The following is a 56,248-nucleotide window of genomic DNA, read 5'->3' as shown; positions in this document are numbered from 1 at the left end:
GGCTGTCGGGCAGCAACCAGTGGCGCGGCGTGAACTGGTTATCCACAGTCCGCAGGCCTTGCACCAGTTGCTCCGGTGCATAACCTTCAAAGGCCTCGCCTTCGATAACCAGCAGGCGGTCGACACCGGCTGTGGAAAAGTTGCTTTCCTTGTGCTCGTTGAACACCACTGCCAGCACCGCCCCGTCGCTGCCGGCCAGGCTGTGGGCCAGGCCGAGCAGGTCGCGGTCGTGGCTGCTCAGGCGGCCACCAACCATGTCCGGCACGACGGCAATGTAGAACGCCGGCTCCGGCACCTGGTGCAGTGGCAACTTGACCTCGACCGCCGCCGTGCGTCGCCCGCCCGCACCGGTGCCCTGCTGGGCGCCGCTGCGGTCGATACGCTTGATGCCGGCCGGGCCGACAAAGCCCGCGGCAATCGCATGCGGATTCTTGCGGATGATGCCGTTAGGCCCCATCCAGCTGGTCTGCTGCGTCTGCATCGCGGCATGCAGCGGGTGCAGACGGTTACGGGCGATCCACTCGGCGCGTGGATCGCGGCGGATAATGTCGCTCATCAGTGCACCTCCGCAGGTTCACGTTTAGCCGTTTGCGGCTTTGGGACAGTGGAGCCGTCCTCCTCGATCAGCACGTCGGCTACCAGTTCAGCCAAGTCCTTGATCTGCGGGCGCGGTTCGACCACGCCTTCAAGCATGGCAGTGCACTGCGGGCAACCCACAGCTACCAGCTCGGCCTCGGTTTCACGGATGTCGTCCATGCGCATATCGGGAATACGCTGCTTGCCAGGGATATCAGTGATCGGCGCACCGCCGCCACCACCGCAGCAACGGGAACGGAAGCCCGAGCGCTGCATCTCGCGCACTTCGATACCCAGCGCCTTGAGCACTTCGCGCGGGGCTTCGTACTCGCCGTTGTAGCGGCCCAGGTAGCACGGATCGTGGTAGGTGACGCTACCACCCTTGTGCTGGCCGAGGTTGAGCTTCTTGGCCGCGATCAGTTCGGCGATGTAGGTGCTGTGGTGCTGCACCTGGTAATCACCGCCCAGGGCGCCGTATTCGTTCTTCAGCACATGGAAGCTGTGCGGATCGCAGGTGACGATGCGCTGGAACTTGTACTTGGCCAGGGTCTGGATGTTGCGTTTGGCCAGTTGCTGGAAGGTAGCCTCATCGCCCAGACGGCGCGCCACGTCGCCGCTGTCGCGCTCTTCCAGGCCGAGTACGGCGAAGTCCACGCCCGAGGCTTTCAACACTTTGACAAACGAACGCAAAGTGCGCTGGTTACGCATGTCGAAGGCACCATCGCCAACCCAGAACAACACTTCGGTCGCTTTGACTTCAGACAGCAGTTGCAGGTTAAGGTCGGCAGCCCAGTTCATGCGCCCGCCGGGGGCGAAGCCGCCAGGGTTGTCGGTAGCGATCAGGTTGTCCAGCACCTCGGCGCCCTTGTTCGGGGTAGCGCCCTTTTCCAGGGTGAGGTGGCGGCGCATGTCGACGATGGCATCGACGTGCTCGATCATCATCGGGCACTCCTCGACGCAGGCACGGCAGGTGGTGCAGGACCACAGCGTTTCGGCGTCGACCAGGCCATTGACGATCGGCTGATGCGGATTGCCGCCGTGTTCGCCGATCGGTTTGCCAGGGTACGGGCTACCGGCAAATTGCGCGTCCGTGCCACCGGCAAGGCCGATGACCATGTCCTGAATGAGTTTTTTCGGGTTCAGCGGCTGGCCAGCGGCAAAGGCCGGGCACATGGCTTCACATTTACCGCACTGCACGCAGGCATCGAAGCCCAGCAGCTGGTTCCAGGTGAAGTCCACCGGTTTTTCCACCCCCAGGGGGGCGTTCGGGTCTTCCAGATCCAGCGGCTTTAGGCCGGTGGAGCGGCCGCCGCCGAAGCGATCGGCACGGCGGTGCCAGGCCAGGTGCAAGGCACCGGCGAAGGCGTGCTTCATCGGGCCGCCCCAGGTCATGCCAAAGAACAGCTCCGATACACCCCACAGCACGCCCAGGCCCAGAATGGCGACCATCACCCAGCCACCGGTGTTGGCCGGCAGGATACCGGCGACCGGCAGGGTGGCAATGAAGAAGCTCACGGCGAACGCCAGCAAACTCTTCGGCAGGCGCATCCACGGGCCCTTGGACAGGCGAGAGGGCGGGTTGAGGCGGCGTTTGAAGACAAAGATGGCGCCGGTGAACATGATCACCGTGGCTACCAGCAGTGCATAGCCGAGGATCTTGCTCTGCAGGCCAAAACCATGCACCAGAATCGCCAGGGCAGCGGACAGCACAAAGCCGCCCGCAGTGGCCACGTGGGTCTTGGACATGTATTTGTCGCGCTCAACCACGTGGTGCAGGTCCACCAGGTAGCGGCGCGGCATGGCCAGCAGGCCGCCGATCAGGTTGACCTTGGACGGCCGGCCACGGCGCCACATGCGTACCCGGCGCAAGGCACCGAGCACTGCCAGGCCAAGGGCAGCGAACAGCAGAATGGGTAGAAGGGTGTTCAACATGGGAGACTCCCCACAAACAGCTGGATTCTTGCGCCGACCAGAGGGCGAGACTGGCCCCATGTAGGAGCGGGTCCACCCGCGAATGCATCCGGTCAGGCAACAGTGTTGTCAGTGCTGACGCATTCGCGGGTGAACCCGCTCCTACAGGGATCGCGCCCGATGGCGGCGACTGTTAACGATCAGAAGTCCTTGCAGAGGCGCAAGGCGTCGTAGATCGCCGCATGCACGTTGCGCTGGGCCACGCAGTCGCCGATGCGGTACAGCAGGTAGCCTTCGCCCGGCTGGCTCAGGATCGGCTGTGGCTTGATGGCGAACAGCGCCTCCACGTCGATCTGGCCCTTGTTGCGCGAACCTTCCTTGAGCGCGTAGTACAGCTCTTCGTCAGGGCGCACGCCGTTCTCGACCACTACCTGATCGACCACGCGCTCTTCCTTGGCGCCGGTGTATTCGTTCTCCAGTACCGCCACCAGCTTGTCGCCTTCGCGGTAGACCTTTTCCAGCATCATGTCGCCGGTCATGATCACTTCTTTGGGGTACATGCTGCGGTAGTAGGTGGGGAAGGTGGTACCACCCATGGCCACGCCTGGCTTGATGTCGTCGGTGACGATCTCGACCTGGCTGCCTTTGTCGGCGATGAAGTCGGCTACCGACATACCGGTGAATTCGCAGATGGTGTCGTACACCAGCACGTTCTTGCCCGGCGCTACCTTGCCATCGAGCACATCCCAGCTGCTGACCACCAGCCCTTCAGCAGCGCCCCAGTGCTCGTTCTGCTCCAGGAACGAGTGCCCACCTACCGCCAGCACGATGACGTCCGGGCGCAGGTCCTGAATGGCGGCCACATCAGCGGCAGTGCCCAGGCGCAAGTCGACTTTCAGACGAGCCAGTTCAAGCTGGTACCAGCGGGTGATACCGGCAATCTGGTCACGCTGCGGGGCCTTGGCGGCGATGGTGATCTGCCCGCCGATCTGGTCCCTCTTCTCGAACAGGGTCACGTCGTGGCCGCGTTCAGCCGCCACGCGGGCAGCTTCCATCCCGGCAGGGCCTGCGCCAACCACCACCACCTTGCGCTTGACGCCAGTGGTCTTCTCGATGATGTGCGGCACACCCATGTATTCACGGGAAGTCGCGGCGTTCTGGATGCACAGCACATCCAGGCCCTGGTACTGGCGGTCGATGCAGTAGTTGGCACCGACACACTGCTTGATCTGGTCGATCTGGCCCATCTTGATCTTGGCGATCAGGTGCGGGTCTGCCATGTGCGCACGGGTCATGCCGACCATGTCCACGTAGCCGCCTTCAAGGATGCGCGTGGCCTGGTTCGGGTCTTTGATGTTCTGCGCGTGCAGCACCGGGACCTTGACCACTTCCTTGATACCGGCCGCCAGGTGCAGGAACGGCTCCGGCGGGTAGCTCATGTTGGGGATGACGTTGGCCAGGGTGTTGTGAGTATCGCAACCCGAACCGACCACACCGATGAAGTCGAGCATGCCGGTGGCGTCGTAGTAGGCGGCGATCTGCTTCATGTCTTCGTGGCTGAGGCCATCGGGATGGAACTCGTCACCACAGATACGCATGCCCACGCAGAAGTCGTCACCCACTTCGGCACGCACGGCTTTCAGCACTTCCAGGCCGAATTTCATGCGGCCTTCAAAGGTGCCGCCCCATTCGTCGGTACGCTTGTTGACCCGCGGGCTCCAGAACTGGTCGATCATGTGCTGGTGCACCGCCGACAATTCCACGCCGTCCAGGCCACCCTCTTTGGCGCGACGCGCAGCCTGCGCGTAGTTGCCGATTACCCGCCAGATCTCCTCCACCTCGATGGTTTTGCAGGTGGCGCGGTGCACAGGTTCGCGAATGCCCGATGGCGACATCAGCGTCGGCCAGTTGAAGCCGTCCCAACGCGAGCGACGGCCCATGTGGGTAATCTGGATCATGATCTTGGCGCCATGCTTGTGCATGGCGTCGGCAAGATTCTGGAAGTGCGGGATGATGCGGTCGGTCGACAAGTTGACCGATGCCCACCACTCCTGCGGGCTGTCGATGGCCACCACCGACGAGCCGCCACAGATGGCCAGGCCGATGCCGCCCTTGGCCTTCTCTTCGTAGTACTTCACATAGCGGTCGGTCGTCATGCCGCCGTCAGTGGCGTAGACCTCGGCGTGCGCAGTGCTGAGCACACGGTTGCGGATGGTCAGTTTGCCGATCTGGATCGGCTGGAACATTGCTTCGAATGCCATGACGCTATCTCCGGCTTACAACGGCTTTGTAATGAACAGGCCATCTTCGTGGCCTTCTTCCGACCCGCCATAGACCTGCTCGGCCACGGTGCGGATCTTGCTGCCGCGGGCAGCGAGAATCTGGTCCATCGCGCCAGCGAACCAGCCGGTGAACATGTAGTCGACCTTGCGGCCGCACTTGCCATAGACGTACACGAATGCAGAGTGCTTGAGCTTGACGCTGCAGGTACCTTTATCCAGGTCGATATCCTGGATCTCGAACAGGCCCCAGCCACGCTGGCTCAGACGCTTCATGTAGTGCTCGAACACCGCTACGCCTTCCAGGCCATGGCACTCGGCCTCTTTTTCACACCAGTGCCAAGCGGACTTGTAGCCAGCCTTGTAGAGGATTTCGGCATAGGCGTCGGCACCCAGCACTTCCTCGATGCCCATATGGTTATTGACGAAGAAATGCCGAGGCACATACAGCATCGGCAAGGCGTCGCTGGTCCAGACACCGGTCTCGCTGTCGACTTCGATTGGCAATTGCGGGGCGATTTTGGCCATGGAAACTCAACTCCATAAAAATTTTTTGTGGGTGCCCCGGCGTTGCTGGCAGGGGCTATCAGGCTTGGAGAGCGGCTTACTCGCCCCAGACATCCTTGAGGACGTTTACCCAGTTCTCGCCCATGATCTTGCGTACCACACGCTCGGAGTGGCCGCGCTTGAGCAAGGTCTCGGTGAGGTTGGGGAATTCGCCGACAGTGCGAATGCCCAGTGGGTTGATGATCTTGCCGAAGTTGGTCAGACGGCGGGCGTAGCCCTTGTCATGGGTCAGGTATTCGAAGAAGTCCTGGCCGTGACCCTGGGTGAAGTCGGTACCGATACCGATGGCGTCTTCACCGACGATATTCATGGTGTATTCGATGGCTTCGGCGTAGTCATCGATGGTCGAGTCAATGCCTTTGGCCAGGAACGGCGCGAACATGGTGACGCCAACGAAACCGCCGTGATCGGCGATGAATTTCAGCTCTTCGTCCGACTTGTTGCGCGGGTGCTCTTTCAGGCCCGAGGGCAGGCAGTGCGAGTAGCACACCGGCTTTTTCGATTCGAGGATGACTTCTTCGGAAGTCTTGGAACCGACGTGGGACAGGTCGCACATGATGCCGACACGGTTCATCTCGGCAACGATCTCGCGGCCGAAGCCGGACAGCCCGCCATCACGCTCGTAGCAGCCGGTGCCAACCAGGTTCTGGGTGTTGTAGCACATCTGCACGATGCCCACGCCCAGCTGCTTGAACACGTCCACATAAGCGATCTGGTCCTCGAACGCATGGGCGTTCTGGAAGCCGAAGAGGATGCCGGTCTTGCCCAGCTCCTTGGCCTTGCGGATGTCGGCGGTGGTGCGCACCGGCATCACCAGGTCGCTGTTGTCGCGGATCAGTTTCTGGCTGGACGCGATGTTGTCGACGGTTGCCTTGAACCCTTCCCAGACCGACACCGTGCAGTTGGCCGCAGTGAGACCGCCTTTGCGCATGTCTTCGAACAGCTCGCGGTTCCATTTGGCGATGATCAGGCCATCGATGACGATGCTGTCGGCGTGTAATTCGGCTGGGCTCATCAGGCTGTCCCCTTTTATAGAGTTGGGTCGCGCCAAACCTTCTGCCGGCGCTTTGAGGCCAGCATATGCCTGTGCCCCGAGGCGCCCCGGTGCAAAAACGACAGGGGGTTTGCCGAAAGCGTCAATGCGCGACATGAGCACGTCTGGCGCGTCTTTCGGCGATGAGAGGCAGTCTCGATAACGCCATTTGCGACCGCTGCATGAACATTTGGTCAGGGAGCTACCACCTGGCCTCAGGCTGAGCGAGAATCCCTGCGATTCGACAGCCTGTTGAGGAGAAAGCGGATGAAATCAATGGCATGGCTGGTGCTGCTGGCCATCGTGAGCGGGGCCCAGGCCGGCGAGGAAGAAAGCACACCTTGCGACAATGTGGAGACCGACCAGCAGACCTTCGCCTGCGCAGCATTCAACAAGCAGATCGCCGAGCGTGAGCTGCAGTCGGCCTACGACGACCTGGTCGCGCGCATGCGTGATCAGTTTGGCGACGAGGCCGGCCTGATGTCGCGATTAGAGGCAGCCGAGCAAGTCTGGAGCCAACTGCGCGATGCAGACTGCAAGGTCGAAACCCATGCTGAACAACCAGGCAGCAAGGCCTACCAGATCGCCTGGAACAGCTGCATTGCACAGCACAGCGATGAGCGAGCGGAGTACTTGCGCAGCCTGGGCCTGCAAAACGGTGACGAGCTGGCACCCGAAGATTGATCAGTACGCGCGAGTGAACGATCAACTCCAGAGGAACAACATGCCGCTGATGTCCCCTGCGTAATTACTCGATAGTGCCCTCAGACCACGTGCTCACCATGTGTGTCTTGGAACTCACAACTATCAAGGAATTACAAAGTGGCTGACATCAAAGTTGAAATGGAAAAAATCCGCAAAGAGGGTCAAGAGCGCGTAGCCGCTACCGGCCAGACCATCTGCGTCTTCGCTGACAATGTCCCTGCCAACATTGCAGAAGACATCCTGGCCGGCATGCGCTTGATGACCGAACTGGCCAACAAGAAGTTCGACAAGGAAACCCAGCAGCGCGAGTGGTACAACTTCTACAACGATGGCCTGATCAAGTTCGGCTGGACCATGACGGGTGCAGCACATGCCGAAGATGCCATTGATGAGGACAACCTGACCTTGGCAGAGCTGATCACCAAGTCCGTCACCATCAGTGTCTCTGCGGACCCTCGTCGCGCCGCCTGCGCCAGGCGTGTTCTGCAAATTGTCGTGCAGAAACCGGAAGTCAAGGCGCATCTGGAAAAGCACAGCCACAGCGAATCCGGCAAATCGAGCAACTTCGTGGTCGCCCAGTGCGAAATGACGCCACAAGGCCTGCCGGCGATGCACATGACCAGCTTCCAGGCCAGCTACGACTCGAAAGTCGAGCGTGAAGGCGCCCTGACCCGCAAGGTCGACAAAACCTCTACCCGCGTCTATCGCGCGTCGCAGCAGGGCACGTTCAGCGTTCGTCACTTCGACGCTGCACGTGATCTTGTGAACGAGAAGATCAAAGGCGACATCGCCGCGTTTCTCGCTATCTGATTAGCGAGGCCGGGTACCAGAGCGCGCTGGTACCCGGTTCTGGTCATATGCATCCATCGAGGAGCAATGCCACATGGGCGATACAAGCCTGGACACCCGAATATTCGAGGAGCGGCTAAGAATCAAGCCTGCGCCCTGGCTGACACTCGAGACATGGGAAGATTTGCAGCTGTGCCTGCGTTATTCACAAGCGATGGCCAATGAAAAATACTCGATGGAGACCCAGCCTCAGCAATGGTTCGCTGTCGCTCTCGCCACCTTGCAATCATTGAAATTCACCCTGTTCGAACATACACATAAAACCATTGTGTATGAGCCGCACCTGCTTGCATTGAGCGATGTGTACAGTGGCTATCTACCCCCGCCCCGCGAGAAAGGGCCTTGGTTCAAGAGCCTTGAAGAAAATGTTCAAGCCGCTCTGCAGTCGGCAGGTACGCATACTTTCACCGTAATGAACGCCTCTTCACATCTAAGCATCGAAATGGACCATGAAGGGGACCAGGTTCCGGTTGCGATCCTGTTTTACACCTACTGCATTACCGACCCGGTCGAGCCCACCAGAAAGTTGAACCTGATATTCGACCATCTGGGTGCACGCTTCAATGCAGCGGGTTTTGCCTCGCTTCGCAAGGATCTGCAAGCAAGGAATCGTGAAAAACTGAGGGCGATTCTCGAGCGCGAGCTGGATTGAAGCTCACTTTGTACCCCCAGGCCGACGCTCCTCCCGCGGGCACCTTCCAAACCTGAGCTTGTAGCGCCGCGTGAAATACGATGGCAGTTCAAAGCCACAGGCAAGGCTGACTTCAGTCACCGACATGTCGGTCTGGGCCAGCAGCTGGCGCGCCTTGTCCAGCCGTAACGCGAGATAGAAACTGCTCGGTGTGGCATCAAGGTGCATGCGAAACAAACGCTCCAATTGACGCCTTGTTACCCTGATCGCGGCAGCCAGATCCAGCGTGCTCAGTGGTGGCTCTATGTGTTTTTCCATTTCGCCAATGGCATGGATCAGCTTCTTGTTGCTGATGCCATAACGCGCACCGATCTGCATGCGCTGGTGGTCCTGGCGCTGACGGATGCGACCCAGCACGAACTGCTCGGACACCTTGACCGCCAGTTCGCTGCCGTGAGACTGGGCAATCAGGTGCAGCATCAAATCGATCGAGGCCGTTCCGCCGGCACAGGTGATGCGGCTGCGGTCAATCTCGAACAGTTCCTGGGTGGCTTGAAGGCCTGGATAGCGTTCCTTGAATGCCTCAAGCGCCTCCCAATGCAATGTCGCCCGGTAGCCCTCGAGCAGCCCTGCCTCGGCCAGCACCATCGCGCCCGTGTCGATACCACCGAGCATGACAGCTTCGTGGTTGAGCCGGCGCAGCGCATGCAGCAGTTTGGGTGCGACATTGGCCAGTGGCTCGAAGCCCGCAACCACCAGCAGGATGTTGGCCGGCTCCCCCTCCCCCAAGGCGGCATCGGCATTGATCGACATGCCATTGCTCGCCAGCACCGCCTCACCATCCAGGCTTAGCACCTGCCACCGGTACAACTGCCCACCAAAACGATTGGCCACCCGCAGTGGCTCCACCGCCGAAATGAACCCCATGGCGGAAAACCCGGGCACCAACAGAAAGGCTATCGTCTCCATCATCCCCTCCTCCACAGAAAACTGGTCGCCCAGGTGCTAATTCCTGTCGCTAGCGTGCGCTTGGGCAAGGTAGCGCCAGCGTAGCGTATTCACACGGTCCGCAGAGGCCGCCCTCAATAACAATACGCACTGCCGATGGAGAGCCACCATGCACAGCTTGATCCGCCGCAGCCTGTTGTCACTTGCCCTGAGCAGCATCGTTGCCACCCCGCTTTTCGCCGCCGAGCCCGCCGTCTGCAAAAACGTGCGCCTTGGTGTGGTCAACTGGACCGACGTCATTGCCACCAGCGCCATGGCCCAGGTGCTGCTCGACGGCCTGGGGTACCAGACCAAACAGACCAGTGCCTCGCAACAGATCATCTTCGCCGGCATCCGCGACAAGCGCCTGGACATGTTCCTGGGGTACTGGAACCCGATCATGACTCAGACCATTACCCCGTTCATCGATGCCAACCAGGTCAAAGTGCTGGACAAGCCAAGCCTGGAAGACGCGCGCGCCACCTTGGCCGTGCCGAAATACCTCTACGACAAGGGCCTGAAGACCTTCGCCGACATCCACAAGTTCGAGAAAGAGCTGGGCGGCAAGATCTATGGCATTGAACCGGGTTCCGGCGCCAACACCCAGATCAAGGCAATGATCACCAAGAACCAGTTCGACCTGGGCAAGTTCCAGCTGGTCGAGTCCAGCGAGGCCGGCATGCTCGCCGCCGTCGACCGTGCGGTGCGGCGCAAGGAGGCCGTGGTGTTCTTCGGCTGGGCGCCGCACCCGATGAACGTGAACATCGACATGGCCTACCTGGGTGACAGCCGGGATGCGCTCGGCCCTGACGAAGGCCGTGCGACGGTGTGGACAGTGACGGCGCCGGACTACGCCGAACGCTGCCCCAATGCCCACCGCCTGCTGGCCAACCTTAAGTTCAGCGCCGAGGACGAGAGCCGCATGATGCAGCCACTGCTCGACCACAAGGACGCGCTGGAATCAGCCCGCCAGTGGCTCAAGGACCACCCCGAGGACAAGGCGCGCTGGCTTGAGGGTGTGACCACCTTCGATGGCAAGCCGGCTGCTGACAACCTCAAGCTTACCGCCAACTGACAGGGCCCTTTCGCGGGCAAGCCCGCTCCCACAGGTACGCCGCCACACTCGGGATCACATTGATCCTGTGGGAGCGGGCATGCCCACGAAAAAGCCAACACAGACATCACAAGGAACTGCACCATGAACCACGACGTCATCATCACCTGTGCCCTCACCGGCGCCGGCGACACCGCCTCGAAAAGCCACCTGGTCCCGGTCACGCCCAAACAGATCGCCGAATCCGCCGTGGAAGCCGCCAAAGCAGGTGCCACCGTGGTCCACTGCCACGTCCGCGACCCGCAGACTGGCCGTTTCAGCCGTGATGTAAACCTCTACCGCGAAGTCATGGAACGCATCCGCGAAGCTGACGTGGACATCATCGTCAACCTCACCGCCGGCATGGGCGGCGACCTGGAAATCGGCCCGGGTGAAACGCCGCTGGAGTTCGGCCCGGGCACCGACCTGATCGGCCCGCTGGAGCGCCTGGCCCATGTCGAAGCACTGTTGCCGGAAATCTGCACCCTCGATTGCGGCACCCTCAACTTTGGTGACGGCAACTCGATCTATGTGTCCACCCCGGCCCAACTGCGCGCCGGCGCCAAGCGCATCACCGAGCTGGGGGTGAAGGCCGAGCTGGAAATCTTCGACACCGGCCACCTGTGGTTCGCCAAGCAAATGATGAAGGAAGGCCTGCTCGAAGACCCGTTGTTCCAGCTGTGCCTGGGCATCCCGTGGGGCGCACCGGCCGACACCACCACCATGAAGGCCATGGTCGACAACCTGCCAGCCAACGTCACCTGGGCCGGCTTCGGCATCGGCCGCATGCAGATGCCTATGGCTGCTCAGGCTGTGTTGCTCGGCGGCAATGTGCGGGTAGGTCTGGAGGACAACCTGTATCTGGACCGTGGCGTGCTGGCCAGCAATGGCCAACTGGTGGAACGCGCAAGCGAGATCATCACCCGCATGGGTGGCCGCGTGCTCAGCCCGGCAGAAGGCCGAGAAAAAATGAACCTCAAGCGCTGCTGATCCTTTCAACGATCGCAAATGCACCGAAGACCCTGTGGGAGCGGGCGTGCCCGTGAAGCAGGCAACGCGATGGATGGCACCGGCCGCGCCGGTGTTCGCGGGCATGCCCGCTCCCACAGGGTTAGGCAGTAACCCTGATGACTGTGTTTTACCCTGAGGACTAGCTATGCCCTTTATCACTGAAATCAAAACCTTCGCCGCCCTGGGTAGCGGCGTGATCGGCAGCGGCTGGGTTGCCCGCGCCCTGGCCCACGGCCTGGACGTGGTGGCCTGGGACCCGGCGCCCGGCGCCGAACAGGCACTGCGCAAACGGATCGCCAACGCCTGGCCGGCGCTAGAAAAACAGGGCCTGGCACCCGGCGCATCGCAAGACCGCCTGAAGTTCGTGGCGACCATCGAGGAATGCGTGCGTAACGCCGATTTCATCCAGGAAAGCGCACCAGAGCGCCTGGACCTCAAGCTCGACCTGCACGCCAAAATCAGCGCCGCAGCCAAGCCTGACGCAATCATCGGTTCAAGCACTTCGGGCCTGCTGCCCAGCGAGTTCTACGAGTCGTCCACTCACCCTGAACGCTGCGTCGTCGGCCACCCGTTCAACCCGGTGTACCTGCTGCCGCTGGTCGAGATCGTCGGCGGCAGCCGCACCTCACCCGAGGCCATTGAAGCTGCCAAAACCATCTACACCGCACTCGGCATGCGCCCGCTGCATGTGCGCAAGGAAGTGCCAGGCTTCATCGCCGACCGCCTGCTCGAGGCGCTATGGCGCGAGGCTCTGCACCTGGTCAACGACGGGGTTGCCACCACGGGCGAAATCGACGACGCGATCCGTTTCGGCGCAGGCTTGCGCTGGTCGTTCATGGGCACGTTTCTGACCTATACCCTGGCCGGTGGCGATGCCGGCATGCGCCACTTCATGTCACAGTTCGGCCCTGCCCTGAAGCTGCCCTGGACGTACCTGCCAGCACCGGAACTGACCGACAAGCTGATCGACGATGTGGTGAGCGGCACCGCTGAGCAACAGGGCGAGCGCAGCATCGCTGCACTGGAGCGCTACCGTGACGACACCTTGCTGGCGGTACTGGAAGCGGTGAAGTCCAGCAAGGCCAGCCACGGCATGTCGTTCGGCGATTAAGGAGACCAAGATGCCTGCTTTGATCACTTACCGCACCACGGTCCAGGAGGACTGGGTCGATTACAACGGGCACCTGCGCGATGCCTTCTACCTGCTGATCTTCAGCTACGCGACCGACGCCCTGATGGAGCGCATTGGCCTGGACGCCGACAGCCGTGGGCAAAGCGGAAATTCGCTGTTCACGCTGGAGGCGCACATCAATTATCTGCACGAGGTGAAGCTGGGCACCGAGGTGTGGGTGCAGACGCAGATCATCGGGTTCGACCACAAGCGTCTTCACGTGTATCACAGCCTGCACCGGGCAGGGTTCGACGACGTCCTGGCGGCTAGCGAGCAGATGTTACTGCACGTGGACCTGGCGGGGCCGCAGTCAGCGCCTTTTGGGCACACCACTGTTTACCAATTGAACCACTTGGCAGAGCAACAGGAGGGGGCGCCGGCGCCGCAATACATCGGGCGCACCTTAAAACTTCCTTCTTGAATGACCAGGGAGCCGGCGCCAAGGTCTCCATAGATACGAAGCACCCTGGCGCCTTCACTCGCAACAATCAGACAGTACAGAAGCGGACAACCATAGCGAACGCTCTATATACTGGCCCGGTCAGTCTTCTTGTAAATCTGAACACTTCTGGTTTACCACCGCCAAAATGTACATCCGTGGTTATGCCCCAGAAAAGTTATTTTTCCGCCTAACAGCTCTTTACCATGTAAAAATGTTGACGGACATAACTTGCTCGGGGTAATCCACTGTCGAAGTCTTTACCTCAGCCCGCACGGGATCGACATAATTATCCTTGCTAACACTTTCAAGTGCTTCACGGCGCTGATCAGATTTAATCTGAAATAGCGTGCCGGCTAAACCTTCGAGATAATTCGAATGCTCCGAGGCTGTACACCCTGCAAAAATAAACACAGCACCTAACAAGCCAAACTTTAATTTTTCCCGGTCCATGTTCATGCTCCAGATATCGGAGCCTTACTCGTCCACGGACATCGATTCCCAAAAACCAATATAAATAACAGTTGCAAAAAAAATAACCCCGGAAAGCCGTGAGCTACCGGGGCCAAGAGCGAGCAACATCCACTGTGCGTGAGCGAGGGTGACCAAACCCTCTGTACCGTGAATGGCTTCAGTGTGCGTGCTTGCCTGGTAGGGGATTTAGTCGTAAACGACCTGTTCTTAGCCAAAGCAGCCATGGCGACATTCTGTCCTTGCGAGGCTGTCGCGCACGTCACAGAATCGGTCGTAAATCACAGCAGCACTCTCTTAGCGATAAAAGGGACAACAGCCATGATGCATGCGGATTTGATTGATCAGGACGACCTCGCCGGCCACTTGCGCGCGCGCGGTTTCGATATTCCTGCCGGAGCCAGTGCCGAACAGGCTTGTGAAGCGGTGGTTCGCGGGCTGAACGAGCCCAATGCGCGAGCGCTGAAGGGGATGGTGGAGCAGATGTACACCGGTAGTGCGACGATCCTACCTGCGGTGCGCCAGGCCATCGACAAGCAACTGTTGCCGGCATTGGCGCAGTTCAACAAACGCGCGTAATTCATTTACCCAGGACCGGCCTCTTCGCGGAACATGCCCGCCCCCACAGGTCACCGCTGGCTCAAGCTCAGCGGGTGTGACCTGTGGGAGCGGGCGTGCCCGCGAAGAGGCCGGCGCGGTCTCAGAGCCTTACACTGGCAAATGTCGACTCGTTGCGCGCCTGGCTAAGGGCCGCCATCGGCCCGCTGTGCGGCGACAGGGTCATGGCCTGCGGAATCGGCATCATGGCCACCTGCTGCGCGGTGTTGGAGCCCACACGCTCGTCACGCGGCGGAATGCCAAAGTACTCGCGATAGCACTTGGAGAAGTGCGGGGTCGACACGAATCCGCACACCGATGCCACTTCGATGATCGACATTGGCGTCTGCTTCAGCAGCTGCCGCGCACGGATCAGGCGCAACTTCAGGTAGTAGCGCGACGGCGAGCAGTGCAGGTACTTCTGGAACAGGCGCTCAAGCTGGCGTCGCGAAACCGATACATACACCGCCAGTTCGTCCAGGTCGATCGGCTCCTCCAGATTGGCCTCCATCAACGCGACGATTTCCTGCAACTTCGGCTGGTTGGTGCCAAGCATGTGTTTGAGCGGCACACGCTGGTGGTCCTGCTCGTTGCGAATACGCTCGTAGACGAACATCTCGGAAATCGCCGCCGACAGCTCACGGCCGTGATCACGGCTGATCAGGTGCAGCATCATGTCCAGCGGCGCGGTACCACCGGAGCTGGTGAAGCGGTTGCGGTCAAGGGTGAACAGGCGGGTGCTCATGTTCACCCGCGGGAAGGCTTCCTGCATTGCGGCCAGGCATTCCCAGTGCACGCTGCAATCGAAGCCGTCGAGCAGGCCAGCGCAGGCCAGTGCCCAACTGCCGGTGCACACGGCACCCAACCTGCGCGACTGACGGGCCTGGGCTTGCAACCAGGTGACGTGTTCACGGGTGACGGAACGCTGGATGCCAACACCACCACAGACAATCACGGTGTCGATGGGCGGAGCATTGCTGATTGCCGCATCCGGTGTGATTTGCAGACCATCGCTGGCCCACACCTGACCGCCATCGATCGTCAGCGTGTGCCACCGATACAGCTCACGGCCAGACAGCTGGTTGGCCATGCGCAGCGGCTCGACCGCCGATGCCAGGGAAATCAGGGTGAAATTGTCCAATAGAAGAAACCCGATGGACTGGGGTGTTGTGCGGTTCTGGGTTGGATTCCCGGAGTTGTACGACGTCATCGCGATTTCTCCTCACACAAATGCAGGGTGTGCCTCAGGCGGGCACTTACTTCTTGTTATGACCCCTCGGTCATTTTCCGGGGGTAGGCTTGCCAATCTCAACGCAAACGCCGTGCCTAAACTTGAACGGCCATCCAAAAAAACCTGAAAACGACGCCTTTATTGGGCATTTCAAGTACTTGCATCGTGTTGGCCAGTCGTCCAAAACAGGCGAGCTAGCGCGTTGCCTGTAACGGTTGAGCAGTTTAGTGACACGTGCCGCGTGGGTTTCCCAGAAGCGACACCCTTAAGTGTCACCGACAACGCCCACACTGATCGCGACATCCGACAATCGGTAGGTGGGGCGCCCCTCATCGCACCATAAAGAGGCATTGGCGGTTGTGCTGCACCTCATCAGCCTCCAGGGCATCTTCGCGGGCAAGCCCGCTCCTACAGGGATGGCACAGTTCCTGTAGGAGCGGGCTTGCCCGCGAAAGACGCCCTGGAGGTCAGATCAGCAAATCAGCACTCGATAGCGCTGACCGCCAGGCCACCGCGCGAGGTCTCTTTGTACTTGTCGTGCATATCGGCCCCGGTATCGCGCATGGTGCGGATTACCTGATCGAGGGAAATGAAGTGCTCACCATCGCCGCGCAACGCCATCTGCACCGCGTTGATGGCCTTCACCGCAGCAATCGCGTTGCGCTCGATGCAGGGCACTTGCACCAACCCGCCAACCGGGTCGCAGGTCAGGCCAAGGTTATGTTCCAGGGCAATTTCAGCGGCGTTCTCAACCTGTGCGGGAGTGGCGCCGAGTACTTCGGCAAGGCCTGCTGCGGCCATCGCGCAGGCCGAGCCGACTTCCCCCTGGCAACCTACTTCGGCACCAGAGATCGAGGCGTTCTTCTTGCACAGGATGCCCACGGCGGCGGCGGCCAGGAAGTAATCGACAACGCTGGACTCATCAACCTCATCACTGAAACGCATGTAGTAATGCAGCACCGCCGGGATGATGCCCGCCGCGCCGTTGGTCGGTGCGGTCACCATGCGCCCGCCGGCGGCGTTTTCTTCATTGACCGCCAAGGCGAACAGGTTGACCCATTCCATGGCGCTCATGGTCGAGCCGATCACGTTGGGCTTGCCGATTTCCTGCAAGCTGCGGTGCAGCTTGGCGGCGCGGCGGCGCACGTTCAGCCCGCCCGGTAGCGTGCCCTCGTACTTGAGGCCGTTGTTGACGCATTCCTGCATGGCTTCCCAGAGCTTGTGCAGGCCAGCGCGGATGTCTTCCTCGCTGCGCCAGACCTTCTCGTTGGCCATCATCAATTGCGACACGCTGAGGTCGTTTTGCTTGCACAGGCGCAGCAGTTCGGCGGCGCTGTTGAAGTCGTACGGCAACACCGTCTGGTCAGCATCCAGCACACCGCTGGCGGCTTGGGCTGCATCGACTACAAAGCCGCCACCCACCGAGTAATAGGTGTCGCGGTGCAACTCGCCCTGCTCGCCTTCGGCAATCAGGGTCATGGCGTTGGGGTGATACGGCAGGTTCTCGTCCAGCAGCAGCATGTCGCGGGCCCAGACGAACTCGATGGGCAAGCGGCTATCCAGCTGCAGGGTGTTGGTTTCGCGCAGGTCGGCGATACGCGGCACGATCTGGGTCGGGTCAATGGCGTCAGGCCACTCGCCCATCAGGCCCATGATGGTGGCGTTGTCGGTGCCATGACCAATACCGGTGGCCGACAGCGAGCCATACAGGCGCACCTCGATCCGTTTTACACGTTCCAGCTCGCCGCGTTCGCGCAGGCCCTGAACGAACAAAGCGCCAGCACGCATGGGGCCGACGGTGTGGGAGCTGGAGGGCCCGACACCGATCTTGAACAGGTCGAACACGCTGATGGCCATTGTCGAATCACCTCTTGCTGGGCTTGTCTCTGCGCGCCATGCGCAGGGCGGGGTAGCTGCTAGGCTCAAACAGCGGGCCGCCTTGAATGCCAGCATCATCGGGCTTTTACCGCCCACCTCGCCGTCTGCAACCGACGTACTTTTGTCCAGCAGCGCCGCGCTGTTTTTAACGAGGAACTGCGCCCACCGCGCCGTTTTCCAGCGGCCTGGTGACGCAAAAATGCGTGTGAGGGGGTGGAAAAATCCATAAGCGACATCGCCCATACTGGATACGACCCGTTCCGTACTGGATACGACCCCACCAGTAGGCGATTGCCCGGCGCTGGAGGATTATCGAAAGCGACTCGTAAAGCACGGCCACGCATCCTGCCCTCTGCAGGCCTGGTCGACCGGACCCTCAGAAAGCCCGGCGACCCACGCGAACCCGAAGACAATATCTCAGGAGTCCATCCATGAAAGGTTCACCCTCGCTGTTGCTGGTTGCGTTGCTGTCCGCGCCATTGCTGGCCCAGGCAGCCGAACCCGAGCAGTGTCAGACTGTACGCTTCTCCGATGTCGGCTGGACCGACATCACAGTCACGACCGCGACCACCAGCGTTGTGCTCGAAGCACTGGGTTACAAGACCCACACCACCATGATCTCGGTACCGGTGACCTACAAGTCGCTGGCCACCGGCAAGGACCTGGACGTGTTTCTCGGCAACTGGATGCCGACCATGGAGAACGACATCAAGCAATACCGCGACGCCGGCACGGTAGAAACCGTGCGCGCCAATCTGGAAAACGCCAAGTACACCCTGGCAGTCCCCCAGGCGCTGTATGACAAGGGCCTGAAAGATTTCAGCGACATTCCCAAGTTCAAGAAAGAACTGAACGGCAAGATCTACGGCATCGAACCGGGTAACGACGGCAACCGCACCATCCAGAGCATGATCGACAAGAACGCCTTTGGCTTGAAGGACGCCGGTTTCAAGATCGTGCAGTCCAGCGAGGCGGGCATGCTGTCGCAGGTTGATCGCGCGCAGAAACGCGGCGAGGCAATGGTGTTCCTGGGCTGGGAGCCACACCCGATGAACACTCGCTTCAAGATGCAGTACCTGACCGGCGGGGACGAATTCTTCGGCCCCGACTTCGGCAAGGCCACCGTGCTGACCAACACCCGCAAGGGGTATACGCAGGAATGCAGCAACGTTGGCCAACTGCTTAAAAACCTGTCGTTCGAGCTCAAGGATGAAAGCACCATGATGGGCTATGTCCTGGACGACAAGATGAAACCCGAAGCCGCCGCCAGAAAATGGATCAAGGACAACCCAGGCAAGCTGGATGCCTGGCTGGCCGGCGTAACTACCGTTGATGGCAAACCCGGCCTGGAGGCGGCCAAGGCCAAGCTTACGCAATAACGAACTACGCAGTAGCGCTACCTCGGGGCAGGACCGTGCCTGCTCCGGGTTGATTTCAATCTATGCAGGTGGAAGCTCGCTATCATGCTTATCGATCAGAAAATACCTTTGGGCCAGTACATCGCGTCGTTCGTCGAATGGCTGACCCAGCATGGCGCGAATTACTTCGACGCCATCGCGCAAGGCCTGGAGTTCATGATCTACGGGGTTACCAGTATCCTTACCTGGTTCAACCCGCTCGTTCTCATCGCCCTGTTCGCCGCCCTGGCGCACCTGATCCAGCGCAAGTGGGCGCTGACCGCGTTCGTTGCCCTGTCGTTCCTGCTGATCCTCAACCTGGGTTACTGGCAGGAAACCATGGAAACCCTGGCGCAGGTCACCTTCGCCACGGTGGTATGTGTGTTGATCGGCGTACCACTGGGCATCCTCGCCGCGCACAAACCGATGTTCTATACCGCCATGCGCCCGGTGCTCGACCTGATGCAGACGGTGCCCACCTTCGTCTACCTGATCCCTACCCTGACCCTGTTCGGCCTGGGCGTGGTACCGGGGCTGATCTCCACCGTGGTGTTCGCCATCGCAGCGCCCATTCGCCTGACCTACCTGGGCATCTGCGACGTGCCCCAAGAGTTGATGGACGCCGGCAAGGCCTTTGGCTGCTCGCGTCGGCAACTGCTTACCCGTATCGAACTTCCGCACGCGATGCCAAGCATCGCCGCCGGTGTCACTCAATGCATCATGCTGTCGCTGTCGATGGTGGTAATTGCCGCCCTGGTCGGCGCTGACGGCCTGGGCAAACCTGTGGTCAACGCACTGAACACCGCCGATATCTCCCTGGGCTTCGAAGCGGGCCTGGCGATCGTGCTGCTGGCAATCATGCTCGACCGTATCTGCAAGCAACCGGAACTGCCGGTAAGGGGTGAGGCATGAGCATCATTCGTTTCGAAGACGTCGACGTCATCTTCTCCAACAAGCCGCGCGAGGCACTGTCGCTGCTGGACCAAGGCCAGACCCGCGAGCAGATCCTCAAGCAGACCGGCCTGGTGGTGGGTGTCGAAAAGGCCAACCTCGATATCAACAAAGGCGAGATCTGCGTGCTGATGGGCTTGTCCGGCTCGGGCAAGTCGAGCCTGCTGCGCTGCATCAACGGCCTCAACACCGTCAGCCGCGGCAAGTTGTTCGTCGAACATGAAGGCAGGCACATCGACATTGCCAACTGCTCCGCGGCCGAACTGAAGATGATGCGCACCAAGCGCATTGCCATGGTGTTCCAGAAGTTTGCCCTGATGCCCTGGCTGACGGTGCGCGAGAACATCAGCTTTGGCCTGGAGATGCAGGGTCGTCCGGAAAAGGAACGGCGCAAGCTGGTCGACGAGAAGCTTGAGCTGGTGGGCCTGACCCAGTGGCGCAACAAGAAGCCGGATGAGCTTTCTGGCGGCATGCAACAGCGCGTGGGCCTGGCCCGGGCGCTGGCGATGGATGCCGACATCTTGCTGATGGACGAACCGTTCTCGGCGCTGGATCCCCTGATCCGCCAGGGCCTGCAAGATGAGCTGCTTGGCCTGCAGGCCAAGCTGAGCAAAACCATCGTGTTCGTCAGCCACGACCTGGACGAAGCGCTGAAACTGGGTACCCGCATTGCGATCATGAAAGACGGGCGGATCATCCAGTACAGCAAACCGGAGGAGATCGTGCTGAACCCGGCCGACGAATACGTGCGCACCTTCGTCGCCCATACCAACCCGCTGAACGTGCTGTGCGGCCGCAGCCTGATGCGCAGCCTGGACAACTGCAAACGGGTCAATGGCTCGGTGTGCCTGGACCCAGGTATCGACTCGTGGCTGGACCTTGGCGAAGGCGGCGCGCTAAAGCGTGCACGCCAGGGCCAGAACGGTCTGGACATGCAGAAATGGGCACCGGGGCAAGATGTGGAGTTGCTGGAGCGCAGGCCGACTGTGGTGCACGCCGATATTGGCATGCGTGACGCACTGCAGATTCGTTATCAGACCGGCAACAAGCTGGTGCTGCAGGATAACGACAAGGTGGTGGGGATTCTCGGGGATACCGAGCTTTACCACGCGCTGCTCGGCAAGAACCTCGGTTGAGGCAATTGGGGCCGCTTCGCGGCCCTTCGCGGGCACGCCCGCTCCCACAGGTTTGCTGAGATCTCTGTGGGAGCGGGCGTGCCCGCGAAGGGCTGCAAAGCAGCCCCGATCAATGGATCAGCGAACGACAATCCCGCGCGAAGCCATGTAGGCCTTGGCCTCCGGCACTGTGTACTCGCCAAAGTGGAAGATGCTGGCCGCCAGCACCGCGCTGGCGTGCCCTTCCAGAATGCCGTCTGCCAGGTGCTGCAGGTTACCCACGCCCCCCGAGGCAATCACCGGAATGCCCAGCGCATCACTGATAGCGCGGGTGACTCCCAGGTCGAAGCCGTTCTTCATGCCGTCCTGGTCCATGCTGGTCAGCAGGATCTCGCCAGCGCCCAGGCCTTCCATCTTCTTCGCCCACTCGACTGCATCCAGCCCGGTCGGCTTGCGCCCGCCGTGAGTGAAAATCTCCCAGCGCGGCTCTTCACCTGGCCCGGACACTTTCTTGGCATCGATGGCGACAACGATGCACTGCGAACCGAAACGGTCCGCCGCCTCGCCGACAAACTCTGGGTTGAACACCGCCGCGGTGTTGATCGAGACCTTGTCGGCACCGGCGTTGAGCAGGTTGCGGATGTCCTGCACGGTACGCACGCCACCACCGACCGTCAGCGGGATGAACACCTGGCTGGCCATGCGCTCGACGGTATGCAGCGTGGTGTCGCGGCCATCGACGCTGGCGGTGATGTCGAGAAAGGTGATTTCGTCGGCACCTTGCTCGTCGTAGCGACGGGCGATTTCCACCGGGTCGCCGGCGTCACGGATGTTCTCGAACTTGACGCCCTTGACCACCCGGCCGTTGTCCACGTCCAGGCAAGGGATAATGCGCTTGGCCAGTGCCATGGTTCAGTCCTCAGCCTTGGTAGTTGTCACAGAAGGCCTGGGCCTCAGCGACATCCAGGGTGCCTTCGTAGATGGCACGGCCAGTGATGGCGCCGATGATGCCCGGGGCCTTGGCGTCCAGCAGGGCCTTGATGTCGCCCAGGTTGTGAATGCCACCCGAGGCGATCACCGGGATACGGGTGGCTTCAGCCAGTGCCTTGGTGAAGGGCACGTTGCAGCCCTGCATCATGCCGTCCTTTGCAATGTCGGTGTAGACGATCGCCGAGACGCCATCGGCCTCGAAACGCTTGGCCAGGTCGATGACTTGCACCGAGCTGACTTCGGCCCAACCGTCGGTGGCGACGAAACCGTCCTTGGCGTCCAGGCCGACGATGACCTTGCCCGGGAAGGCTTTGCACGCTTCAGCGACGAACTCGGGCTGCTTGACTGCCTTGGTGCCGATGATCACGTAGCTGACGCCAGCCTTGACGTAGTGTTCGATGGTTTCCAGCGAACGGATACCGCCGCCGATCTGGATCGGCAGGTTCGGGTAGCGCTTGGCGATGGCGGTAACCACTTCACCATTGACCGGCTGGCCTTCGAAGGCGCCGTTGAGGTCGACCAGGTGCAGGCGGCGGCAGCCACCCTCGACCCACTTGGCGGCCATGCTCACCGGGTCGTCGGAAAATACCGTAGAGTCTTCCATGCGGCCCTGGCGCAGGCGCACGCAAGCACCGTCCTTCAGATCGATAGCGGGGATAATCAGCATCTTGGGAACCTGTCTATTTGTTGGGTTTCAGGGCTTCTCGAGTGCCCACAGGTCGCTTTCGATGCTCTCGAACCGCTCCTTGAGGTGCAGCTGAACATCGGCAATCGCCCTGTTGTAGTAATGGGGTGCAATCTCTTTGCTGAACAGCTCGAGGACCTCGGCCACCTCGAATGACCCCAACTGCAGCTCGAAGCGGTCTTCGAGGAAGCGCTTCAAGGTATCGAGCGCTTCGCGCTCCTGTTCGGGGGCAAGGGTGATGCTCGGGGCCTTGGTCTTCGACCTGCTCATTTACCAGCGCCCGTCCCAGGCGATGAAGTTCTGCAGCAACTGCAGGCCATGGGTATGGCTCTTCTCCGGGTGGAACTGCACGGCAAAACGCGAACCGTCGGCCAGCGCTGCGGCGAAGTCGACGCCATAGTGACCGCGCCCCACCACCTGGCCTGGTTTGCCGGCATTGATGTAGTAGCTGTGCACGAAGTAGAAACGTGCGCGGTCAGGGATGTCGTGCCACAGCGGGTGATCGATGGTCTGGACGACTTCGTTCCAGCCCATGTGCGGCACCTTAAGGTGCTCGCCGTCTTCTTGCAGGTCTTTGCCGAAAAAGCGCACCTGGCCAGGGAACAGGCCGATGCAGTCGACGCCGGTGTTTTCCTCACTGTGTTCGAGCAGCGCCTGCATACCGACGCAGATGCCAAGGAACGGGCGGTCCTGGCTGACTTCGCGCACCAGGCTGTCGAAGCCAAGGCGGCGGATCTCGGCCATGCAGTCGCGAATCGCGCCCACGCCCGGGAACACCACACGGTCGGCCTCGCGGATCACTGAGGCATCGCTGGTAACCAGCACTTTACCGGCACCTACGTGCTCAAGCGCCTTGGCCACCGAGTGCAGGTTACCCATGCCATAGTCGATTACGGCTACCGTTTGCATTTACAGGCACCCTTTGGTGGAAGGCATCTGCCCGGCCATACGCTCGTCGAGAGTGATGGCCATGCGCAGGGCGCGGCCGAAAGCCTTGAATACGGTTTCGATCTGGTGGTGGGTGTTATGACCACGCAGGTTATCGATGTGCAGGGTTACCAGGGCATGGTTGACGAAGCCCTGGAAAAACTCCTGGAACAGGTCGACATCGAAGCCACCAACGCTGGCACGGGTATACGGCACGTGCATCTGCAGGCCTGGGCGGCCAGAGAAGTCGATGACCACGCGTGACAGCGCTTCGTCCAGCGGCACGTAGGCGTGGCCGTAGCGGAAGATACCTTTCTTGTCACCGATGGCTTGGGCGAATGCCATGCCCAGGGTGATGCCGACGTCTTCGACGGTATGGTGATCGTCGATATGCGTGTCACCCTTGCACTCGATATCCAGATCGATCAGCCCATGGCGGGCGATCTGGTCAAGCATGTGTTCAAGGAAGGGCACACCGATATCGAATCGGGCCTTGCCACTGCCATCGAGGTTGATCGAGCACTTGACCTGGGTTTCCAGGGTATTGCGCTCGACGGAAGCCTTACGTTCAACCATCACCAGCTCCGCAAAATCATTGGGCGAAAAGGGTTTCATTATAGGCCCAGAACGCGCCAGCTTGAAACGCGGATGACATATGGCAAAGCCAGGATCTACACGGACTGAATACCGCTACAGGTCTATACAACCACAACGGCCCGCTCCTGCATCTGCGAAAGGGGCGCAACGCGCCCCCTGCTGATCAATGGAACAGCACAGCGGTCTTCTGCAAGGTCACCCAGACACCCCAGGCCAACGGCACAACCACCACCGCCCAGGCCAGCAGCACCAGTGGCAGGCTGCCTGGCGCCGCTTTCCACTCCAGCGACCGCGCCCCATCGGCGCCCTTGTCATGGCTCAACGCGCGCTCGGCCGCCAGTTCGGCATCACTCATGAAGTGCTTGTCGGCCACCGGACGCACCAGCATGTTGCAGATAAAGCCCAGCACCAGCAGACCCGCGAGGATGTACAAGGTCATGTCATAAGCCGCCGCCCGCTCCACGCCCGCCGCCAGTTGATACTCGCGCAGGTAGGTGATCAGCACCGGCCCCAGCACCCCGGCTGCCGCCCAAGCGGTCAGCAGGCGGCCATGAATGGCACCCACCATCTGCGTGCCGAACAGGTCGGCCAGGTAGGCCGGCACCGTTGCAAAGCCACCGCCATACATCGACAGAATGATGCAGAACGCGGCCACGAAAAGTGCCACGTTGCCCAGGTGCCCCATGTTCGGTACCAGGCTGTACAAGCCCACACCCAAAGCGAAGAAGGCAAAGTAGGTGTTCTTGCGGCCGATGTAGTCGGAGAACGATGCCCAGAAGAACCGGCCGCCAATGTTGAACAGGCTCAGCAGGCCGGTAAAGCCGGCGGCGATCGCGGCAATTTGCGCCAACTGCGCAGTGCTCAGCTGGCTGAAGGTCAGTTCGTTGCCCAGTAATTTACCGGCGAACACTTCCTGCAGCAGCGGCGAAGCCATACCGATAATGCCGATGCCCGCCGACACGTTCAGGCACAGCACCAGCCAGATCAGCGCGAACTGCGGGGTCTTCCAGGCCACACTGACGTGCACGTGACGGTCGGTGACCATGGCGTTACTGGCATTCTTCAACGGCGCAGCCCAGCCTTCAGGCTTCCAGCCGGTCGGTGGTACGCGATACGCCAAGGCGCCAGCGGTCATGAACACGAAGTAGATCGCCGCCATGGCGACAAAGCTCTGCCATACCCCAACTTCGTGCTCATTGCCAAAATGCCCCATAAGCGCGGTGGCCAGCGGTGCCCCTACCATGGCCCCGCCGCCAAAGCCCATGATCGCCATACCGGTGGCCATGCCGCGTTTGTCCGGGAACCACTTGATCAAGGTCGACACCGGCGAGATGTAGCCCAGGCCCAGGCCGATACCGCCGATCACGCCGGAGCCAAGCCACATCAGCCACAGCTGATGGGTTTTCACACCTATCGCCGAAAGCAGCATGCCACCGCACCAGCACAACGCCGACACCAGGCCAGCCTTGCGCGGGCCGGCGTGCTCCAGCCAGCCGCCCAGCACCGCCGCCGAGCAGCCGAGGAATACGAAGAACAGGGTGTAGATCCAGCTCAGCATCGAGATTGGCCAGTCGCATTCGGCGCTGAACATTCGGGCCATGAAGCCCATGTCTGCTGCACAGGCGACGGGGGCGGTGATCCCAAGGGCTTGCGACAAAGGCAGCCAGAATACCGAGAAGCCGTAGGCCATACCGATGCACAGGTGAATAGCCAGGGCGGCTGGCGGAACCAGCCAGCGGTTGAAGCCTGGGCGGGCGATTATGCGTTCCTTCGACAGGAAACCTGGCGCACTGGCCGAGGTTCCCGTCGCGACAGTACTGGTCATGGATCTGATCCTTGTTATTGGGAAGGTGCTCGCGAAGCGGCGCAAGGGTAGCAGCATCAAGCAGGATGAAAGCAATCTGCCATCTTTCAATTCTGCCCGACTGAAACGGTCATGGTTCCGGCACAAGCTCAATATTAAGCTGTCGAAAGCCGTACCATCTGATACAGGCGTAGGAATTTCCTACATCTCTAGTCGTACAAGCAGGGGGAACCGCTACAGCGTTATACTCTGCCGCCTGAACTCACTAACGGACTAAAAGGACTCGCCCATGAAAGCGTTCGGCAAAATCCTGGGACTGGGGCTTCTCGGGTTACTGCTGATCATCGTGGCGCTGGGCTTCGCCCTGACCCACCTCTTTGATCCCAACGACTACAAAGACGAGATTCGCCAGTTGGCACGCGACAAGGCTCACATCGAACTGACCCTCAACGGTGACATCGGCTGGAGCCTGTTCCCGTGGCTGGGCCTGGAGCTGCACGAAGCCAGCATCGCTACCTTGAACAAACCCAAGGAGCCGTTCGCCGATCTGCAGATGCTTGGCCTTTCAGTCCGTGTGCTGCCGCTGCTGCGTCGCGAAGTACAAATGAGCGACGTACGTGTCGAAGGCCTGAACCTGACCCTGACGCGCGACGAACAGGGCCATGGCAACTGGGAGGACATCGGCAAGCCGCTGCCCGCGGAGAATGGCGCAAGTACCAATGCACCGGCACAGGCACCTGCCGAGCAGAAGCCTGCGACCGTCGACAGCAACGAGCGCGCCATCAAGCTGGACATCGACAGCCTGACCGTGAACAACGCCCGCGTGCAGTACACCGATGCCAGGACCGGTCACAGCTACAGCGCCGAAAGCATTCAGCTGAGCACCGGCCCGGTCCATGAAGGCGCAAACATCCCGCTCAAGGCCAGCGCCTTCATCAGCGCCAGCCAGCCGAACATCAAGGCCCGTACCGAACTGGCCGGCGAATTGCGCTTCGACCGCAAGCTCAAGCGCTACAACTTCGAAGACATGCGCCTGTCGGGCGAGACCTCGGGTGAGCCAACTGGCGGCAAGACCGTGACTTTCGCCGCCCAAGGCCAACTGCTGGTCGACCTGGCCGCCAATGTCGCCACGTGGAACGGCCTGAAAGTTTCGGCCAACCAACTGCGCGCCCTCGGTGAGCTGAACCTGCGTGATCTGGACAAGGCACCCCAGCTGAGCGGCGGCCTGTCCATCGCCCAGTTCAACCTGCGCACCTTCCTTGAAAGCATCGGCCGCCCGCTGCCGGCCACCAACGACCCGGCCGCCTTCGCCAAACTGGAACTGGTAACTCGCCTGAAGGGCACGCCTGACAGCCTGGCCCTGGAAGACCTGGCGGTGAAGCTGGACGACAGCACCTTCAGCGGCCGCGTGGCCGTCGAAGATTTCGCCAGACAGGCCCTGCGCCTGCAGCTTAAGGGCGACACCTTCGACGCCGACCGCTACCTGCCGGCCAAGAGCGAAGAGGCCAAGGGCGCCACCGCTGCGCGCCAGGCCGAGGTCAAGCAACAAGAGGCCAGCGCCGTAGCCAGTGCCGGCTCCACACCACTGCCCAGTGCCCCGACACAAGTGGCATGGAGCGACGACAAGCTGCTGCCGGTCGACCGTTTGCGCGCCCTCGATCTGCAGGCCGACCTGGCCTTCGGCTCGTTGACCCTGGATAAGCTGCCGATCGAAAACGCCCAGCTAAAGGCCGTTGGCCAAGGCGGCCTGCTGACCCTGCAAACCCTGCGCGGAGAGCTGTACAACGGCACCTTCGAAGCCAAGGGCACGGTCGACGTGCGCCCTGCCGTGCCGCAGCTGGGTGTGAACACCAACATCCAGCGGGTGCCGGTGGAGCACTTCATCAAGGCCGAAGGCAAGGAACAGACGCCACCGGTCAAGGGCCTGCTGACCCTGACCAGTGATCTGACAGCCACCGGTAACAGCCAGAAGGCACTGGTCGACACCCTGAACGGCAGCGCAAACTTCGCCATCAACGATGGCGTGCTGGTCAATGCCAACCTGGAACAGCAACTGTGCCAGGCCATCGCCACGCTCAATCGCAAGACGCTGAGCAGCGAACCACGCGGCAAGGACACCCCGTTCCAGGAACTGCGCGGCAGCCTGGTCATACGCAATGGCGTCGCCAGCAACCCGGACCTCAAGGCGCGCATCCCGGGCCTGACCGTCAACGGCCATGGTGACCTCGACCTGCGCGTGCTGGGCATGGACTACAACATCGGCGTAATCGTCGAAGGCGACCAGCGTGCCATGCCAGACCCGGCCTGCCAGGTCAACGAACGTTATGTGGGTGTTGAAGTCCCCCTACGCTGCCGTGGCCCGCTGGAACTCGGCGCAAAGGCCTGCCGCCTGGACCAGAACGGCCTGGGCAAGGTTGCCGCCAAACTGGCCGGCAACCGCCTGAAAGACAAGATCGATGAAAAGCTTGATGAAAAACTTGGAGACAAAGTGAGCCCGGAACTGAAAGACGCGCTCAAGGGGCTGTTCAAGCGATGAGCCCCGAGCAGTTCTCCAGCGCTGTGCTGGACTGGTATGACGAGCACGGCCGGCACGACCTGCCCTGGCAACAGGGCATCACCCCGTACCGCGTGTGGGTGTCGGAAATCATGTTGCAGCAGACCCAGGTCAGCACCGTGCTCAACTACTTCGACCGCTTCATGCAAGCCCTGCCAACCGTGCAAGCCCTGGCCGAGGCACCGGAGGACGAAGTGCTGCACCTGTGGACGGGCCTGGGCTACTACACCCGCGCACGCAACCTGCAAAAGGCCGCCAAGGTCGTCGTCGAGCAACATGGCGGCGAATTCCCGCGCAGTGTCGAGCAGCTTACCGAGCTGCCCGGCATCGGCCGCTCCACTGCCGGCGCGATCGCCAGCATCAGCATGGGCATCCGCGCACCGATCCTCGACGGCAACGTCAAGCGCGTGCTGGCACGCTACACCGCCCAGGCGGGCTACCCAGGCGAACCCAAGGTTGCCAACCAGCTATGGGCCACTGCCGAGCGTTTCACCCCGCAACAACGCGCCAACCACTACACCCAGGCGATGATGGACATGGGCGCCACGCTGTGCACGCGCAGCAAGCCCAGCTGCCTGATCTGCCCGTTGCAGCGTGGCTGCGAAGCGCACCTGCACGGCGAAGAAACCCGCTACCCCGAGCCCAAACCGCGCAAGGCGCTGCCGCAACGGCGCACACTGATGCCTCTGCTGGCCAACCACGAAGGCGCCATCCTGCTTTACCGACGCCCTTCCAGCGGCCTGTGGGGTGGTTTGTGGAGCCTCCCGGAACTGGACGACATCACCCAGCTCGACGACCTGGCCTATCAGCACGGCCTGCGCCTGGCTGGCCGCCACGCCATGGACGGCCTGACCCATACCTTCAGCCACTTCCAGCTGGCGATCGAACCCTGGCTAGTACGCGTCGACCCGGTCGGCGAGCACGTGGCCGAGGCCGACTGGCTCTGGTATAACCTCGCCACCCCGCCGCGTCTGGGCCTCGCCGCCCCGGTGAAAAAACTGCTTGAACGCGCGACCGACGAACTGATTGCAGGAGACTCCCGATGACCCGCACCGTGATGTGCCGCAAGTACCAAGAAGAACTACCAGGCCTGGAACGCCCGCCCTACCCCGGCGCCAAGGGCCAGGACATCTTCGAACACATCTCGCAGAAAGCCTGGGCCGACTGGCAGAAGCACCAGACCATGCTGATCAACGAAAAACGCCTGAACATGATGAACGCCGAGGACCGCAAATTCCTCCAGGCCGAAATGGACAAGTTTTTCGCCGGCGAAGAATACGCCCAGGCCGAAGGCTACGTTCCACCGGCCGAATGACCCCAAAAATCGTAAGCGACGGAATTAATTTAAAATTTTTTCAAAAAGTCGTTGACGAGCGGTCCGGAAATCTATTTAATTCACCTCGTCGCCCAGATAGCTCAGTCGGTAGAGCAGAGGATTGAAAATCCTCGTGTCGGCGGTTCGACTCCGTCTCTGGGCACCACCTTCAAGCTTCTGGTGGTTGCAAAGTTACCCGAAGCGACAACAAGAAACCCGCCTAGTGCGGGTTTTTTGTTGTCTGTAATTTTTCTCATTGATCAGCATCAAATAGCCATTATTCGCTCACCTTCATAATCGAATACGGACATCCGTATCGACCAGCAAGGACCTCCATGAGCGAAGAATCACCCCTCCTGCTCCCCTCCCCCAGCGAATCCGCACTCACACCGATCCGCACCCGCCGCCCACGCCAGCGCAAGCCGGAGCCGACAATAACCAGCATCAGCCAGCAACCCGCAGCGCTGGAGGTTGCCACCGCCCCCAAGGGCAGCAACGAAGACAGCACCTCGGCGCGCCTGCCGGCCAACTACCCTTACCGTACCCGCCTGCGACGCCAGGACTACGATAAGGCCAAGCATGCGTTACAGATCGAGCTACTGAAGGTACAGAGCTGGGTGAAGGAAACCGGCCAGCGGGTGGTGATCCTGTTCGAAGGGCGCGATGCCGCAGGCAAGGGCGGCACCATCAAGCGCTTCATGGAGCACCTCAACCCACGCGGTGCGCGCATCGTCGCTCTGGAGAAGCCTTCCGAGCAGGAGAAAGGCCAGTGGTACTTCCAGCGCTACATCCAGCACCTGCCCACGGAGGGTGAAATGGTGTTCTTCGACCGTTCCTGGTACAACCGGGCCGGAGTCGAGAAGGTGATGGATTTTTGCACGCCACTGCAGTACCTGGAATTCATGCGTCAGACGCCAGACTTGGAGCGCATGCTGTGCAACAGTGGCATCCTGCTGTTCAAGTACTGGTTTTCGGTGAACCGCGAAGAGCAGCTGCGCCGTTTCATTTCGCGCCGGGACGACCCGCTCAAGCATTGGAAGCTGTCACCCATCGACATCAAGTCGCTAGACAAGTGGGAAGACTACACCTCGGCCAAGGAGGCGATGTTCTTCCATACCGATACAGCCGATGCGCCGTGGACGGTGATCAAGTCCGATGACAAGAAGCGGGCGCGGATCAACTGCATCCGGCATTTCCTGCATTCGCTGGACTACCCGGGTAAAGACCCTCGGGTGGCGTATGCACCCGACCCTCTGCTGGTAGGCCGAGCTTCACGCGGCTTCGAAGAAGATGAGACTCCGCAGCCAGCCACCTGAAGGCTCGGCATGCCTACCATCCCGCAGACCTCTCCACTGCAGCGCTCGGGAGCACTGCTTGGGTTTATCGGGCAATTGCGCTTCAATACGCGCACTTTCAGACACACCCAAGGATTTGCCCATGGCCACCCCTACCAAGCAACAGAAACGCGCCAAGCGCGCCGCCAGCAAGGCCAAGCAGAACCGCATGGTACGCAGCGGCCAAGCGGTCAAGGCCAGCGCCGGCGACAGCGCCAGCGTCGAGCAGGTGTACAACAAGGCCATGGAGTCGGGCAGCTACGACGCGATGTTCAACAAGATGAAGGAAGCCCAGGAAGGCGGCCTGGTGCCAATGATCTCGGTGTTCCTGGTGGACCCGCTACTCGCCCTCGTGCTCAAGGGGCACAAGGAAGAACACGCCACCGACTACATCGTGCTGGTGTTCAACGCCTACCGCAAATGGCTGGACGGCGCTGACGAAGAGACCACCATGGCCTGGCTGGAGAGTGATGAATTCCAGGAAGCCTATATCGCAGCTTCCGAACTCGTGGCCAAGCAGCAGCAACAGCAGAAGCAGTTTGGCTGACAGGCCTGTGGTGAACCTGTGAGAGCGGGCTTGCCCGCGAACGGGCCATCACAGGCGACAGAAAAGGCCGCACCCTTCACAGGGCGCGGCCTTTTCATTTAAGCCAGCGCGGATCAGCTGTCCAGCGCCACCCGCCCGGCAGCCTCGCGCTTGCGGTGAACCAGCAAGCCAGCCGCCACCACAGCAATACTCAGCAGCGCAGTCGCAATGATCTCTACACGGTGATCCTCACGCAGCGCCATGACTACCAGAATGGCAACGATGAAGGCAATGGTCGCCCAGGTCAGCCCCGGGAACAGCCACATCTTGAAGGTGATCTTTTCGCCACGGGCTTCACGCTGGGCGCGCATGCGCAGTTGCGACACGGCGATCACCAGATACACCAGCAGCGCAATGGCGCCAGAGCTGGCCAGCAGGAACTCAAATACCTGGGCCGGTGCCACGAAGTTGGCGAACACGCAGAGAAACGCCGCCGCAGTGGACAGCAGTACCGCCACGTGCGGGGTCGCCGCCTTGGTGGTGCGCTGGGCGATGGCCGGAGCGTCGCCACGCTTGCTCAGCGAGAACAACATGCGCGAAGAAGTGTATAGCGCCGAGTTCAGGCAGCTGGTTACTGCAACAAGCACGACGATGTCGACGATCAGCTTGGCGTTCGGCACACCGATACGGCTCAGCACGGTCTGGTAGGAGCCAGCCTCGGCCAAGGCCGGGTCGTTCCACGGCACCAGGGCCACGACCAGGAAGATCGACACCAGGTAGAACAGGCAGATACGCCAGATTACCGAGTTTGTGGCACGGCTGATCTGCTTGCCCGGGTCTTTCGACTCGGCAGCGGCGATGGTGACGATTTCAGTACCCATGAACGAGAACATGGTGGTCAGCATCGCGGCCAGCACTGCGCCCAGACCGTTGGGCATGAAGCCCTGGGTATCGAACAGGTGGCTGGCACCGCTCACCTGGCTATTCGGTACAAAGCCGAACAAAGCAGCACAGCCCACGGCGATGAAGCCGATGATCGCCAGCACTTTGAGCAAGGCAAACCAGAACTCGAACTCACCGTAGTTCTTTACGCTGCACAGGTTGGTAAGTGTCAGTGCCAGGGTAATGATGAGGGAGAACGCCCACAGATCAACTGCGGGGAACCAGGCATGCAGAATGGCCGCGGCCGCGTTGGCCTCCAGCGGAATCACCAGCACCCAGAACCACCAGTACAGCCAGCCAATGGTGAACCCGGCCCAGCGCCCGATGGCGCGGTCGGCATACGTAGAGAACGAACCGGTGTCAGGCGAGGCGACTGCCATTTCACCCAGCATACGCATCACCAGCACGACCAGCGTACCAGCGGCAGCGTAAGCCAGCAGCACGGCAGGGCCGGCAGCTGCGATGGCGTGGCCGGAGCCTACGAACAGGCCGGCACCGATGACGCCAGCGATGGACAGCATGGTTACATGCCGTTGTTTGAGCCCCTGAGCGAGGTCATTGGAATTGTTACCGCTCATTGAAACTACCTTTGTAAGGAGTGGACCACGCCGACTGCGGATACAGAGCGCGCCAGGGGTTGACCTAGGCGTCGCTGCAATCGGCGGTTTCCTACTGGCAATAAGCGCGCCAGGTGCTGAATACATTCATCAGAAAACTCTGCAGGCCTTTTAGGATGCGGCCCGGAGGGCTTTCGGCCATTCCTTGACCGAAAGGGCACCAAATAGGCGGATTACTGAAATACCCACTTACAAATGCACCAAAGGTGCTCCTCGGTAACACCTTTGCACCACTGCAATGCCGAGAAGTGCAACCCATGGGTACAACCTTATGACCCCAACGAAGCATTCGCGGGGTAACCCGCTCCCACAGGTAAAAGGTAGGGTTTACCCCTCCAATGGGCCAAAACAGCTTCCATGAGCCGGCCAAAGCTGGCACCATCGCGCCTTTTTTCATCAAGGCTCTGGTGCTGGGCGACACCTTCGCGGACATCTGCGCGACGTTACGCTGTAGCGATGCGACAAACTGCCCCACCAGCGCCCCCAGTCCCCGGCGACCCTGTTGGCCGTCATAATGCCGCTATGCTAGCTTGGCGCACGCCAGGAAGGCCGCCAACAGCTGGGAACGCACCCGAACACATGAGGACCGCACATGGCTCAGGCCACGCCCGCGCTGGAAATCCGCAATTTGCACAAACGCTACGGCGAGCAGGAAATTCTCAAGGGCATTTCGCTGACCGCTCGCGACGGTGACGTGATCTCCATCCTGGGGTCGTCCGGCTCCGGCAAGTCCACCCTGCTGCGCTGCATCAACCTGCTCGAGAACCCGCACCAAGGCGAAATCCTGGTCGCCGGTGAAGCCCTCAAGCTCAAGGCCGCCAAGAATGGCGACCTGATTGCAGCCGACAACCGCCAGATCAATCGCCTGCGCAGTGAAATCGGCTTTGTCTTCCAGAATTTCAACCTGTGGCCACACATGTCGATCCTCGACAACATCATCGAGGCGCCACGCCGCGTGCTCGGCCAAAGCAAGGCCGAGGCCATCGAAGCCGCCGAAGCGCTGCTGAACAAGGTCGGCATCTACGACAAACGCCACAGCTACCCCGCCCAGCTTTCCGGTGGCCAGCAACAGCGCGCCGCCATTGCCCGTACCCTGGCCATGAAGCCTAAAGTGATCCTGTTCGACGAGCCCACTTCGGCCCTCGATCCGGAAATGGTCCAGGAAGTGCTTAACGTTATCCGCGCATTGGCCGAAGAAGGCCGTACCATGCTGCTGGTGACGCACGAGATGAGCTTTGCCCGCCATGTGTCCAGTGAAGTCGTCTTCCTGCACCAGGGCCTGGTCGAAGAGCAGGGATCGCCGCAGCAGGTCTTCGAAAACCCGACCTCGGCGCGTTGCAAGCAATTCATGTCCAGCCACCGCTAACGGAGCAATACATGCACACCTACAAGAAGTTTCTCCTGGCAGCTGCTGCCACGCTGGTGATGTCGGCAAACGCCATGGCCGCAGAAAAACTGCGCATGGGCATCGAAGCCGCCTACCCACCGTTCAACAACAAGGATGCCAGCGGTAACGTGGTTGGCTTCGACAAAGACATCGGCGACGCCCTGTGCGCCAAGATGAAAGTCGAGTGCTCGGTCGTTACCTCCGACTGGGACGGCATCATCCCGGCCCTTAACGCCAAGAAGTTCGACTTCCTGGTGTCGTCGCTGTCGATCACCGACGAGCGCAAGCAGGCTGTGGACTTCACCGATCCGTACTACTCCAACAAGCTGCAGTTCATCGCGCCGAAAAACGTCGACTTCAAGACCGACAAAGCGTCGCTGAAGGGCAAGGTCATCGGCACCCAGCGCGCCACCCTGGCCGGCACCTACCTTGAAGACAACTACCCGGATGTCGATATCAAACTCTACGACACCCAGGAAAACGCCTACCTCGACCTGGTCTCCGGTCGTATCGACGGCATCCTGGCCGACAAGTACGTGCAGTACGAGTGGCTGAAAAGCAAAGACGGCTCGAACTTCGAGTTCAAGGGTGAGCCGGTGATGGACAGCGACAAGATCGGCATTGCCGTGCGCAAAGGTGACACCAAGCTGCGCGACGACCTGAACAAAGCCCTGGCAGAAATCAAAGCCGACGGTACGTACAAGAAAATCAACGACAAGTACTTCCCGTTCAGCATCGAATGATCCGCCCTGACCGGCGCGCCCTTGCGGCGCGCCAGTCCCTAAAATGACCTGCCCATGAATATCGACCTGCACGGATTCGGTCCGGCCATGATGGCCGGCACCCTGATGACCGTAAAACTGGCGCTTTGCGCCTTGCTGCTGGGGCTGGTCCTGGGCCTGCTCGGCGCCCTGGCCAAGACCTCTCCGCTCAAGCCGCTGCAATGGCTTGGCGGCTTCTACTCGACCCTGGTTCGCGGCGTGCCCGAACTGCTGTGGGTGCTGCTTATCTATTTCGGTACCGTCGGGCTCATGAGCAGCCTCGGCGAAGCCCTGAACATGCCCGGCCTTGAGCTCAGCGCCTTTGCCGCGGGCGTGATCGCCCTGGGCCTGTGCTTTGGTGCCTACGCCACCGAAGTGTTCCGTGGCGCCATCCTGGCGATCCCCAAAGGCCACCGTGAAGCTGGCCTGGCGCTGGGCCTGTCCAAGGGCCGCATCCTCTCGCGGATCATCCTGCCGCAGATGTGGCGCATCGCCCTGCCCGGCCTTGGCAACCTGTTCATGATCCTGATGAAGGACACCGCCCTGGTGTCGGTAATCGGCCTGGAAGAAATCATGCGCCACGCACAAATCGGCGTGACCGTGACCAAAGAGCCGTTCACCTTCTACATGGTTGCAGCCTGCATCTACCTGGGCCTGACCGTCATTGCCATGACCGGTATGCATTTCATGGAAAAACGCGCCGCTCGCGGCTTTGCGAGGGCTGAATAATGAATTGGGAAGTCATCTTCAAATGGCTGCCACGCCTGGCCGAGGGTGCGGTCCTGACCCTGGAACTGGTGGCCATTGCCGTGGTTGCCGGGTTGATCCTGGCCATCCCGCTGGGCATCGCCCGTTCCTCGCGCCACTGGTACGTGCGCGCCGTGCCGTTCAGCTACATCTTCTTCTTCCGCGGCACGCCACTGCTGGTGCAACTGTTCCTGGTCTATTATGGCCTGGCGCAATTCGATGCGGTTCGTTCCAGCTCACTGTGGCCATACCTGCGCGATCCGTTCTGGTGCACGGTGCTGACCATGACCCTGCACACCGCCGCCTACATTGCCGAGATCCTGCGCGGCGCACTGCAGTCGATCCCCAAAGGTGAGATCGAGGCGGCGCGGGCGCTGGGCATGTCGCGGGGCAAGGCGCTGTTCTACATCATGCTGCCACGCGCCGCACGCATCGGCCTGCCGGCGTACAGCAACGAAGTGATCCTGATGCTCAAGGCCAGTGCCCTGGCCAGTACCGTGACCCTGCTGGAGCTGACCGGCATGGCCCGTACCATCATTGCCCGCACCTACCTGCCGGTGGAAATCTTCTTCGCTGCAGGCGTGTTCTACCTGGTGATCTCGTTCATGCTGGTGCAAGGCTTCAAGCTGCTGGAGCGCTGGTTGCGCGTGGATGCGTGCCAAGGGCGCTGACATCTCCTGGCCTTCTTCGCGGGCACGCCCGCTCCCACAAGTACTGCACAGTGCTTAGCCTGTGCACTATACCTGTGGGAGCGGGCGCGCCCGCGAAGAGGCCCCGAAAACCAACACATGTCTACCCATGCCCAACCACCTCCACAGCCACCACCTAAGCACCCGCTTCCAGGCCCTCGACCAGTTCCTGATCGAGCACCAACGGCTGTGGAAACCCCGCCCCTTCACCACCCTGCAACTGGCCTGGGAAACCACCCACCCAGCGCTTGCCGCCCACCTGCGCCAATGTTCACTGGCAGACGCCGAAGCCGACAGCGCCACTGACCGCTTGCCTGCCCCATTCCCGCAACTGGCCGAGCAAGCCCGACAGCTCGTTACGCTCGGCAGCCTTCCGCAAACCGACCTGCCACCTGCCGCCCACCGCCTGGACGTCGCCGTCCCCGGCCGCAAATGGCAGCAGATCGAAGCCTTCGCCAGCCACCTGGCATTCCGTGCCCGGCCCCACCACTGGCTGGACTGGTGCTCTGGCAAAGGCCACCTCGGCCGCCGCCTGCTACAACCCGGCCAGCAGTTGACCTGCCTGGAGTACGACGCAGAACTGGTCACCGCAGGCCAGGCCCTGAGCACGCACCATCACCTACCGGCACAGCACGTACACCAGGACGTGATGGCCACAGACAGCGCTCGCCACCTGGCTGACGATAAAAGCGTGGTTGCCCTGCATGCCTGTGGCGATTTGCATGTACGCCTGATGCAACTGGCCAGCCAGCAAGGTTGCCGGCAACTGGCCGTAGCCCCCTGCTGCTACAACCGCATCGCCGTGCAGCAATACCAGGCGTTATCCACAGCCGCGCAGGCGTCGAGCCTGCAGCTGTCGCTGGACGACCTGGGCCTGCCCTTGAGCGAAACCGTCACTGCCGGCGCCCGCGTGCGGCGCCAGCGCGACACCTCGATGGCCCGGCGCCTGGGCTTCGACCTGCTGCAACGCCAGCAGCGCCAGACCGATGAATACCTGCCGACGCCTTCCCTGCCGGTGGCCTGGCTGGAGAAGCCCTTCGAACAATACTGCCGTGACTTGGCTGAACTGAAGCAATTGCCAGTGAGCGGCAACCCGGACTGGGCAATGCTGGAAGCTGCGGGCTGGCAACGCCTGGCCGAGGTTCGGAACCTGGAGCGCGTACGCAACCTGTTCCGTCGGCCACTGGAGCTGTGGCTGGTACTCGATCGCGCCCTGTTCCTCGAAGAACAAGGCTATGACGTGCGCCTGGGCCTGTTCTGCGATTACCCACTGACCCCGCGCAACCTGCTCATTCTCGCGGAACGCGACGGTTAGCCGCAGCACAACCTGTGGATAAGTCTGTGAACAAGCTTGTGATTACCTGTTGGATCCAAGCGCTATTTCAAGCGCTTGGCTTATTCCTGCTTGCAGCTGCAACCCAGTAAAAACAGGCGTTTGCGCAAAGACCAGCGGCGTAGCGATCCGGCATGCCTTTCGCTCCGGCCCCTGATGCCACTTGTGCATAAAGATTTCTTGTGGTTAGCGCAAGCGCTGTTTGCACGGTCGCTTGTGGGAGCGGCCCTTGCGTCGCTAAAGGGATGCAAAGCAGCCCCGGCGGTCTGACTTTTTCAATTCGCCTTACCCTTGGCGATCTCGATATCGTTCATCAGCGCCTTGGCCATGTCGCACAGGTAATCGGCTGCACCCAGGAATTTATGGTCGTCCTCCATATCCCCCTCGCGCACCAGGTGCTTGATGTAGCCCATCAGGATCGAGACATGCTCGTAGGCAGCATCGATGGGGACGCCGGGCTCTACGCGCAGCAGATTGAGGGACGGGTTACCGGCTGCGAGGAAGGTTTCCACGCCTGCGGTTGTGATTGGTTTGGGGCTGTTGGGATCAGAATCGATCGTTTTCACTTTTCAAACTCCCTAGTTCAAAAGGAGTTGCCGTGTTCATTCTTTCTCACGGAACAAAGGCGGCAACCGTGCACGAGGTGAGAAACCGAGTGAACGTAGGAAGCTCGGCCAGACCAAGGTCTGCCCGCGCACAGTCGCCATTACGCAGCCGATACGTTCAAAGTCGGGTTCTCACACCCGGTCGCCAGAGCGACCCGAAAACGGTATCCGTGAGCCACTTCCCCGACAACAGCGTTACTTCGGCGGCGCGCGTAGGATACTTCCGAAGCATCCAAACCCTGAAGCTTTTAACCCCATGGTTCAGAATTGCCTTACACAGATAACCCGGCTTACCCGGCCCCCTGTAGGAGCGGGTTCACCCGCGAAGAGGCCATGCCAGGCAACACAAGGCTAATGCTCCACCGCCGCAACGGTGTATCATCCACCCCCCAAATCATTAAAAAGTGACGTCGCGCGCTGCCCGCCAGCCCCGCGGCCTTCTGGCGTTGCGCCAGAACCGACAATGGACCAACGGACCTGACCATCGTGACCCGAGCCAAACTCCTCGCCCTGTTGACCTTCGCCCTGACCGGCTGTGCCGGCGGCACCTCGCCCAACCCCAGCAGCAACCTGGACTGGAACCACCCCGGCATGCAACTGGGCGGCGACAACGGCCTGCCCCTGCGCACCGAAAGCCCCTGCCGCAAGCGCGGCTGCGACAACGACAAGCTGTTCTTCAACCCGGGCAAAAGCGAGCCTAGCGTCACCACCATGCACCGCGGCTGGTAGGAAAATTCTTCTTTTGGGCCGGTGACTTAGGTCTTTTGCGAACATTCGCAAGGAAGTGGTTTACAGGCGCCAAACGATCGCTATAATGACGCCCCATTGCCGGTATAGCTCAGATGGTAGAGCAACTGACTTGTAATCAGTAGGTCCCGGGTTCGATTCCTGGTGCCGGCACCATTCAAGGTTCCACAGAAAGCTTTCAAAATCTCTGGAACCCCCGAAAAACCCGCCTTCTGGCGGGTTTTTTCGTTTTAGCGTTCCGTCGGATTCCGAGGGTAGCCAGCGCTAATAAGGGTAGTTTTAAGGATAGAGGTCCGTTTCGATATCGGAGACTACCCTTATGGCCCGCACCACTGCCCCGCTTACCGACACCGCCTGTCGCACGGCAAAGCCCAGAGAGCGCGAGTACAAGCTCTTCGACGGCGATGGTCTTTACCTGCTTGTGCAACCCAACGGCCGCAAAGGCTGGCGACTCAGGTACGTGAAACCCGATGGCCGCGAAGGCCTGACCGCTCTTGGCAGCTATCCGGTGGTCGGGCTGGGCGACGCACGCCGCAAGCGCTTCGAGATCAAGCAGCAGCTCGCCAACGGCATAGATCCCATCCAGTACAAGCAACAAACCAAGACCCAGACCGTGATCAACGGCCGCACCTTCGAAAGCGTTGCGCTCGACTGGTATGCGAGCATGGTGCCGAAGTGGGCGCCCGGCCACGCCAAGACTGTGCTCAGCCGATTGAAGACTCACGTATTCCCTTTGCTTGGTGCCAGGGCAATCTTTGAGTTGGACACCCACGACCTCATGCAGCCACTGGAAGCCGTGACGAAGCGCGGCACCATCGACGTGGCGCTCAGAATCAAGAACTACCTGCAAAGCATCATGCGCGAAGCCAAACGGCTGCGGCTGATCACGACGAACCCAGCCCACGACCTCGATGGCTCAATCAGAGCACCACGGGTTACACATCGACCCGCACTACCCTTATCGCGGCTGCCAGAGCTACAAGCACGCATCGACGACTACAAAGGTCGGCCACTCACACGCCTTACCGTAATGCTGTCGCTGCACGTGTTCGTACGCTCCAGTGAGCTGCGCTTCGCCCGCTGGAACGAGTTCGACCTCAATCGCGGCATCTGGGAAATCCCCGACACCCGCCCGGCGCTCGACGGCGTACCGTTTTCCACAAGGGGTACGAAGATGGCCGGAGACATTCACGTTGTACCCTTATCGCCGCAAGCCGTGGCCTTGCTTGAGCAGATCCACGCGATCACCGGCAAGTTCGACCTGGTGTTCGCGGGGGATGCCAAACCGTGGAAACCGATGTCCGAGAACACGGTGAACGCGGCGCTCAGGACGATGGGTTACGACACCAAGGTGGATATCTGCGGCCACGGGTTCCGCGCCATGGCGTGCAGTGCGCTGGTCGAGTCTGGCCTATGGTCGGAGACGGCTATCGAACGGCAGATGAGCCACAAGGAACGCAACAACGTGCGCGCCGCCTATACCCACAAGGCCGAGTTCCTCGAAGAACGCCGGATGATCATGACCTGGTGGAGCCGGTTTTTGGAGGCGAACCGCGAGGACCATGTGACGCCGCATGAGTTTGCCAAGCAGACGGGCGAGAACGTCACGCGCCTTCGCAGTGCCAAGAGGACCGAGTAGCCCGCCGCACCACCACCTCAACTCGCTGTGAAGTTACCCACAACACCGCATGAAGCTCCTCCGCGCGGGTCCTTTCAAACGGGGCTGCAAAGCCGCCCCGTTTGAAAGGACCATACCTAAGAAAAAAACTGCTGGCACAGCTTACGTCTGTGGAAAACCACTGATGTCCACCGGGGGATAGTTTTATCCACAGGCGCTAAATCCCTGATATCGCGCTGCTTGACGAATATTGTCCACAAGCGTAGACCGGGAGTCGCAAGAGCTGTCGATGACAGCACCCCAGGTGACCCGAACCTTAAAGGTCACGCCGCTCCCGCGGTGGTTCACCCGCAAGTACGATTCGCGTCCGGCAGCTCGTACGGTCACTACCCATGTGATGGATGCCAACTCAATATCGTTGCCCCTGCGGCAACCACCCTACCCATCTGCTCAGCAGCAACCTATCCGCTTGGCCATTTCGCGTGCGCCAACCTACGCCCGTCTCTTTCTCCTGGAAAGAGACGGGCGCGTCTAACACTGCTGCAGCCCTCATCGCTCTTGGCTTTGCGGCAACTGCTCTCATGACAATCGGCGTGACAAACGCCGATGTCACCAGCAACAGCGCTGTAGATGATGGTGCCGCAGGCCAAGGAATGGGCTGCACCTGACTGACAGTCAGGCATGCCCCGGTCATCGCATTGCTGTGTTCACCCGACTCAGGATCTCGCGGCACTGGTCTCGTCAGCCAATGCAGCCTCTACCCGCCCACCGGTAACGGTGCTCAGGAGGCCAGATCATGAGATGCCCTTGCTCCCGGTCGTAAGGAGCCGCCAGTTCCGCGTAGTGGACATTCCCCACAGGTCGCAGGGGCCTTGATCCCTGATAACACTCAACATTCTTGGCGGGATGACGTGGGGCGAGGATCGGAGAACGGTAGATGAGGTGATCGACATGGCATTGGTAGGTAGACGCGATGGCCGCAATTTCGGTTACGGCAGGCAACTGAGCTACGCAGGGCCGCAGGCGCTGAAAGACATGTTTGGCGGAGGCCACTACGGCACGGTCAGAGCGCACTGCGATCGGTGGCAGGCATTCGTGAAGTGGTGCCGCTCCGAACAGGGGCCCGGCATCAATGATGCGCGGCAGATTGATCGCAAAGTGTTGGCCGACTATGCGGCGTATCTGCGTGAAGTGGTTAGGCGCGGTGACCTCGCCGTCAGCACCGCACAAAACCGGCTATCCAGCGTTAACAGGACCATGGCGGCGCTTCGCGGTGATCAGTACGTGAAAGTGCCAAGTCCGAGCAAGGCGCTGGGTATGCAGCGCACCGGGGTTCGACAGTCTGTGCCACAGGGCCAGGACCGCAACCAGGTTATGCAGATCGTCGATGCACTTTGCCGCCAACATCAGCAACGCGCCGCCGCGATCGTTCTGCTAGCGCGAGCCACCGGTATGCGCTTGCGTGAGGCCATTTTGGCTGACCTGCCACGGCTAAGGCGCGAGGCTAACGAGCTAGGCAGGATTAACATTCAGGATGGTACTAAAGGCGGCCGCGCTGGCGCCTCGGCGCCACGTTGGATTGCGATGGATGACCATATTCGAGATGCACTTAAATTTGCAGCACAGGTGTCACCTGTGGGTAGCCGCAACCTGATTGCTCCACACGAAAGCTACCTGAGTCTTCAGCAAGAGATGATCCGACCAGCACGAGACATCTGAATCGCCCCTGGTTTCGTAGACACCTCCAAGCCTCATAATGAGGCCCAAATAGGAGGTGCCATGAGTCGTCAGCGTTACCCCGAAGAGTTCAAGATCGAAGCGGTCAAGCAAGTGACCGAGAAAGGCAAACCCGTCGCCGATGTCGCCCAGCGCCTGGGCATGTCCGTACATAGCCTTTACGCCTGGATCAAGGTCTACACCAAGCCCCAAGAGCAGCGTCAGCAAGACGACGATCAGCAGGCCGAATTGCGCAAGCTACGCGCTGAACTCAAGCGCGTGACTGAAGAGCGAGACATCTTAAAAAAGGCCGCCGCGTACTTTGCCAAGGAGTGCGGCTGAAGTACGCCTTCATCAAGAAGCACTCGACTGATTACCCGGTGCGGCGCCTTTGCCAAACCCTCAAGGTGCACCCCAGCGGCTACTACGCCTGGCTGGCCGAGCCTCAATCTGCCCGAGCAAAAGAAGATCAACGTCTGCTTGGCTTGATCAAGCACGCTTGGCTAGAAAGCGGAGGTGTATACGGCTACCGCAAAATTCACGATGACCTACGTGAGCTGGGAGAGGAATGCGGACGAAATCGAGTCGGGCGCTTGATGCAGGCGGAGGGGCTGCGTTCGCAAACGGGCTATCGGCGGCGTCCAGGGTTTTACGGTGGAAAACCAACAGTGGCCTCGCCCAACCACCTCGCGCGGCAGTTCAAGGTCAGTGAGCCGAACAAGGTCTGGGTGACAGATATCACTTACATCCGCACCTATGAAGGATGGCTCTATCTAGCGGTAGTGCTGGATCTGTTCTCACGCCAAGTAATTGGTTGGTCAATGAAGCCAAGGATGTGCAGCGACCTGGCTATCGACGCAATGTTGATGGCTGTGTGGCGACGCAAGCCACAGCAGCAAGTGATGATTCACTCAGATCAAGGTAGTCAGTTCAGTAGCTCAGATTGGCAAAGCTTCTTGAAGGCTAACAATGTAATCAGCAGCATGAGTCGGCGGGGAAACTGCCACGACAATGCCGTAGCCGAGAGCTTTTTCCAACTTTTGAAGCGGGAGCGCATCCGACGAAAGATCTACACAACCCGTGAAGAAGCCCGAAGTGATATTTTCGATTACATCGAAATGTTCTATAACCCTAAACGCCGACACAGCAGTGCTATGCAGCTGTCTCCAATAGAGTATGAGAAACGCTATTTCCTGAGCTTGGAGAGTGTCTAGGAAACCAGGGGCGATTCACTCCATTTGACGCACCGGGATTATCTCCAATACCGCACTGCCAGGAAAACATATGGTATAAATTAATCAGATTGCACAACATACAAACAAGCAATAAAAACTATAACAGGAGAGCCCGACTTGCTAGCGAGATACTTCTGAACCTGCAAGAAATATCGGTAAGCATAAACGAAAGCCTCAATGCTCGGGCACTGCTAAAAGCCTCTAACAAAATCATTATTAGCGAGCCCGACATCATTGGGTACATCCAATCGCTATCTCAAGCTTTCTGCTCAGCTTTAAACATATCGATAGTAAATCACAGGGAGCTTTGCGAGCAATATGAATCTTTGTTAAAGTCGACTGAAAAACGTATAAATAAAGATGGCATAGACAGAGACCCAAGTAATATTTCTAAATACTTCAACGAATCGACAGGTATCAAAATAACCACATGCCATTCGACTAAGGGTGACGAATACGAAGTTGTTATCTGCGTTGGCCTATTAGAAGGCAAAGTACCTCACTGGGATGAAATAATAAACAAAAGCTCAAGCTACTCCGCTTACATGGCGAGACGACTGCTGTACGTGATATCTTCGCGAGCCAAGTCTGCTCTGTATTTATTCTCAGAAAAAGGGATATACACCGCGACAAGAAATGAGTACATTCCTACGAAACAGTTAAGTATCGCTGCATCGAAACTCAATTTATAGACAAGCAAAATAAGCCTGTACAGCCAACTACAGCTCTCAATTTTTTGTGTGCTTGAAATAAGCCACTTCAGGCACAACAAAAACAATAATCAAGATATCGCTAGAAAATTCGCAAACTAGCAGTCTACCTAAAGGAGACATAGCTTAATTTGGCAATAAAGGGTAGTTTAAGAGATAGAGAAAAAACTCTTAGGGATAAACTCCATAAGAATCAGAAAATTATGACTGAGTTCGACTCCTGGTGCCGCACCATACGCAGTATCAAGAAAGGCTCACCGAAAGGTGGGCCTTTTTTGTTTCCCCCCCCGCAGCCCCCAATCCCCTGCCTTACAGATGCCCTGAAGCCACCGCGATCGGTGTAGGAGCTGGCTTGCCTGCGATGGGCTGCGCAGCAGCCCCCCAAGCAGATGCAATTCTCTGATCACAGCCCAGCTCAAAAACAGACACACCCTCCAACACAAACGCTTTGACTCGCCAACCAATCCCCACTACGACTTATCGCAAATTTTAGATATTTCTGCCGAGGCAAGCCGATGGCGCTTCAATTCCACGAAAGCCCTTTCCACGCCACCCACGACGCAGATACCGCCAGCAAAATGGCCTTGAAAATGGACTTGTCCATTTTCATCACTGACTGCATCAAAAAAATGGGCCTCAAACAGCATGATGCCGCAGCCAAGCTGAACGTCACCCAATCCCGCATATCCGAACTTGCAAATGGCAAGATCGAGAAATTCACCTTGGACGCCATGATGGACATGCTGGACAAGCTCGGCTTTCGCACAACCCTGACCCTGCCCTCGAACGATGCCGGTTCACCGCCCCAGATCGTGATCACCCAAACGCCTGGCAGCTAAACCCTGTATCCCATTTTTCTCAGTTCTTGCTTCAACTCCTTCATCCGCTGTTCGGCGACCTGCATCGCGTGCCGGTCGGACCTGTTGGTCGTTTTTACGAACGAATGCAACACGACGACCATGTCTGCAAATTTGGCCACATACACACATCGGAATGCAGGGCTGCCGTTGATGATGAGCTCAATCGCACCCGCCCCTACCGACTCGGTCAACGACTTGATCGGCCGCTCTGGGTCCTGGCCATACTGGATGCGTCGCAGCCACGGCGAGATGCAGTATTGGTGAAGGCATGGATGCCAAGAGGAGCGAATCTAGCGCAGTGGCTTGCAGTTGGCGGAATTAGAAATGTTTCGCGGTATACCCTGAAATATCGTGTTTCTCTCGCCCGCTGAAATCAGTTCGACCTCATTTGGGGCCGGCTACATTCACGTTGTACCCCGCCGCATGCAGTGGCCTTGCTTGGGCAGATCTACGCGATCACTGGCAAATTCGACTTGGTGTTCGCGGGGGTTGCCGCACTCAGGACGATGGCTACGACACCAAGGCGGACATCTGCGGCCACGGGTTCCGAGCCATGGCATGCAGTGCGCTGGTCGACCCTGGGTTGTGGTCGGAGACGGCTATCGAGCCTGTCAAATCACCCCATGCATGAAGAACTCAACCGGTACGCTGAAAAACTCAGCAAAGCCCTTTATCTGGGCAACCGTCATCTTCCGCTTGTTGTTCAGAATCTCGGATACCGCGCTCTGGGTCGCTATCGCCGACAGGTCCTTCTGCTTCACGCCCCTGTCCGACAGCAGAAAGGCCAACGCTTCGGCCTGGCTCGCGAACGGCACCAATACAGACTCACTCTCATACTCGTAGACGCGGTCCGCTACCATCTCGGCAAAGCGTGCCGCAGCGTGGCCTTCGCTGTCCGCATGGGAGTAGAGCTCGTCGATCAATGCCATGCGTGCCTCAAGCTCGGCATCGTCCTTGATGGGGTCATGGCAGGCGGCTAGAAGCTGGGCCATGGTTGCCATCTGAGTGTTCAGGCCATCGAGCATGGGTGAAATATTAGCGATGAAGGCATCTAGTCCATTGGCTTCGATTTTATCCCGCTTCATGTTGTCACCTGTCGAATTGAAATATCGCGCGGCCCAGGTTGCTACCTGATATCGCTTCTGCACCATTTGTCGTACTCGGCGTGCGACAGAATGGCCTTGATGTAGAGAGTGCCCGTTCGCGCATTGAGCCACGCGATCAGGCGGCATTCGTTTTTCTTGATATCGAACACGTAGATATCAAGCGGCCCTTTGCGGCTGGCGGGCCTAAGTTTTGAGTGGGGGATGCGATCAACATTCCAGCCAGACACAGTGACCCACGTCTGCCTCAACTGTTCAAAAGATTCAAACCGCAGCGTCGCCCTGTCGAAGGTCGTCAGCCACAGGCTTAGGGGCGCTTTCCACTGGCCGTGGGCTTCAATCGCCTTGGTTACCGCCGCTTTCGTTATGACCCGCATTGTGTTGTCCCGGCGCACCAACATAGGGTGGAAAATATCTCTTATCCAGATATCTGTCAACCAGATATCTGGATGCGCGATGTACGGTGACCTGGCGATCGCCAATGGATTGATGCCCGTCAAACGACGGGCTGGGCGAGGAGTTTACGTTCAGAACAGGCAGCCCTGAGGGAGGATGAACATGGCCAAGAGATTCCCCACAAACCCTCGCCACCCCGAGCGTATCTGCTGGGGTTGCGACCTGTACTGCCCTGCCAAGGCGCTAGCCTGTGGCAATGGCGCAGACCGGACCATGCATCCGGTGGAGCTTTTTGGCGAGGATTGGGATAGCTTCGAGGGCCAGTTGGAGAAGCCGGTTGATCCAAGGCAAGCGGCAGAGCCCAGGTAAGAAAGGGCCGCTTGGCGGCCCAGCGCAGGCCTTGAACCCAGCGCTGGTTCCGTGTGCGGGCGTGCCCGCGACGCTGGCGATGCGGTTGCAGGCACCGGCTGCGCCGGTGTTCGCGGGTGAACCCGCTCCTACAGGTACAGCGCCAGGCCTTGTGGAAGAGCTGATCAGAACGCGGTGCTTACCGTCAACGACAGGTTACGCGGGTCACCATAAATCGCCCCGGCATAGAACCCGTACTGGCTGTAGTAGTGCTTGTCGAACAGGTTGTTGGCATTGAGGCTGACACTGGTGTTGTCGGTGAGCTGGTACTTGGCCATGGCATTCCAGATGGCATAACCGGACCAGTTCACGTCAGTGGCACCATTACTCAAACCGTTGGTGGGCTGGCCAGCCGGGCTGGAGATGGCGCGGATGTTGCTCTGCGCAGTCACGCCGGCGCCCAGGGTCAGGCGATCGAGCGGGCCGCTCAGGCGGTAGGTGGTGGAGGCCTTGAACAAGTGCGACGGGTCGCTGCGGCCGTCGCTGTCGACGCGGCGGAAGTGCAGGTAGGTGTAGCCGGCGTAGACGTTCCAGTTGGGGGTCAGGGCGCCTGCGACTTCCAGGTCGATACCGTCGGTTTCCTGCCCGGAACCGGCCTTGTAGGCGCTGCCGCCGGTCGGGGTGGTCAGGTCGCCGTCCAGCACGGCCTTGTTTTCCTGCTTGGTGCGGAAGTACGCCGCCGAAGCGTTCAGGCGGCCATCGAACCACTCACCCTTGATACCGGTTTCGTAGCTCTGCCCACGAATCGGTTCGACCTTGCTGCCGCTGCTGGTTTCAGAGGTTTGCGGGGTAAAGATGTCGGTGTAGCTGGCGTATACCGAGTAGTTGTCATTGAGGTCATACACCGCGCCCAGGTAGGGGGTGACGATGCCGTTTTCTTCCTGGCTGCTGCGCTCGCCGGCCACACTGCGGGTGACCGAGGAATAGTTGCTGGTGCGCACGCCAACGATCACCGACAACGGGTCGGTGATGCTCAGGCGGGTGGCGGCGTACATGCCCTGCAGGCGGGTGGTGGTCTTGCTGTGAAGGCCGGTGCGCGAGGCGATGAGGTCGTAGTCGTCATCCACGCCATTGTGCCAGTCGGTCACCGGGAAGCCGTTGTTGGCGCGGAACTGGCAACCCAGTGCAGGCGCGCTGGCCATGCCGTCGCCGACCATGGTGCAGGTGTACTGGGGCGACCAGCCGACGGTGCGGCTGTCGTTGTAGCCGACCATGGCCTGGTGAGTGCGGCCGAACAGCTGGAACGGGCCGGACAGGTCGATCTGCGCCGACTGCTGGGTGGTGTCGCTGGAGCTGTGCAAACCATTCAGTACAGCGCCGCTGCCGTCCTGGTCCCAATAGCCGCCGTAGCTGCCGCGCCCTGCCGAGTTTACCTTGGCAAGGCCCCGGTGGTTCAGGGCTTCGGTGGTGGCCTGGGCGGCTTTCAGGTCCAGGGTCCAGTCGTTGTCGAAGCGGTGCTCTAGCGAACCGAACGCAGTGCGGGTGGTGTATTCGCCAAAGCTCCAGCTGGGCACCAGGTTGGTGCTGCGCGGCAAGTCGGTCTTGCTGCCGTCGCGGTACCAGATCGGGATGTTCGCGCCCCAGCCGCCGCCCACAACCTTGTTGTACTCATATTGGTAACCGGCGCCCAAGGTAGTGGCGTCGTCCAGGTCGAACTCGAAATTGGCCAAGGCGGCGCGGGAGCGCTCGGACTGGTTGTCGCGGAAGGAGTTGGCATCCTGCTGGGTCATCACGAAACGCGAACGCAGGCGGCCATCTTCGGACAGAGGCAGGTTCAAGTCAGCCCCCAGACGACGCTTGTCCCAACTGCCGTAAGTGGCATAAGCACTGCCGCCGAAGGTTTTGGTCGGTGCCTTGCGGATCAGATTGACGGTGGCCGAGGGGTCGCCGGTGCCGCCCAGCAGGCCGTTGGCACCGCGCACGATGTCGATGCGTTCATACAGGTCCATGTTCAGCGCATTGCCGCTGCCACTGAAATCGGAACCGCCCTGGGTCTGCAGGCCATCGACCTTCCAGTTGCTGATCGAGTAACCACGCGCGCGGTAGTCGGTACGCCCACCCACCTCGGACTTGTTGGCCGTTACGCCTGGGGTGGTTCCCAGTGCCTGCTCGATGGTGTGGATGTCGCGGTCATCCATCTGCTGGCGGGTGATGGTGGTAACCGATTGCGGCGTCTGCCGTGGTGTCAGTGCCAGGCCTGTAGAGCTACGGGTGCTCTCGACCGTGTAGCCCAACTGGCCGGCCTCGTCGGCAGGCAGTAATGCGCTGTCTTCGATCTGCGTGGCGTCCAGTACAAGGGGTTTGCCGTCGGCAGCCATTGCCCCACCGCTGATGGCGACGGCAACGCAGAAGGCCAGCGGCTTTAGGCGACTGCCACTTTGACTGAAGGGGGTGAACGCTGTCGGGATGCTCTTGGGATTCATTTGGGAAGGCTTCGTATTTGCAGATGATTTTTTGTTAGGATTCTAGGGATCAGCCCTCCGGGCTCCAGCCCCGACATGTACGGGGATGTAATTGAACGTAACGAGCGCCACCGGCCCTCACCTAACAGGTGTTTTTCTGCATGAGCACGACCCTGCTGGTTGTCGATGATGACGACGAGATCCGCGAACTTCTTTGTGATTACCTGACCGATGCCGGCTACAACGTGCTGGCCGCGGCCGACGGTGAACAGATGCGCGACCAGCTGGCCCGGCACAAAGTTGAGCTGGTGGTGCTCGACCTGATGTTGCCGGGTGAGGACGGCCTTAGTCTGTGCAGGCAGTTGCAGGCCACACCCGGGTTGGCGGTGATCATGCTGTCAGCCAAGGGCAGCACGCTGGACCGCATCATCGGCCTTGAAGTGGGTGCCGACGACTATCTGGCCAAGCCCTTCGAACCACGCGAACTGATCGCCCGGATCAAAGCCGTACTGCGTCGTCCGCAACGCCTGGGCACCTGTGCCGAAGAACCCGTGGTGGACGCCCAGCTGTTCGCAGGCTTTCGTCTGGAACACGTCAAGCGCCTGCTCACCCGCCCGGATGGCGAGACCCTGACCCTGCCGCGCTCCGACTACCGCGTGCTGCGCGAACTGCTGGAAGCCAACAACCGTGTGGTCTCCCGTGACCAACTGACCCGCAGCGCGTTCGGCCGCGACCACCTGCCCGACGACCGTTCGGTGGACATGTGCGTCAGCCGCCTGCGCCAGCAACTGCGCCGGGCACCGGCGGGGGCCGCGCAAATCCTGACCATCCGTAACGAAGGCTACCTGCTGAGTATCGCCAGCCTCACGGCCGGGGCCTGACATGCGCTGGTTTCACCGGCTGTGGCCACGCACCTTGTTTGGTCAACTGCTGTTGATCATGGTCAGTGGCACGCTGGTGATCCAGTTGATGTCGAGCAGCATCTGGTTCGATGTGCGTTTCGCCCAGGCGCTAGAGGTGCCCGTGCGACTGGTTGCTGCACGCAGCGCCCCCCTGATTGCCCAGATCGACTGCCACGGCGGTACATTGCAGGCGCCAGCCCACTACCAGCTTCGCTGCGTCGAAAGCCTGCCTGGGCAAGAGCATGACGAGCGCCCTGGGCGCAGGCGGGTCGAGCTGTTGCTGCAGCAGGCCCTGAAGTACGAACTGGGGCATGCCCAGGACGTGCGCCTTATGAACGTGCAACTCACCGACGAACTGGGCCAACCGATCGTCTGGCGCAGCCTGTTCGGCCTGCGCACGGCCCAGGCGCATATCCAGTTCGCGCTGCCGCTGGCCGATGGGCACTGGCTGACCATTGCGGGCCAGGAACTGCAGGGCTGGAGCGGCGAGTCGGCCTGGGTGCTGATCAGCGATTACCTGCTGCGGGTGTATGCGCTGCGTATTGTCGCCGTGTTGCTGGTGTGCCTGATTGCCGTGCGCCTGTGCCTGCGCCCGTTGCATCGCCTGGCCGATGCTGCGCGCGGGCTGGGCAGTAACCTCGAACAGCCTCCCCTGGCACTGGATGGGCCGGAAGAAGTACGCCAGGCGGCGCAGGCGTTCAACGCGATGCAGCAGCGGCTGATTGCCATGGTCAACGACAAGGCCTACTACCTGGCCGCCGTGTCCCACGACCTGCGTACCCCACTGACCCGCATGCGCCTGCGACTGGAGCGCTTACCCGATGACGAACACCGCCAGCGCCTGCAGCAGAACATCACGCAGATGGACGATATGATCGGTCAGGTTCTGGATTACCTGCGTGCCGGAGAGCAGCAGAACTTGCAGCAGGTGGACCTGGACCGGCTGGTGACGCGCCAGTGTGCGGACCTGGCGACTGACCAGGAACCACTGCCGGTGCACGGCCGGGTGAACAGCTTGCGGGGGGATGCCCTGCTGCTGCAGCGCTGTCTTCAGAACTTGTTGGTCAATGCGTTGCGTTATGCCAAGGATGTTTCTGTCACGCTGGAGCGGACCACCACAGGAGTGTTCATCCACATCGACGACCGCGGGCCAGGGATTTCGCCAGCGCTGCTGCCGACCATCACCGACCCGTTCGTGCGCGGTGAGGGATCGCGTAACCAGGCATCCGGCGGATATGGGCTGGGGCTGAGCATTGCCCAGCGGATCGCCACCAGCCATGGGGGTGAGCTGATGCTGGCGAACCGAGCAGGCGGCGGGTTACGGGTCAGCCTGCAGCTCCCCGTCTAAAGGCTGATCCAGGGGCCGGCGTGTAACAGTCTTTTACCGATTACCCAGGTTTTCCGTCCCCTGTGTTTGCCTATCCTATGCCCGGTCATCCTGCCTGCGATGGACCCATGAAACACTCTCTTCCCAGCCGCTACGCCTGCTTCGTACTCTGCCTTGTCTTCACCTTCGCCAGCCTGCCCCTGCTGTCCCAGCATGCCTGGCTGTGGCCGGTAACGCTGATCACCGCGCTGCTCAGCCTGGTCGGCCTTAATGACCTGCGTCAAAGCCACCATGCGGTGCGACGCAACTACCCGATCCTGGGCAATATCCGTTACCTGATCGAAACCATCCGCCCGGAAATCCGCCAGTACCTGATCGAAGGTGACGACGACAAGCTGCCGTTCTCCCGTTCGCAACGCTCGCTGGTCTACGCCCGCGCCAAGAACGAAAGCGCCGAGAAAGCGTTCGGCACACTCAACGACGCCTACAAACCTGGTTTCGAGTTCATCAGCCACTCCATGCTACCGGTGGCCACGCCGGACCCTGCCTCGTTCCGCATTGCCATCGGCGGGCCGCAATGCCGAATGCCCTACTCGGCCTCGATCTTCAACATCTCGGCGATGAGTTTCGGCGCCCTCAGCGCCAACGCCATCGCTGCACTCAACCGCGGCGCGCGCATGGGCCGGTTTGCCCATGACACTGGCGAAGGCAGCATCAGTCCGTACCACCGTGAACACGGCGGCGACCTGATCTGGGAAATTGGCAGCGGCTACTTCGGCTGCCGCACCGAGGACGGTCGTTTCGATCCACAGCGCTTCGCCGAACAGGCCCGTTCGGCACAGGTGAAGATGATCGAGATCAAGCTCAGCCAGGGCGCCAAGCCTGGCCACGGCGGCATTTTACCGGGGCACAAGGTCAGCCCCGAAATTGCCGAGACCCGTGGCGTACGCGCCGGCGAGGACTGCATCTCGCCGGCGGCGCACAGCGCATTCCGCACACCAGTGGAGTTGCTGCATTTCGTAGCCAGCCTGCGCGAGCTTTCAGGCGGCAAGCCCGTGGGCTTCAAGTTCTGCCTGGGCCACCCCTGGGAGTTCATGGGCATTGCCAAGGCTATGCTCGCCACCGGCATCACTCCTGACTTCATCGTTGTCGACGGCAAGGAAGGCGGCACCGGCGCGGCACCTCGCGAGTTCAGCGACAACATGGGCGTGCCAATGCGCGAAGGCCTGATGTTCGTGCACAACACGTTGGTCGGCCTGAACCTGCGCTCCAGCATCCGCATTGGTGCGGCGGGCAAGATCGTCAGCGCCTTCGACATTGCCAGCGTTTTGGCCATCGGCGCTGACTGGGTCAATTCGGCACGCGGTTTCATGTTTGCCATTGGCTGCATTCAGTCGCAGAGCTGCCACACCAACAAGTGCCCGACCGGCGTGGCCACCCAAGACCCTCTGCGCCAGCGTGCCCTGGTGGTGCCAGACAAAGCCGAGCGGGTGGCCAGCTTCCACCGCAACACACTGCACGCGCTGGCCGAGATGTTGGCTGCCGCAGGCCTGGAGCACCCTTCGGAGCTCAGGCCCAAGCACCTGGCACGGCGCATCAGCCCCAGCGAAATCGGGTTGTTTTCAGACTTGCACACATTCCTCAAGCCGGGGGAGCTACTCAGTGGCTCGATCGAAAGCGAGTTTTATGCACGGATGTGGCGGATGGCGCGTAGCGACAGCTTTGCACCGGAGACGGGGGACACTGCAACACGAACTGTGGCATCAAGACTGCGCCACGAAGAGACTGAACCTGCATGACAAACATGACTGGGGCTGCCCTGCAGCCCTTCGCGGGCGTGCCCGCTCCCACAATTTGCAGCGCCATCGAAGGCGGCGCTTTACCTGTGGGAGCGGGCAAGCCCGCGAAGGGCCGCAGCGCGGCCCCAGCTTTCATGCAAAGAACTGCGGATCAGAAGATGCTGATCGGGTACTCGACGAATACGCGGACTTCGTTGCCGTCGTCGTTGTAACCGTTCTGCTGCACGGCGTTGTTGGTACGCAAGAACGAGCTACGCAGTTTGATGGACAGGTCCTTGGCCGGGCCGTCCTGCACCACGTAACGGATCTGGTTGAAGATCTCGCGCTCTTTACCTTCGCCGAAGCCTTGCGGGTTGGCGACGTTACGGGTGTTGATGTTGTCACCCACCACGTAGGCCAGCTTGTAGGTCAGGCCCGGAATGCCATAGGCACCGAAGTCCAGGCCGTAGCCCAGCTGCCAGGAGCGCTCGTCTTCGGCGTTGAAGTCGGACCAGTACGAGTTGGCCAGGTAGATGGTGGAACCACCGTCACCCTGACGGCCTGCGTTCTGATACCCGCCGTAGTTATAGCCAGTGCTACCGGTGCTGCGCTGGTGGGCGATTGTGAACGAGTGCGGGCCATAAGCGTAAGTGGCCGCCAGGCTCCAAATTGTGTTGGAGTCACCGGTCAGCTCGGCAGCCTTGACATGCTTGTTGTTGATGTCCGACTTGTAGCCGTTGAAGTCCAGGGTCAGGGACTGGTCGCTGGCGATCGGGAAGACGTAGTTCAAGCCCAGGTAGTGCTTCTTCATAACGTCTTCGTTGTCGGCGGTGTACAGCGAAGCGGTGAAGTTGTCGGTGAACTTGTAGCTGGCACCGAAGACGTTGATCGACTTCAGGCCACCACCATCACGGCGCTCGGCGCTCTTGCGCGCTTCCTGGGTGAAGCGACCAGCGTTCAGTTCCAGACCCTGGATCTCTTTGGAGGTGATCAGGGTACCGGTGAAGCTTTCTGGCAACAGACGTGCATCGTCGTACTGCAGCACTGGCAGTGCTGGCATCTGGTCACCGTACTTAAGCACGGTGTTGGAAATGCGGAATTTCACTGCAGCACCACCACGGGCCAGGTTGTGCGGCGAACTGGCGTTGCCTTCGGCATTGGTGGTTTCGTGCGGTTTGAAGAAGTCGACGCCGCCGCCACCGTTGTGACCTTTGCCGCCATCTAGGCGCACGGCGTACAGGCCAAATGCGTCAACACCGACGCCAACGGTGCCCTGGGTGAAGCCGGAGGAGAAGTTGGCAATGAACGCCTGGCCCCATTCGATCTGGTCGTCGGTGCCATGCTTCTTGTCACGGTTGATGTAGGCGTTACGCAGAAGGACGTTGGCGTGGCTGTCCTCAATGAAGCCCTTGCTGTCAGCCTGGTCATTGGCCTGAGCCTGGGTCGCGGCGATCATCGCCAGGGCGACCAGGCTGATCCTGGTTTTCAACATGTTGTTTTCCTTATTTCTTAATCAAAAACGCGCTGCAATATGACGCCAGGAACCAACGCCCCTTCGTAGGTTCGACGCTATGCGGATCCAGCCGGGCGGGCCTACCGGTAAGCTCACGGCGGCCCTCGGCAGCAGCCTGGCCAATACCATGGCCAGCAGGCGTTGGCCGAATCCTAGCCGCGCGCGATTACAAATGTCAAAAAGTCGTGAAATGCAGGTTTATATGACCAAAATTACCGGCCTATCTGGTGCATTTCCATGCAAGCTTGCGCTATCAGCAGATAATTTATCTTGTGTGGGAAATTGCCTTTTGATCGAACGGACAATTTCCTGAGGGCAGGGTCAGCAAGGCTCCGGAGCAAGATCGCCGCTCGACCATCGAAGCGCAGGCCGGCAGCACAATGGTCCGATGACGGTGTCCGACGCGGTATCGGACCCATGGCTGGGATGATCGGGGGTTGATCGGGGGGTATTGAGCAACATTGCCGACAAGACCTATTACAGCTCGGTGACCGGCGCGGCGCAGTTTGAAGTGGGGGGCCGCGTAGCCTGATAGTGACAGGTAGCTACAGCTTCTGATGTTTGTTGGCTGTACCTGCCTCTTCGCGGGCACGCCCGCTCCCACATGATCACCACATGTTTCAGAACCTGTGAAATATCTGTGGGAGCGGGCATGCCCGCGAAGAGGCAGGTACAGCTGCAATCAATCAGTGCCACACCGCCATCAGCGCCTGCATCTCTGCTTCGCTGATCAAACCTTGGGGGTATCGCCCGGCAAGCAGACGTCGTGGGTCGGTCGTCCTGACCCTGATGCTTCCATGGTGTTTCAACCACTTCGCCACAAGCCTG

General features: G+C 60.3%; 53 protein-coding genes, 2 tRNA genes and 2 pseudogenes (2 of these 57 only partly in view). 34 read left to right on the top strand and 23 right to left on the bottom strand.

The annotated features are described in order from the left end of the window. The 5 genes from ACE4QZ_RS03690 to ACE4QZ_RS03670 form a co-directional block, all read right to left on the bottom strand. Window positions 1–556 carry the 5' end (the start) of an electron transfer flavoprotein subunit alpha/FixB family protein gene (locus ACE4QZ_RS03690; protein ID WP_021782650.1) on the bottom strand. It extends 677 nt beyond the left edge of the window, so 556 of the gene's 1,233 nt are visible here — the first part of the coding sequence; it begins with the start codon at window positions 554–556; the stop codon falls past the left edge of the window. Beyond that, window positions 556–2,508: a dimethylglycine demethylation protein DgcB gene (gene dgcB / locus ACE4QZ_RS03685; protein ID WP_021782649.1), complete on the bottom strand. Its 1,953-nt coding sequence runs from the start codon at window positions 2,506–2,508 to the stop codon at window positions 556–558. The genes ACE4QZ_RS03690 and dgcB overlap by 1 nt, the downstream gene beginning before the upstream one ends. Window positions 2,509–2,687: 179 nt before the next feature. Next, entirely contained in the window at window positions 2,688–4,748 is a 2,061-nt protein-coding gene (dgcA, locus tag ACE4QZ_RS03680; protein WP_003255697.1) for a dimethylglycine demethylation protein DgcA, read from the bottom strand. 15 nt (window positions 4,749–4,763) lie between these two features. After that, the gene (locus ACE4QZ_RS03675) at window positions 4,764–5,294 is read right to left on the bottom strand and encodes a DUF5943 domain-containing protein (RefSeq protein WP_021782648.1); all 531 of its coding nucleotides are present in this window, start codon (window positions 5,292–5,294) and stop codon (window positions 4,764–4,766) included. 76 nt (window positions 5,295–5,370) lie between these two features. Beyond that, window positions 5,371–6,348, bottom strand: a complete 978-nt coding sequence (locus tag ACE4QZ_RS03670; RefSeq protein ID WP_003255700.1) for a dipeptidase — start codon at window positions 6,346–6,348, stop codon at window positions 5,371–5,373. A gap of 285 nt (window positions 6,349–6,633) precedes the next feature. Between ACE4QZ_RS03670 and ACE4QZ_RS03665 the strand changes: the two genes are divergently transcribed. The 3 genes from ACE4QZ_RS03665 (at window position 6,634) to ACE4QZ_RS03655 (ending at window position 8,572) form a co-directional block, all read left to right on the top strand. Continuing rightward, window positions 6,634–7,050 (top strand): lysozyme inhibitor LprI family protein, encoded by a 417-nt coding sequence (locus ACE4QZ_RS03665; RefSeq protein WP_021782647.1) that lies wholly within the window; start codon window positions 6,634–6,636, stop codon window positions 7,048–7,050. A 138-nt stretch (window positions 7,051–7,188) separates the two neighbouring features. Continuing rightward, window positions 7,189–7,881 carry a hypothetical protein gene (locus ACE4QZ_RS03660; protein ID WP_003255705.1) on the top strand — a complete coding sequence of 231 codons (693 nt, stop codon included), beginning with the start codon at window positions 7,189–7,191 and terminating at the stop codon, window positions 7,879–7,881. A 73-nt stretch (window positions 7,882–7,954) separates the two neighbouring features. Further along, the gene (locus tag ACE4QZ_RS03655; RefSeq protein WP_021782646.1) at window positions 7,955–8,572 is read left to right on the top strand and encodes a hypothetical protein; all 618 of its coding nucleotides are present in this window, start codon (window positions 7,955–7,957) and stop codon (window positions 8,570–8,572) included. 3 nt (window positions 8,573–8,575) lie between these two features. On the opposite strand, the gene ACE4QZ_RS03650 is transcribed toward ACE4QZ_RS03655, so the two are convergent. Then, window positions 8,576–9,523 (bottom strand): GlxA family transcriptional regulator, encoded by a 948-nt coding sequence (locus tag ACE4QZ_RS03650; protein WP_021782645.1) that lies wholly within the window; start codon window positions 9,521–9,523, stop codon window positions 8,576–8,578. 145 nt (window positions 9,524–9,668) lie between these two features. Here ACE4QZ_RS03650 and choX point away from each other — a divergent pair, with 145 nt between their 5' ends. From choX to ACE4QZ_RS03630, 4 genes are all read left to right on the top strand, one after another. Next, window positions 9,669–10,613, top strand: coding sequence for a choline ABC transporter substrate-binding protein (gene choX / locus ACE4QZ_RS03645; protein WP_021782644.1), 945 nt, complete (start codon window positions 9,669–9,671; stop codon window positions 10,611–10,613). Between the two features lie 123 nt (window positions 10,614–10,736). After that, window positions 10,737–11,621, top strand: coding sequence for a 3-keto-5-aminohexanoate cleavage protein (locus tag ACE4QZ_RS03640; protein WP_021782643.1), 885 nt, complete (start codon window positions 10,737–10,739; stop codon window positions 11,619–11,621). 166 nt (window positions 11,622–11,787) lie between these two features. Continuing rightward, a complete protein-coding gene (locus tag ACE4QZ_RS03635; protein ID WP_021782642.1) occupies window positions 11,788–12,753 on the top strand; it encodes an L-carnitine dehydrogenase in 966 nt (321 codons plus the stop codon). Window positions 12,754–12,763: 10 nt separating this feature from the next. Next, the gene (locus ACE4QZ_RS03630) at window positions 12,764–13,234 is read left to right on the top strand and encodes a thioesterase family protein (RefSeq protein ID WP_021782641.1); all 471 of its coding nucleotides are present in this window, start codon (window positions 12,764–12,766) and stop codon (window positions 13,232–13,234) included. A 219-nt stretch (window positions 13,235–13,453) separates the two neighbouring features. On the opposite strand, the gene ACE4QZ_RS03625 is transcribed toward ACE4QZ_RS03630, so the two are convergent. After that, window positions 13,454–13,705, bottom strand: a complete 252-nt coding sequence (locus ACE4QZ_RS03625; RefSeq protein ID WP_021782640.1) for a hypothetical protein — start codon at window positions 13,703–13,705, stop codon at window positions 13,454–13,456. Between the two features lie 339 nt (window positions 13,706–14,044). On the opposite strand from ACE4QZ_RS03625, the gene ACE4QZ_RS03620 reads away from it, so the two are divergent. After that, on the top strand, window positions 14,045–14,302 hold the full coding sequence (locus ACE4QZ_RS03620) for a hypothetical protein (RefSeq protein WP_021782639.1): 258 nt from the start codon (window positions 14,045–14,047) through the stop codon (window positions 14,300–14,302). Between the two features lie 121 nt (window positions 14,303–14,423). Here the strand turns inward: ACE4QZ_RS03620 and ACE4QZ_RS03615 are convergent, their stop codons facing one another. Together ACE4QZ_RS03615 and ACE4QZ_RS03610 are read right to left on the bottom strand one after the other, a co-directional pair. Further along, the gene (locus ACE4QZ_RS03615) at window positions 14,424–15,530 is read right to left on the bottom strand and encodes a GlxA family transcriptional regulator (RefSeq protein ID WP_021782638.1); all 1,107 of its coding nucleotides are present in this window, start codon (window positions 15,528–15,530) and stop codon (window positions 14,424–14,426) included. A gap of 501 nt (window positions 15,531–16,031) precedes the next feature. Beyond that, complete coding sequence (locus tag ACE4QZ_RS03610; protein ID WP_019439081.1) at window positions 16,032–17,408, bottom strand: L-serine ammonia-lyase; 1,377 nt, start codon at window positions 17,406–17,408, stop codon at window positions 16,032–16,034. A 452-nt stretch (window positions 17,409–17,860) separates the two neighbouring features. Between ACE4QZ_RS03610 and ACE4QZ_RS03605 the strand changes: the two genes are divergently transcribed. The 3 genes from ACE4QZ_RS03605 to choV all read left to right on the top strand — a co-directional run bounded on the left by ACE4QZ_RS03605 (window position 17,861) and on the right by choV (window position 20,913). After that, the gene (locus ACE4QZ_RS03605) at window positions 17,861–18,808 is read left to right on the top strand and encodes a choline ABC transporter substrate-binding protein (RefSeq protein WP_021782637.1); all 948 of its coding nucleotides are present in this window, start codon (window positions 17,861–17,863) and stop codon (window positions 18,806–18,808) included. Window positions 18,809–18,889: 81 nt separating this feature from the next. After that, window positions 18,890–19,738 (top strand): choline ABC transporter permease subunit, encoded by an 849-nt coding sequence (gene choW, locus ACE4QZ_RS03600; RefSeq protein WP_172402799.1) that lies wholly within the window; start codon window positions 18,890–18,892, stop codon window positions 19,736–19,738. Beyond that, on the top strand, window positions 19,735–20,913 hold the full coding sequence (choV, locus tag ACE4QZ_RS03595) for a choline ABC transporter ATP-binding protein (RefSeq protein ID WP_021782635.1): 1,179 nt from the start codon (window positions 19,735–19,737) through the stop codon (window positions 20,911–20,913). Before choW ends, choV begins: the two co-directional genes overlap by 4 nt. A gap of 117 nt (window positions 20,914–21,030) precedes the next feature. On the opposite strand, the gene hisF is transcribed toward choV, so the two are convergent. The 6 genes from hisF to ACE4QZ_RS03565 form a co-directional block, all read right to left on the bottom strand. After that, window positions 21,031–21,801, bottom strand: coding sequence for an imidazole glycerol phosphate synthase subunit HisF (hisF, locus tag ACE4QZ_RS03590; protein WP_013970495.1), 771 nt, complete (start codon window positions 21,799–21,801; stop codon window positions 21,031–21,033). A gap of 10 nt (window positions 21,802–21,811) precedes the next feature. Continuing rightward, entirely contained in the window at window positions 21,812–22,549 is a 738-nt protein-coding gene (gene hisA / locus ACE4QZ_RS03585) for a 1-(5-phosphoribosyl)-5-[(5-phosphoribosylamino)methylideneamino]imidazole-4-carboxamide isomerase (RefSeq protein ID WP_003255731.1), read from the bottom strand. 27 nt (window positions 22,550–22,576) lie between these two features. After that, the gene (locus ACE4QZ_RS03580; protein ID WP_021782634.1) at window positions 22,577–22,837 is read right to left on the bottom strand and encodes a DUF2164 domain-containing protein; all 261 of its coding nucleotides are present in this window, start codon (window positions 22,835–22,837) and stop codon (window positions 22,577–22,579) included. Continuing rightward, window positions 22,838–23,476: an imidazole glycerol phosphate synthase subunit HisH gene (gene hisH, locus ACE4QZ_RS03575; protein ID WP_021782633.1), complete on the bottom strand. Its 639-nt coding sequence runs from the start codon at window positions 23,474–23,476 to the stop codon at window positions 22,838–22,840. Continuing rightward, on the bottom strand, window positions 23,477–24,070 hold the full coding sequence (gene hisB / locus ACE4QZ_RS03570) for an imidazoleglycerol-phosphate dehydratase HisB (protein ID WP_003255736.1): 594 nt from the start codon (window positions 24,068–24,070) through the stop codon (window positions 23,477–23,479). 184 nt (window positions 24,071–24,254) lie between these two features. Beyond that, entirely contained in the window at window positions 24,255–25,916 is a 1,662-nt protein-coding gene (locus ACE4QZ_RS03565; protein ID WP_021782632.1) for an OFA family MFS transporter, read from the bottom strand. A 268-nt stretch (window positions 25,917–26,184) separates the two neighbouring features. On the opposite strand from ACE4QZ_RS03565, the gene ACE4QZ_RS03560 reads away from it, so the two are divergent. The 6 genes from ACE4QZ_RS03560 (at window position 26,185) to ACE4QZ_RS03535 (ending at window position 31,645) form a co-directional block, all read left to right on the top strand. Beyond that, window positions 26,185–28,431 (top strand): AsmA family protein, encoded by a 2,247-nt coding sequence (locus ACE4QZ_RS03560; RefSeq protein ID WP_021782631.1) that lies wholly within the window; start codon window positions 26,185–26,187, stop codon window positions 28,429–28,431. Continuing rightward, window positions 28,428–29,495, top strand: coding sequence for an A/G-specific adenine glycosylase (gene mutY, locus ACE4QZ_RS03555; RefSeq protein ID WP_084850415.1), 1,068 nt, complete (start codon window positions 28,428–28,430; stop codon window positions 29,493–29,495). Before ACE4QZ_RS03560 ends, mutY begins: the two co-directional genes overlap by 4 nt. After that, window positions 29,492–29,764, top strand: a complete 273-nt coding sequence (locus tag ACE4QZ_RS03550; RefSeq protein ID WP_003255742.1) for an oxidative damage protection protein — start codon at window positions 29,492–29,494, stop codon at window positions 29,762–29,764. The genes mutY and ACE4QZ_RS03550 overlap by 4 nt, the downstream gene beginning before the upstream one ends. A 90-nt stretch (window positions 29,765–29,854) precedes the next feature. Next, window positions 29,855–29,930, top strand: a tRNA-Phe gene (locus ACE4QZ_RS03545). Between the two features lie 169 nt (window positions 29,931–30,099). Then, window positions 30,100–31,080: a polyphosphate kinase 2 gene (gene ppk2, locus ACE4QZ_RS03540; protein WP_021782629.1), complete on the top strand. Its 981-nt coding sequence runs from the start codon at window positions 30,100–30,102 to the stop codon at window positions 31,078–31,080. A gap of 121 nt (window positions 31,081–31,201) precedes the next feature. Further along, window positions 31,202–31,645, top strand: coding sequence for a hypothetical protein (locus ACE4QZ_RS03535; protein WP_021782628.1), 444 nt, complete (start codon window positions 31,202–31,204; stop codon window positions 31,643–31,645). A gap of 113 nt (window positions 31,646–31,758) precedes the next feature. Here ACE4QZ_RS03535 and gabP read toward each other — a convergent pair whose 3' ends face one another. Then, a complete protein-coding gene (gene gabP / locus ACE4QZ_RS03530) occupies window positions 31,759–33,144 on the bottom strand; it encodes a GABA permease (RefSeq protein ID WP_021782627.1) in 1,386 nt (461 codons plus the stop codon). Between the two features lie 631 nt (window positions 33,145–33,775). Here gabP and ACE4QZ_RS03525 point away from each other — a divergent pair. The 5 genes from ACE4QZ_RS03525 (at window position 33,776) to ACE4QZ_RS03505 (ending at window position 38,082) form a co-directional block, all read left to right on the top strand. Next, window positions 33,776–34,549, top strand: a complete 774-nt coding sequence (locus ACE4QZ_RS03525; RefSeq protein ID WP_003255746.1) for an ABC transporter ATP-binding protein — start codon at window positions 33,776–33,778, stop codon at window positions 34,547–34,549. An 11-nt stretch (window positions 34,550–34,560) separates the two neighbouring features. Further along, a complete protein-coding gene (locus ACE4QZ_RS03520; protein ID WP_021782626.1) occupies window positions 34,561–35,313 on the top strand; it encodes an ABC transporter substrate-binding protein in 753 nt (250 codons plus the stop codon). A gap of 54 nt (window positions 35,314–35,367) precedes the next feature. After that, window positions 35,368–36,060, top strand: a complete 693-nt coding sequence (locus tag ACE4QZ_RS03515) for an ABC transporter permease (RefSeq protein WP_021782625.1) — start codon at window positions 35,368–35,370, stop codon at window positions 36,058–36,060. After that, window positions 36,060–36,749 carry an ABC transporter permease gene (locus tag ACE4QZ_RS03510; RefSeq protein WP_014589362.1) on the top strand — a complete coding sequence of 230 codons (690 nt, stop codon included), beginning with the start codon at window positions 36,060–36,062 and terminating at the stop codon, window positions 36,747–36,749. Before ACE4QZ_RS03515 ends, ACE4QZ_RS03510 begins: the two co-directional genes overlap by 1 nt. Before the next feature lie 127 nt (window positions 36,750–36,876). Next, window positions 36,877–38,082, top strand: coding sequence for a methyltransferase (locus ACE4QZ_RS03505; RefSeq protein ID WP_021782624.1), 1,206 nt, complete (start codon window positions 36,877–36,879; stop codon window positions 38,080–38,082). A gap of 293 nt (window positions 38,083–38,375) precedes the next feature. Here ACE4QZ_RS03505 and ACE4QZ_RS03500 read toward each other — a convergent pair whose 3' ends face one another. Then, window positions 38,376–38,666: a DUF3077 domain-containing protein gene (locus ACE4QZ_RS03500; RefSeq protein WP_021782623.1), complete on the bottom strand. Its 291-nt coding sequence runs from the start codon at window positions 38,664–38,666 to the stop codon at window positions 38,376–38,378. A gap of 525 nt (window positions 38,667–39,191) precedes the next feature. On the opposite strand from ACE4QZ_RS03500, the gene ACE4QZ_RS03495 reads away from it, so the two are divergent. The 7 genes and pseudogenes from ACE4QZ_RS03495 to ACE4QZ_RS03465 all read left to right on the top strand — a co-directional run bounded on the left by ACE4QZ_RS03495 (window position 39,192) and on the right by ACE4QZ_RS03465 (window position 45,570). Then, window positions 39,192–39,434 carry a hypothetical protein gene (locus tag ACE4QZ_RS03495; protein ID WP_021782622.1) on the top strand — a complete coding sequence of 81 codons (243 nt, stop codon included), beginning with the start codon at window positions 39,192–39,194 and terminating at the stop codon, window positions 39,432–39,434. Window positions 39,435–39,532: 98 nt separating this feature from the next. After that, a tRNA-Thr gene (locus ACE4QZ_RS03490) sits at window positions 39,533–39,608 on the top strand. Window positions 39,609–39,771: 163 nt separating this feature from the next. Further along, entirely contained in the window at window positions 39,772–41,091 is a 1,320-nt protein-coding gene (locus ACE4QZ_RS03485; protein WP_279935270.1) for a tyrosine-type recombinase/integrase, read from the top strand. A gap of 930 nt (window positions 41,092–42,021) precedes the next feature. Further along, window positions 42,022–42,786: pseudogene (locus ACE4QZ_RS03480) on the top strand (integrase domain-containing protein); the annotation flags it as partial. A gap of 63 nt (window positions 42,787–42,849) precedes the next feature. Then, window positions 42,850–44,000, top strand: a protein-coding gene (locus ACE4QZ_RS03475; protein WP_087785413.1) for an IS3 family transposase whose coding sequence is annotated in 2 segments (ribosomal slippage) — window positions 42,850–43,084 and window positions 43,084–44,000 — 1,152 coding nt in all. Because the reading frame shifts where the segments join, the coding sequence is not laid out codon by codon here. A gap of 89 nt (window positions 44,001–44,089) precedes the next feature. Beyond that, window positions 44,090–44,713 (top strand): 3'-5' exonuclease, encoded by a 624-nt coding sequence (locus tag ACE4QZ_RS03470; protein WP_410480397.1) that lies wholly within the window; start codon window positions 44,090–44,092, stop codon window positions 44,711–44,713. 533 nt (window positions 44,714–45,246) lie between these two features. Beyond that, complete coding sequence (locus ACE4QZ_RS03465; protein WP_011953230.1) at window positions 45,247–45,570, top strand: helix-turn-helix domain-containing protein; 324 nt, start codon at window positions 45,247–45,249, stop codon at window positions 45,568–45,570. On the opposite strand, the gene ACE4QZ_RS03460 is transcribed toward ACE4QZ_RS03465, so the two are convergent. Further along, a complete protein-coding gene (locus ACE4QZ_RS03460) occupies window positions 45,567–45,782 on the bottom strand; it encodes a type II toxin-antitoxin system RelE/ParE family toxin (protein WP_021782621.1) in 216 nt (71 codons plus the stop codon). The two genes, ACE4QZ_RS03465 and ACE4QZ_RS03460, sit on opposite strands and share 4 nt — an antisense overlap. A gap of 201 nt (window positions 45,783–45,983) precedes the next feature. Here ACE4QZ_RS03460 and ACE4QZ_RS03455 point away from each other — a divergent pair. Then, window positions 45,984–46,198 (top strand): annotated as a pseudogene (locus ACE4QZ_RS03455) (integrase); the annotation flags it as partial. A gap of 4 nt (window positions 46,199–46,202) precedes the next feature. On the opposite strand, the gene ACE4QZ_RS03450 reads toward ACE4QZ_RS03455, so the two are convergent. Together ACE4QZ_RS03450 and ACE4QZ_RS03445 are read right to left on the bottom strand one after the other, a co-directional pair. Continuing rightward, the gene (locus tag ACE4QZ_RS03450) at window positions 46,203–46,676 is read right to left on the bottom strand and encodes a type II toxin-antitoxin system HigA family antitoxin (protein ID WP_021782620.1); all 474 of its coding nucleotides are present in this window, start codon (window positions 46,674–46,676) and stop codon (window positions 46,203–46,205) included. A 41-nt stretch (window positions 46,677–46,717) separates the two neighbouring features. After that, window positions 46,718–47,194: a type II toxin-antitoxin system HigB family toxin gene (locus ACE4QZ_RS03445; RefSeq protein ID WP_230849509.1), complete on the bottom strand. Its 477-nt coding sequence runs from the start codon at window positions 47,192–47,194 to the stop codon at window positions 46,718–46,720. A 58-nt stretch (window positions 47,195–47,252) separates the two neighbouring features. Here ACE4QZ_RS03445 and ACE4QZ_RS03440 point away from each other — a divergent pair, with 58 nt between their 5' ends. After that, window positions 47,253–47,459, top strand: coding sequence for a DUF3079 domain-containing protein (locus ACE4QZ_RS03440; protein ID WP_028697322.1), 207 nt, complete (start codon window positions 47,253–47,255; stop codon window positions 47,457–47,459). Window positions 47,460–47,623: 164 nt separating this feature from the next. On the opposite strand, the gene ACE4QZ_RS03435 is transcribed toward ACE4QZ_RS03440, so the two are convergent. Beyond that, the gene (locus ACE4QZ_RS03435) at window positions 47,624–49,921 is read right to left on the bottom strand and encodes a TonB-dependent siderophore receptor (RefSeq protein WP_021782618.1); all 2,298 of its coding nucleotides are present in this window, start codon (window positions 49,919–49,921) and stop codon (window positions 47,624–47,626) included. A 140-nt stretch (window positions 49,922–50,061) separates the two neighbouring features. Here ACE4QZ_RS03435 and ACE4QZ_RS03430 point away from each other — a divergent pair, with 140 nt between their 5' ends. The 3 genes from ACE4QZ_RS03430 (at window position 50,062) to ACE4QZ_RS03420 (ending at window position 53,928) form a co-directional block, all read left to right on the top strand. Continuing rightward, on the top strand, window positions 50,062–50,781 hold the full coding sequence (locus ACE4QZ_RS03430; RefSeq protein WP_021782617.1) for a response regulator: 720 nt from the start codon (window positions 50,062–50,064) through the stop codon (window positions 50,779–50,781). Window position 50,782: 1 nt separating this feature from the next. Beyond that, on the top strand, window positions 50,783–52,150 hold the full coding sequence (locus ACE4QZ_RS03425) for an ATP-binding protein (protein ID WP_084850417.1): 1,368 nt from the start codon (window positions 50,783–50,785) through the stop codon (window positions 52,148–52,150). 107 nt (window positions 52,151–52,257) lie between these two features. Further along, complete coding sequence (locus tag ACE4QZ_RS03420) at window positions 52,258–53,928, top strand: FMN-binding glutamate synthase family protein (RefSeq protein ID WP_021782615.1); 1,671 nt, start codon at window positions 52,258–52,260, stop codon at window positions 53,926–53,928. A 151-nt stretch (window positions 53,929–54,079) separates the two neighbouring features. On the opposite strand, the gene ACE4QZ_RS03415 is transcribed toward ACE4QZ_RS03420, so the two are convergent. Then, window positions 54,080–55,399 carry an OprD family porin gene (locus ACE4QZ_RS03415; protein WP_021782614.1) on the bottom strand — a complete coding sequence of 440 codons (1,320 nt, stop codon included), beginning with the start codon at window positions 55,397–55,399 and terminating at the stop codon, window positions 54,080–54,082. A gap of 707 nt (window positions 55,400–56,106) precedes the next feature. After that, window positions 56,107–56,248: the 3' portion of a hypothetical protein gene (locus ACE4QZ_RS03410; RefSeq protein ID WP_080671093.1), read on the bottom strand. The gene runs 56 nt beyond the window's last position; only the last 142 of its 198 coding nucleotides appear in the window; the start codon falls outside the window, past its right edge; its stop codon occupies window positions 56,107–56,109.

This window comes from Pseudomonas sp. DCA-1 (assembly GCF_046523955.1).
Taxonomy (GTDB): domain Bacteria; phylum Pseudomonadota; class Gammaproteobacteria; order Pseudomonadales; family Pseudomonadaceae; genus Aquipseudomonas; species Aquipseudomonas putida_Y.
This window is presented reverse-complemented; position numbering and strand designations above follow the sequence as displayed.

Excerpts from the sequence above, each read along its gene's own strand:
- ACE4QZ_RS03635 (WP_021782642.1), top strand. The coding sequence starts at position 11,788 with ATGCCCTTTATCACTGAAATCAAAACCTTCGCCGCCCTGGGTAGCGGC.
- ACE4QZ_RS03615 (WP_021782638.1), bottom strand. The coding sequence starts at position 15,530 with ATGACGTCGTACAACTCCGGGAATCCAACCCAGAACCGCACAACACCC.
- ACE4QZ_RS03465 (WP_011953230.1), top strand. The coding sequence starts at position 45,247 with ATGGCGCTTCAATTCCACGAAAGCCCTTTCCACGCCACCCACGACGCA.
- ACE4QZ_RS03610 (WP_019439081.1), bottom strand. The coding sequence starts at position 17,408 with ATGGCCATCAGCGTGTTCGACCTGTTCAAGATCGGTGTCGGGCCCTCC.
- ACE4QZ_RS03520 (WP_021782626.1), top strand. The coding sequence starts at position 34,561 with ATGCACACCTACAAGAAGTTTCTCCTGGCAGCTGCTGCCACGCTGGTG.
- ACE4QZ_RS03515 (WP_021782625.1), top strand. The coding sequence starts at position 35,368 with ATGAATATCGACCTGCACGGATTCGGTCCGGCCATGATGGCCGGCACC.
- ACE4QZ_RS03435 (WP_021782618.1), bottom strand. The coding sequence starts at position 49,921 with ATGAATCCCAAGAGCATCCCGACAGCGTTCACCCCCTTCAGTCAAAGT.
- ACE4QZ_RS03485 (WP_279935270.1), top strand. The coding sequence starts at position 39,772 with ATGGCCCGCACCACTGCCCCGCTTACCGACACCGCCTGTCGCACGGCA.
- choV (WP_021782635.1), top strand. The coding sequence starts at position 19,735 with ATGAGCATCATTCGTTTCGAAGACGTCGACGTCATCTTCTCCAACAAG.
- ACE4QZ_RS03650 (WP_021782645.1), bottom strand. The coding sequence starts at position 9,523 with ATGATGGAGACGATAGCCTTTCTGTTGGTGCCCGGGTTTTCCGCCATG.
- ACE4QZ_RS03420 (WP_021782615.1), top strand. The coding sequence starts at position 52,258 with ATGAAACACTCTCTTCCCAGCCGCTACGCCTGCTTCGTACTCTGCCTT.
- ACE4QZ_RS03415 (WP_021782614.1), bottom strand. The coding sequence starts at position 55,399 with ATGTTGAAAACCAGGATCAGCCTGGTCGCCCTGGCGATGATCGCCGCG.
- ACE4QZ_RS03525 (WP_003255746.1), top strand. The coding sequence starts at position 33,776 with ATGGCTCAGGCCACGCCCGCGCTGGAAATCCGCAATTTGCACAAACGC.
- ACE4QZ_RS03550 (WP_003255742.1), top strand. The coding sequence starts at position 29,492 with ATGACCCGCACCGTGATGTGCCGCAAGTACCAAGAAGAACTACCAGGC.
- ACE4QZ_RS03665 (WP_021782647.1), top strand. The coding sequence starts at position 6,634 with ATGAAATCAATGGCATGGCTGGTGCTGCTGGCCATCGTGAGCGGGGCC.
- ACE4QZ_RS03560 (WP_021782631.1), top strand. The coding sequence starts at position 26,185 with ATGAAAGCGTTCGGCAAAATCCTGGGACTGGGGCTTCTCGGGTTACTG.
- ACE4QZ_RS03605 (WP_021782637.1), top strand. The coding sequence starts at position 17,861 with ATGAAAGGTTCACCCTCGCTGTTGCTGGTTGCGTTGCTGTCCGCGCCA.
- ACE4QZ_RS03440 (WP_028697322.1), top strand. The coding sequence starts at position 47,253 with ATGGCCAAGAGATTCCCCACAAACCCTCGCCACCCCGAGCGTATCTGC.
- ACE4QZ_RS03625 (WP_021782640.1), bottom strand. The coding sequence starts at position 13,705 with ATGGACCGGGAAAAATTAAAGTTTGGCTTGTTAGGTGCTGTGTTTATT.
- hisF (WP_013970495.1), bottom strand. The coding sequence starts at position 21,801 with ATGGCACTGGCCAAGCGCATTATCCCTTGCCTGGACGTGGACAACGGC.
- mutY (WP_084850415.1), top strand. The coding sequence starts at position 28,428 with ATGAGCCCCGAGCAGTTCTCCAGCGCTGTGCTGGACTGGTATGACGAG.
- dgcA (WP_003255697.1), bottom strand. The coding sequence starts at position 4,748 with ATGGCATTCGAAGCAATGTTCCAGCCGATCCAGATCGGCAAACTGACC.
- ACE4QZ_RS03510 (WP_014589362.1), top strand. The coding sequence starts at position 36,060 with ATGAATTGGGAAGTCATCTTCAAATGGCTGCCACGCCTGGCCGAGGGT.
- ACE4QZ_RS03505 (WP_021782624.1), top strand. The coding sequence starts at position 36,877 with ATGCCCAACCACCTCCACAGCCACCACCTAAGCACCCGCTTCCAGGCC.
- ACE4QZ_RS03670 (WP_003255700.1), bottom strand. The coding sequence starts at position 6,348 with ATGAGCCCAGCCGAATTACACGCCGACAGCATCGTCATCGATGGCCTG.
- ppk2 (WP_021782629.1), top strand. The coding sequence starts at position 30,100 with ATGAGCGAAGAATCACCCCTCCTGCTCCCCTCCCCCAGCGAATCCGCA.
- ACE4QZ_RS03630 (WP_021782641.1), top strand. The coding sequence starts at position 12,764 with ATGCCTGCTTTGATCACTTACCGCACCACGGTCCAGGAGGACTGGGTC.
- hisA (WP_003255731.1), bottom strand. The coding sequence starts at position 22,549 with ATGCTGATTATCCCCGCTATCGATCTGAAGGACGGTGCTTGCGTGCGC.
- ACE4QZ_RS03535 (WP_021782628.1), top strand. The coding sequence starts at position 31,202 with ATGGCCACCCCTACCAAGCAACAGAAACGCGCCAAGCGCGCCGCCAGC.
- ACE4QZ_RS03620 (WP_021782639.1), top strand. The coding sequence starts at position 14,045 with ATGATGCATGCGGATTTGATTGATCAGGACGACCTCGCCGGCCACTTG.
- ACE4QZ_RS03450 (WP_021782620.1), bottom strand. The coding sequence starts at position 46,676 with ATGAAGCGGGATAAAATCGAAGCCAATGGACTAGATGCCTTCATCGCT.
- ACE4QZ_RS03640 (WP_021782643.1), top strand. The coding sequence starts at position 10,737 with ATGAACCACGACGTCATCATCACCTGTGCCCTCACCGGCGCCGGCGAC.
- ACE4QZ_RS03430 (WP_021782617.1), top strand. The coding sequence starts at position 50,062 with ATGAGCACGACCCTGCTGGTTGTCGATGATGACGACGAGATCCGCGAA.
- ACE4QZ_RS03565 (WP_021782632.1), bottom strand. The coding sequence starts at position 25,916 with ATGACCAGTACTGTCGCGACGGGAACCTCGGCCAGTGCGCCAGGTTTC.
- ACE4QZ_RS03675 (WP_021782648.1), bottom strand. The coding sequence starts at position 5,294 with ATGGCCAAAATCGCCCCGCAATTGCCAATCGAAGTCGACAGCGAGACC.
- ACE4QZ_RS03425 (WP_084850417.1), top strand. The coding sequence starts at position 50,783 with ATGCGCTGGTTTCACCGGCTGTGGCCACGCACCTTGTTTGGTCAACTG.
- dgcB (WP_021782649.1), bottom strand. The coding sequence starts at position 2,508 with ATGTTGAACACCCTTCTACCCATTCTGCTGTTCGCTGCCCTTGGCCTG.
- choX (WP_021782644.1), top strand. The coding sequence starts at position 9,669 with ATGCACAGCTTGATCCGCCGCAGCCTGTTGTCACTTGCCCTGAGCAGC.
- hisB (WP_003255736.1), bottom strand. The coding sequence starts at position 24,070 with ATGGTTGAACGTAAGGCTTCCGTCGAGCGCAATACCCTGGAAACCCAG.
- ACE4QZ_RS03580 (WP_021782634.1), bottom strand. The coding sequence starts at position 22,837 with ATGAGCAGGTCGAAGACCAAGGCCCCGAGCATCACCCTTGCCCCCGAA.
- hisH (WP_021782633.1), bottom strand. The coding sequence starts at position 23,476 with ATGCAAACGGTAGCCGTAATCGACTATGGCATGGGTAACCTGCACTCG.
- ACE4QZ_RS03655 (WP_021782646.1), top strand. The coding sequence starts at position 7,955 with ATGGGCGATACAAGCCTGGACACCCGAATATTCGAGGAGCGGCTAAGA.
- gabP (WP_021782627.1), bottom strand. The coding sequence starts at position 33,144 with ATGAGCGGTAACAATTCCAATGACCTCGCTCAGGGGCTCAAACAACGG.